This window comes from Kibdelosporangium banguiense (assembly GCF_017876405.1).
GTDB lineage: Bacteria > Actinomycetota > Actinomycetes > Mycobacteriales > Pseudonocardiaceae > Kibdelosporangium > Kibdelosporangium banguiense.
Genome location: NZ_JAGINW010000001.1, coordinates 2,399,050 through 2,455,714, shown reverse-complemented (window position 1 = coordinate 2,455,714; position 56,665 = coordinate 2,399,050). Strand labels below are relative to the sequence as shown.

At 65.6% G+C, this 56,665-nt stretch carries 56 protein-coding genes (2 of these 56 running past the window's edge); 28 read left to right on the top strand and 28 right to left on the bottom strand.

What is annotated here, in order from left to right; genetic code table 11:
* From JOF56_RS11735 to JOF56_RS11720, 4 genes are all read right to left on the bottom strand, one after another.
* Positions 1-1,454, bottom strand: the 5' portion of a protein-coding gene (locus JOF56_RS11735; RefSeq protein ID WP_209637167.1) for a sodium:solute symporter family protein. It extends 55 nt beyond the left edge of the window; only the first 1,454 of its 1,509 coding nucleotides appear in the window; the start codon lies at positions 1,452-1,454; its stop codon lies off the left edge, out of view.
* A gap of 110 nt (positions 1,455-1,564) precedes the next feature.
* Complete coding sequence (locus JOF56_RS11730) at positions 1,565-2,017, bottom strand: nuclear transport factor 2 family protein (RefSeq protein ID WP_209637163.1); 453 nt, start codon at positions 2,015-2,017, stop codon at positions 1,565-1,567.
* Positions 2,018-2,026: 9 nt separating this feature from the next.
* Positions 2,027-2,896 (bottom strand): TIGR03619 family F420-dependent LLM class oxidoreductase, encoded by an 870-nt coding sequence (locus JOF56_RS11725; protein ID WP_209637161.1) that lies wholly within the window; start codon positions 2,894-2,896, stop codon positions 2,027-2,029.
* Positions 2,897-2,946: 50 nt separating this feature from the next.
* The gene (locus tag JOF56_RS11720; RefSeq protein ID WP_209637160.1) at positions 2,947-3,228 is read right to left on the bottom strand and encodes a DUF6191 domain-containing protein; all 282 of its coding nucleotides are present in this window, start codon (positions 3,226-3,228) and stop codon (positions 2,947-2,949) included.
* Between the two features lie 196 nt (positions 3,229-3,424).
* Between JOF56_RS11720 and JOF56_RS11715 the strand changes: the two genes are divergently transcribed.
* Together JOF56_RS11715 and JOF56_RS11710 are read left to right on the top strand one after the other, a co-directional pair.
* On the top strand, positions 3,425-4,162 hold the full coding sequence (locus JOF56_RS11715; protein WP_209637158.1) for a response regulator transcription factor: 738 nt from the start codon (positions 3,425-3,427) through the stop codon (positions 4,160-4,162).
* A 123-nt stretch (positions 4,163-4,285) separates the two neighbouring features.
* Entirely contained in the window at positions 4,286-6,121 is a 1,836-nt protein-coding gene (locus JOF56_RS11710) for an acyl-CoA dehydrogenase (RefSeq protein ID WP_209637156.1), read from the top strand.
* A 228-nt stretch (positions 6,122-6,349) separates the two neighbouring features.
* On the opposite strand, the gene JOF56_RS11705 is transcribed toward JOF56_RS11710, so the two are convergent.
* From JOF56_RS11705 to JOF56_RS11665, 9 genes are all read right to left on the bottom strand, one after another.
* Positions 6,350-8,239: a VanW family protein gene (locus tag JOF56_RS11705; RefSeq protein ID WP_209637155.1), complete on the bottom strand. Its 1,890-nt coding sequence runs from the start codon at positions 8,237-8,239 to the stop codon at positions 6,350-6,352.
* A 19-nt stretch (positions 8,240-8,258) separates the two neighbouring features.
* Positions 8,259-8,552, bottom strand: a complete 294-nt coding sequence (locus JOF56_RS11700; protein ID WP_051793916.1) for a GroES family chaperonin — start codon at positions 8,550-8,552, stop codon at positions 8,259-8,261.
* A gap of 79 nt (positions 8,553-8,631) precedes the next feature.
* Complete coding sequence (locus JOF56_RS11695; protein WP_307855051.1) at positions 8,632-10,458, bottom strand: NHL domain-containing thioredoxin family protein; 1,827 nt, start codon at positions 10,456-10,458, stop codon at positions 8,632-8,634.
* Positions 10,459-10,504: 46 nt separating this feature from the next.
* Complete coding sequence (locus JOF56_RS11690; RefSeq protein WP_209637153.1) at positions 10,505-10,873, bottom strand: PIN domain-containing protein; 369 nt, start codon at positions 10,871-10,873, stop codon at positions 10,505-10,507.
* A complete protein-coding gene (locus JOF56_RS11685; protein WP_209637151.1) occupies positions 10,870-11,328 on the bottom strand; it encodes an SRPBCC family protein in 459 nt (152 codons plus the stop codon). Before JOF56_RS11685 ends, JOF56_RS11690 begins: the two co-directional genes overlap by 4 nt.
* 15 nt (positions 11,329-11,343) lie before the next feature.
* Complete coding sequence (locus JOF56_RS11680) at positions 11,344-13,524, bottom strand: translocation/assembly module TamB domain-containing protein (RefSeq protein ID WP_307855050.1); 2,181 nt, start codon at positions 13,522-13,524, stop codon at positions 11,344-11,346.
* Entirely contained in the window at positions 13,521-14,282 is a 762-nt protein-coding gene (locus JOF56_RS11675) for an amino acid ABC transporter ATP-binding protein (RefSeq protein ID WP_307855049.1), read from the bottom strand. The genes JOF56_RS11680 and JOF56_RS11675 overlap by 4 nt, the downstream gene beginning before the upstream one ends.
* Complete coding sequence (locus JOF56_RS11670) at positions 14,279-15,103, bottom strand: amino acid ABC transporter permease (RefSeq protein WP_209637149.1); 825 nt, start codon at positions 15,101-15,103, stop codon at positions 14,279-14,281. The genes JOF56_RS11675 and JOF56_RS11670 overlap by 4 nt, the downstream gene beginning before the upstream one ends.
* A 74-nt stretch (positions 15,104-15,177) precedes the next feature.
* A complete protein-coding gene (locus JOF56_RS11665) occupies positions 15,178-16,008 on the bottom strand; it encodes a basic amino acid ABC transporter substrate-binding protein (protein WP_209637148.1) in 831 nt (276 codons plus the stop codon).
* Between the two features lie 122 nt (positions 16,009-16,130).
* Here JOF56_RS11665 and JOF56_RS11660 point away from each other — a divergent pair, with 122 nt between their 5' ends.
* From JOF56_RS11660 to JOF56_RS11625, 8 genes are read left to right on the top strand one after another with little or no spacing between them, the layout of a single operon-like run.
* Complete coding sequence (locus JOF56_RS11660) at positions 16,131-17,228, top strand: ADP-ribosylglycohydrolase family protein (protein WP_209637146.1); 1,098 nt, start codon at positions 16,131-16,133, stop codon at positions 17,226-17,228.
* Positions 17,229-17,268: 40 nt separating this feature from the next.
* Positions 17,269-17,745 carry a YbaB/EbfC family nucleoid-associated protein gene (locus tag JOF56_RS11655; RefSeq protein WP_209637144.1) on the top strand — a complete coding sequence of 159 codons (477 nt, stop codon included), beginning with the start codon at positions 17,269-17,271 and terminating at the stop codon, positions 17,743-17,745.
* A 12-nt stretch (positions 17,746-17,757) separates the two neighbouring features.
* On the top strand, positions 17,758-18,066 hold the full coding sequence (locus JOF56_RS11650) for a type VII secretion target (RefSeq protein WP_209637142.1): 309 nt from the start codon (positions 17,758-17,760) through the stop codon (positions 18,064-18,066).
* Positions 18,066-19,712, top strand: coding sequence for an EndoU domain-containing protein (locus JOF56_RS11645; protein ID WP_209637140.1), 1,647 nt, complete (start codon positions 18,066-18,068; stop codon positions 19,710-19,712). The genes JOF56_RS11650 and JOF56_RS11645 overlap by 1 nt, the downstream gene beginning before the upstream one ends.
* A gap of 17 nt (positions 19,713-19,729) precedes the next feature.
* Positions 19,730-20,320, top strand: coding sequence for a hypothetical protein (locus JOF56_RS11640; RefSeq protein ID WP_209637138.1), 591 nt, complete (start codon positions 19,730-19,732; stop codon positions 20,318-20,320).
* Between the two features lie 6 nt (positions 20,321-20,326).
* Positions 20,327-20,557, top strand: coding sequence for a hypothetical protein (locus tag JOF56_RS11635; protein ID WP_209637136.1), 231 nt, complete (start codon positions 20,327-20,329; stop codon positions 20,555-20,557).
* Positions 20,550-20,912 carry a toxin-antitoxin system YwqK family antitoxin gene (locus JOF56_RS11630; protein ID WP_209637134.1) on the top strand — a complete coding sequence of 121 codons (363 nt, stop codon included), beginning with the start codon at positions 20,550-20,552 and terminating at the stop codon, positions 20,910-20,912. Before JOF56_RS11635 ends, JOF56_RS11630 begins: the two co-directional genes overlap by 8 nt.
* Entirely contained in the window at positions 20,909-21,574 is a 666-nt protein-coding gene (locus JOF56_RS11625) for an endonuclease V (protein WP_209637133.1), read from the top strand. Before JOF56_RS11630 ends, JOF56_RS11625 begins: the two co-directional genes overlap by 4 nt.
* Here JOF56_RS11625 and JOF56_RS11620 read toward each other — a convergent pair.
* Positions 21,536-22,954, bottom strand: a complete 1,419-nt coding sequence (locus JOF56_RS11620) for a M20/M25/M40 family metallo-hydrolase (RefSeq protein ID WP_209637131.1) — start codon at positions 22,952-22,954, stop codon at positions 21,536-21,538. The genes JOF56_RS11625 and JOF56_RS11620 overlap by 39 nt on opposite strands.
* A gap of 379 nt (positions 22,955-23,333) precedes the next feature.
* Between JOF56_RS11620 and pdhA the strand changes: the two genes are divergently transcribed.
* From pdhA to JOF56_RS11605, 3 genes are read left to right on the top strand one after another with little or no spacing between them, the layout of a single operon-like run.
* On the top strand, positions 23,334-24,542 hold the full coding sequence (gene pdhA, locus JOF56_RS11615) for a pyruvate dehydrogenase (acetyl-transferring) E1 component subunit alpha (protein ID WP_209637130.1): 1,209 nt from the start codon (positions 23,334-23,336) through the stop codon (positions 24,540-24,542).
* A gap of 1 nt (position 24,543) precedes the next feature.
* A complete protein-coding gene (locus tag JOF56_RS11610; protein WP_209637128.1) occupies positions 24,544-25,572 on the top strand; it encodes an alpha-ketoacid dehydrogenase subunit beta in 1,029 nt (342 codons plus the stop codon).
* Positions 25,573-25,575: 3 nt separating this feature from the next.
* Entirely contained in the window at positions 25,576-26,868 is a 1,293-nt protein-coding gene (locus tag JOF56_RS11605; protein WP_209637126.1) for a dihydrolipoamide acetyltransferase family protein, read from the top strand.
* Here JOF56_RS11605 and JOF56_RS11600 read toward each other — a convergent pair.
* Complete coding sequence (locus JOF56_RS11600; RefSeq protein ID WP_209637124.1) at positions 26,865-27,434, bottom strand: TIGR03086 family metal-binding protein; 570 nt, start codon at positions 27,432-27,434, stop codon at positions 26,865-26,867. The genes JOF56_RS11605 and JOF56_RS11600 overlap by 4 nt on opposite strands.
* 51 nt (positions 27,435-27,485) lie before the next feature.
* Between JOF56_RS11600 and JOF56_RS11595 the strand changes: the two genes are divergently transcribed.
* The gene (locus tag JOF56_RS11595; RefSeq protein WP_209637122.1) at positions 27,486-28,220 is read left to right on the top strand and encodes an AraC family transcriptional regulator; all 735 of its coding nucleotides are present in this window, start codon (positions 27,486-27,488) and stop codon (positions 28,218-28,220) included.
* Here JOF56_RS11595 and JOF56_RS11590 read toward each other — a convergent pair.
* The gene (locus JOF56_RS11590; protein ID WP_245378238.1) at positions 28,214-29,173 is read right to left on the bottom strand and encodes an aldo/keto reductase; all 960 of its coding nucleotides are present in this window, start codon (positions 29,171-29,173) and stop codon (positions 28,214-28,216) included. The two genes, JOF56_RS11595 and JOF56_RS11590, sit on opposite strands and share 7 nt — an antisense overlap.
* Before the next feature lie 46 nt (positions 29,174-29,219).
* On the opposite strand from JOF56_RS11590, the gene pdxR reads away from it, so the two are divergent.
* A complete protein-coding gene (gene pdxR / locus JOF56_RS11585) occupies positions 29,220-30,581 on the top strand; it encodes a MocR-like pyridoxine biosynthesis transcription factor PdxR (RefSeq protein ID WP_209637118.1) in 1,362 nt (453 codons plus the stop codon).
* Here the strand turns inward: pdxR and JOF56_RS11580 are convergent.
* Both JOF56_RS11580 and JOF56_RS11575 read right to left on the bottom strand, forming a co-directional pair.
* The gene (locus tag JOF56_RS11580) at positions 30,538-31,059 is read right to left on the bottom strand and encodes an SCP2 sterol-binding domain-containing protein (protein WP_307855048.1); all 522 of its coding nucleotides are present in this window, start codon (positions 31,057-31,059) and stop codon (positions 30,538-30,540) included. The genes pdxR and JOF56_RS11580 overlap by 44 nt on opposite strands.
* 68 nt (positions 31,060-31,127) lie before the next feature.
* Positions 31,128-31,769, bottom strand: coding sequence for an SCP2 sterol-binding domain-containing protein (locus JOF56_RS11575; RefSeq protein WP_209637116.1), 642 nt, complete (start codon positions 31,767-31,769; stop codon positions 31,128-31,130).
* Positions 31,770-31,855: 86 nt separating this feature from the next.
* Between JOF56_RS11575 and JOF56_RS11570 the strand changes: the two genes are divergently transcribed.
* On the top strand, positions 31,856-32,503 hold the full coding sequence (locus JOF56_RS11570) for a TetR/AcrR family transcriptional regulator (RefSeq protein WP_209637114.1): 648 nt from the start codon (positions 31,856-31,858) through the stop codon (positions 32,501-32,503).
* 148 nt (positions 32,504-32,651) lie between these two features.
* Here JOF56_RS11570 and ltrA read toward each other — a convergent pair whose 3' ends face one another.
* The 3 genes from ltrA to JOF56_RS11555 form a co-directional block, all read right to left on the bottom strand.
* Positions 32,652-33,911, bottom strand: coding sequence for a group II intron reverse transcriptase/maturase (gene ltrA, locus JOF56_RS11565; protein ID WP_209636696.1), 1,260 nt, complete (start codon positions 33,909-33,911; stop codon positions 32,652-32,654).
* 718 nt (positions 33,912-34,629) lie between these two features.
* Positions 34,630-35,481, bottom strand: a complete 852-nt coding sequence (locus tag JOF56_RS11560; protein ID WP_209637112.1) for a MaoC family dehydratase — start codon at positions 35,479-35,481, stop codon at positions 34,630-34,632.
* Between the two features lies 1 nt (position 35,482).
* Entirely contained in the window at positions 35,483-36,799 is a 1,317-nt protein-coding gene (locus tag JOF56_RS11555) for a 3-oxoacyl-ACP reductase (protein ID WP_209637110.1), read from the bottom strand.
* 78 nt (positions 36,800-36,877) lie between these two features.
* On the opposite strand from JOF56_RS11555, the gene JOF56_RS11550 reads away from it, so the two are divergent.
* The 6 genes from JOF56_RS11550 to JOF56_RS11525 all read left to right on the top strand — a co-directional run bounded on the left by JOF56_RS11550 (position 36,878) and on the right by JOF56_RS11525 (position 42,577).
* Positions 36,878-38,158, top strand: coding sequence for an acetyl-CoA C-acetyltransferase (locus JOF56_RS11550; RefSeq protein WP_209637108.1), 1,281 nt, complete (start codon positions 36,878-36,880; stop codon positions 38,156-38,158).
* Between the two features lie 121 nt (positions 38,159-38,279).
* Entirely contained in the window at positions 38,280-39,473 is a 1,194-nt protein-coding gene (locus JOF56_RS11545) for an ATP-binding protein (protein ID WP_209637106.1), read from the top strand.
* A 197-nt stretch (positions 39,474-39,670) separates the two neighbouring features.
* A complete protein-coding gene (locus JOF56_RS11540) occupies positions 39,671-39,817 on the top strand; it encodes a hypothetical protein (RefSeq protein WP_209637104.1) in 147 nt (48 codons plus the stop codon).
* Positions 39,818-40,035: 218 nt separating this feature from the next.
* Positions 40,036-40,932: an ROK family protein gene (locus tag JOF56_RS11535; RefSeq protein WP_209637102.1), complete on the top strand. Its 897-nt coding sequence runs from the start codon at positions 40,036-40,038 to the stop codon at positions 40,930-40,932.
* Between the two features lie 46 nt (positions 40,933-40,978).
* A complete protein-coding gene (locus JOF56_RS11530; protein WP_209637100.1) occupies positions 40,979-41,902 on the top strand; it encodes a bifunctional helix-turn-helix transcriptional regulator/GNAT family N-acetyltransferase in 924 nt (307 codons plus the stop codon).
* A gap of 171 nt (positions 41,903-42,073) precedes the next feature.
* Positions 42,074-42,577 (top strand): DUF3558 domain-containing protein, encoded by a 504-nt coding sequence (locus tag JOF56_RS11525; protein WP_209637099.1) that lies wholly within the window; start codon positions 42,074-42,076, stop codon positions 42,575-42,577.
* Between the two features lie 48 nt (positions 42,578-42,625).
* Here JOF56_RS11525 and mctP read toward each other — a convergent pair whose 3' ends face one another.
* On the bottom strand, positions 42,626-44,269 hold the full coding sequence (gene mctP, locus JOF56_RS11520; RefSeq protein ID WP_209637097.1) for a monocarboxylate uptake permease MctP: 1,644 nt from the start codon (positions 44,267-44,269) through the stop codon (positions 42,626-42,628).
* Positions 44,266-44,544 (bottom strand): DUF3311 domain-containing protein, encoded by a 279-nt coding sequence (locus JOF56_RS11515; protein ID WP_209637095.1) that lies wholly within the window; start codon positions 44,542-44,544, stop codon positions 44,266-44,268. Before JOF56_RS11515 ends, mctP begins: the two co-directional genes overlap by 4 nt.
* Before the next feature lie 173 nt (positions 44,545-44,717).
* On the opposite strand from JOF56_RS11515, the gene JOF56_RS11510 reads away from it, so the two are divergent.
* Together JOF56_RS11510 and JOF56_RS11505 are read left to right on the top strand one after the other, a co-directional pair.
* Positions 44,718-45,560 carry a septum formation family protein gene (locus JOF56_RS11510; protein ID WP_209637093.1) on the top strand — a complete coding sequence of 281 codons (843 nt, stop codon included), beginning with the start codon at positions 44,718-44,720 and terminating at the stop codon, positions 45,558-45,560.
* A gap of 78 nt (positions 45,561-45,638) precedes the next feature.
* Entirely contained in the window at positions 45,639-47,255 is a 1,617-nt protein-coding gene (locus tag JOF56_RS11505) for an alpha/beta hydrolase (RefSeq protein ID WP_209637091.1), read from the top strand.
* A gap of 1 nt (position 47,256) precedes the next feature.
* Here JOF56_RS11505 and JOF56_RS11500 read toward each other — a convergent pair whose 3' ends face one another.
* Positions 47,257-47,412: a hypothetical protein gene (locus tag JOF56_RS11500; RefSeq protein WP_209637089.1), complete on the bottom strand. Its 156-nt coding sequence runs from the start codon at positions 47,410-47,412 to the stop codon at positions 47,257-47,259.
* Positions 47,413-47,743: 331 nt separating this feature from the next.
* Between JOF56_RS11500 and JOF56_RS11495 the strand changes: the two genes are divergently transcribed.
* The 4 genes from JOF56_RS11495 to JOF56_RS11480 all read left to right on the top strand — a co-directional run bounded on the left by JOF56_RS11495 (position 47,744) and on the right by JOF56_RS11480 (position 53,047).
* Positions 47,744-48,391 carry a DUF6802 family protein gene (locus tag JOF56_RS11495; protein ID WP_209637088.1) on the top strand — a complete coding sequence of 216 codons (648 nt, stop codon included), beginning with the start codon at positions 47,744-47,746 and terminating at the stop codon, positions 48,389-48,391.
* Positions 48,392-48,733: 342 nt separating this feature from the next.
* A complete protein-coding gene (locus JOF56_RS11490) occupies positions 48,734-50,548 on the top strand; it encodes a phosphoenolpyruvate carboxykinase (GTP) (RefSeq protein WP_209637087.1) in 1,815 nt (604 codons plus the stop codon).
* Between the two features lie 520 nt (positions 50,549-51,068).
* Positions 51,069-51,926 carry a helix-turn-helix domain-containing protein gene (locus tag JOF56_RS11485; protein ID WP_209637086.1) on the top strand — a complete coding sequence of 286 codons (858 nt, stop codon included), beginning with the start codon at positions 51,069-51,071 and terminating at the stop codon, positions 51,924-51,926.
* 92 nt (positions 51,927-52,018) lie between these two features.
* Complete coding sequence (locus JOF56_RS11480; protein ID WP_372447861.1) at positions 52,019-53,047, top strand: 5'-methylthioadenosine/S-adenosylhomocysteine nucleosidase family protein; 1,029 nt, start codon at positions 52,019-52,021, stop codon at positions 53,045-53,047.
* A 152-nt stretch (positions 53,048-53,199) separates the two neighbouring features.
* On the opposite strand, the gene JOF56_RS11475 is transcribed toward JOF56_RS11480, so the two are convergent.
* The 4 genes from JOF56_RS11475 to JOF56_RS11460 form a co-directional block, all read right to left on the bottom strand.
* A complete protein-coding gene (locus tag JOF56_RS11475) occupies positions 53,200-53,430 on the bottom strand; it encodes a DUF397 domain-containing protein (protein WP_209637084.1) in 231 nt (76 codons plus the stop codon).
* A gap of 290 nt (positions 53,431-53,720) precedes the next feature.
* Positions 53,721-55,577, bottom strand: coding sequence for a dynamin family protein (locus tag JOF56_RS11470; RefSeq protein WP_209637083.1), 1,857 nt, complete (start codon positions 55,575-55,577; stop codon positions 53,721-53,723).
* The gene (locus JOF56_RS11465) at positions 55,574-55,927 is read right to left on the bottom strand and encodes a nucleotide exchange factor GrpE (protein ID WP_372448375.1); all 354 of its coding nucleotides are present in this window, start codon (positions 55,925-55,927) and stop codon (positions 55,574-55,576) included. The genes JOF56_RS11470 and JOF56_RS11465 overlap by 4 nt, the downstream gene beginning before the upstream one ends.
* Positions 55,928-56,036: 109 nt before the next feature.
* Positions 56,037-56,665: the end of a dynamin family protein gene (locus JOF56_RS11460; protein WP_209637081.1), read on the bottom strand. It continues 925 nt past the right edge of the window; the window shows 629 of its 1,554 coding nt (coding positions 926-1,554); its start codon lies beyond the right edge, outside the window; it ends in the stop codon at positions 56,037-56,039.

Genomic DNA, 56,665 nt, shown 5'->3' with positions numbered 1-56,665 from the left:
ATCAGTTCGTCGCGCTCGGCCGTGCGCTCCGGGAAGAACAGTCCACCAAGGATGTAGACGAGGGTGGACGTCACGATGGGATATGACACCAACGCTTCCTTGGACACTGTTACGCCGTTCTTCTGCGAGATGAACAGCACGGCCCACACGCCAAGCCCCAGCAGTACCGCGGACATCGCCGCGCGCGGGCCGGACCGGCGGAACCACGGCAGCAGGCCGAGCATCAGCGGGATGCCGATCACGCCGACGGTCGCCGCGACCACGTCCACCACGATCTTGATCACCACACCGGTGCCGCTGGTACTGATCGCGATCAACATGCTCACCGCGATGAACAGGAAGGTGGTGATCCGGGCCAGCTGCAGTTTGGCGGCCTCGGCCATCCGGCTGGCGCCCTTCCAGATCTTCGGCAGCATGTCCCGGGTGATCACCGCGGAGATCACGTTGGCGTCCGAGGACACCATGGCCATGGTGTGCGAGAAGAACCCGGCCAGCACCAGGCCGACCAGGCCCGCGGGCAGCATCTGGATGCCCATCTGCACGTAGGCGTCGTCGGCGTTCTTCAGGCCCGGCACGATCAGCGGCGCGGCCCACATCGGCAGGAACAGCACAAGCGGCCAGACAAGCCAGAGCACGCTGGACAGCGCGGCCGAGCGGCGGGCGGCCGAACCGTCCGGCGCGGCCATGTAGCGCTGCGCCAGGTTCCACATGCCGCCGTTGTACTCCAGCGTCTTGATCAGGAAGAGCGCCAGGAAGAACGTGATCGTGTACGGCCCGGCCAGCGGCTCGCTGTTCTGCGGCGGCAGGTCGCCCCACATCTCCCAGATCCACGACACACCACCGAAGTGCGCGATCACCGCGCCGAACATGGCGAAGCCGGCCACCGCCTGGATGATGAACTGGCCGAAGTCGGTCAGCGCGTCGGCCCACAGGCCGCCGATCACCGAGTAGATCATCGTGACCGCGCCGATCAGGATGATGCCCCAGGTGATCGGCACCCCGGCGAACCCGCGCAGCAGCACGGCGACAGCGGCCCACTTCGCGGCGATGTCGACCACCTTGAGCAGCGAGCCGGACCAGGCCAGCAGCTGCTGGGTCGGCACGTTGTAGCGCCGGGCCAGGTACTCCAGCGGCGAGGCCACGTTGTACTTCGACCGCAACCGATTCCACCTCGGCGCGAACAGCCACGCGCCGATCCCGACACCGACACCGATCGTCAGCGCCCACCAGACGTACACGGTGAGGCCGTAGCGGTAGGCCTCACCCGCGAACGCCACGAACATGACGGCGCTGTAGCCCGACATGTGGTGGGAGATTCCCGACAGCCACCACGGCATCCTGCCGCCGGCGGTGAAGAAGTCACTGGTGTTGGCGATCCGGCTTTTCGACCAGACGCCGATAGCCACCATCACGAAGAAGTAACCGACAACGACGACCCAGTCCAGCGTGCCCATCGCACCTCCAACGTCGACACAAGCGCGTGGCTTGTGACGTACGTCTTACGGACGCGTGACAGCGCAACGGAAGGTCTGGACCAAGACTGAGTCACATTCGTGACTCGATTTCATGTAGGTGAATCGTTAGCTTTGCGCAGAGTTCCCATTGCCCGGTCTACCTCCCAGAACGCCCTCATCGACCGGATCAGACCGTCCGCGCCCACCCGGTAGCTGAACACACCCTCCGTGTCGATCCGCATACCACCAGGTAGAAACGCCGTTATCGTGCCCACGTTCGCGACCTCGTCGCCGGCTGCGAACGAGTCGTCGATGGCGAACTCGAAGCGCTCGACAGTGGCGATCGTCTTGTCCCAGAAAGCGGCAATTCCGGCATGCCCGTGGTGCCCCTCGCCGGTGGGGTCGAGCGGTGAGGGCCCGATCGGGTCCTCGATCACCGCGTCCGCGGCGAACAGTGCGATCCATTCGTCCCGCGCGCCGCGCGTGACCGCGCTCATCGAACGGCGTGACGCCGCCCGCGCGGGATGGTCGGTCTCAGTCGCGGCCCAAGTCACGGCCGTCATCGGCACTCCTCACAGGTTGTGGATGATCTCGTCGGCGAAGCGCTTCATACCGTCCTGTTTGGCCTTGAGGTCGCCGTCCATGCCCACGCCGTAGAACACCCAAGGCGCCACAAGCACATCGGTCACACCGATATCGGCCTGCTGGCGGTAACCGTCCACACCGAACCGGTCGATGCAGACGGACTGGATCTCGAACGGCAGCTCGTCGCGGCCGTACTCGGCGCGCAGCACGGCCAGCCGTTCGATGGTCTGCTTGAGATCGTCGAACTTGATCATCGCCGAGGTCCAGCCGTCGCCGATCCGGGCGGCCCGGCGCAGGCCGCGCTCGGTGTGCCCACCGACGTAGATCGGCACGGGCTCACTGGGCGCCGGGCTCATCCGCAGCTTGTCGAAGTCGAAGTACTTGCCGTGGTACTCGACCATGCCGCCGCCCAGGACCAGCTTGAGGATCTCGATCGACTCGTCGACCCGGGCGCCGCGGTTCTCGAACGGCGCGCCGCACCACTCGAACTCCTCCGGCGTCCAGCCGATGCCGACGCCGAGCCCGAAGCGGTTGCCGGTCAGGCAGGCGACTGACTGGACCTGCCGGGCGAGCAGCAGCGGGTTGCGCGGGCCGAGTTTCAGAACCTGCGTGTAGAACCTGATCTCATCGGTCACCGCCCCCATCGCCGCAGTCGCGACCAGCGGGTCCACCCACGGCGTGTCCTCGGTCCAGAACCGGGAACCGTCCGGTGTGTACGGATAGTCCTCGGACACCTTCTGCGAGTAGAAGATGGAGTCCGGCAAGGCAATTGCCGAATATCCGTACTCCTGTGCGGTCTTGGCGAGCTCGGTCAGCTGATCAAGCGGACTCAGCGCGATGGCGACCGTGAACTTCATCCGAAAGCCGTCCTTCCGCTTCGACACGGGAAGGACAACTGTAACGTGTTCTAGTTCCGCCTGTCACCGTCTGGGCGATTCAGGAACACGACGCCGTTGTCGAGATCTATCTGACGCGGCGGCGCACCGTCCTGTTCTTCCTCCCGCATCAACGACTGGGTAGCGCGCTGGTCCAGCTCGACCCGCTTGCTGCCCTGAAGGAACGCGGTGAACTCGTCGAAGGCCACTCCGGACAGTGGGGCGTCCGCCTTCTTGGCACGCCGCACGCGGCGCCACACCCGCTCCATCACCGCGAGGGCGAAGAGCAGGACGACCAAGGCCGGCAGTGACACGCCCCACACCATCTCCATAACCGGCCAACGCTCCTCCACCGACACCGGTTCCGGCCAGGTTTGGTTGAAACGGAGATCAGTTATCACCCGTGGGGGTGAGTTTTCGTGTTACCGGTGGTCACAGACGCCATCAACGTCACGAGTCAGGTGTCCTGACGTCGCACTATCGGACGAGTGACCGGGCGTGGAGGCGTGGATGGCGAACAACATCGACCACCGCCAGGTGCGACCGACAGGAGCGGTCGTCACCGGGCGGTCGACAGAAGGCGGACTGGGGATCGCCTTGGTCGACTCGGTTCCACTTGTCCGCGAGGGCTTGTCCGCGCTCGTGATGCGAACGCGGGGACTGCGCTGGGTCGGCGCCGCCGGCAGCCCGCATGCCGCACTACAGCTGTGTGAACGGTTCCGGCCGCATGCCGTGATCATCGACTCCGGCCTGGACCCACGCTGGCATCTGTCCCGGATGCTCATCGGCAACGACCCCGACCTGGGCGTCCTGCTGATGATCAGGGAGACGCAGCGCAACACCCAGTACATCGCCGGTGCGATCGCGGCGGGCGTGCACGGCGTGATCTCCCGGCGCAGCGAGCCGCCACAGCTGGTCCAGGCGATTCAGCGGGTACATGCCGAACGCAGGTACATCGACCCGACGCTCGCGCCCGCGCTGGGCTCACCCAAGGGCAAGGTGGCGGCCTCGCCGGCCAACCACGGCCAGCAGCCGTTGTCCCGGCGTGAGTACCAGGTGCTGCAACTGATCGCCGATGGACTGGAGAACCAGGCCATCGCCAAGGTGCTCTATGTATCTGTGGAGACCGTGCGCACTCATGTGAAGAGCATCCTGCGCAAGCTTTCGGCCCGGGACCGCACGCATGCCGTCGCGGTCGCATTCCGGTCCGGTGTGCTGACGGTCAACCAGGAAGAGCACCCCTATTAGCCAGTCTGGTTCACCACATCGGCGGCATTCGCTTGCCCAAGTTACCCGCAAGTAATATCCTGTTGTTACCGGCGAGTAGCACATGCCTGCCCCGGAACGGAAGACACACAGGGGAGCGACCTCATGGCCCACTACAAGAGCAACGTGCGCGACCTGGAGTTCAACCTCTTCGAGGTGTTCAACGTCCAGGAACGGCTCGGCACCGGACCGTTCGCCGAGTCCGACGAGGAGACCGCCCGCGGAGTGCTGGCCGAGCTGAACAAGCTCGCGACCGGCCCGCTGGCCGAGTCCTTCGTCGACGGCGACCGCCAAGGCACGACCTACGACCCCAAGACCTTCTCGGTGACGCTCCCCGAGAGCTTCAAGAAGTCCTACCAGGCGCTGTGGGACGGCGAGTGGTACCGGCTGGGCCTGGGCGACGAGCTCGGCGGCCTGGGCATCCCGCCGTCGGTTACCTGGGCGGCGGCCGAGCTGATCCTGGGCGCCAACCCGGCGATCTTCATGTACATGGCCGGCCCGAACTTCGCCGAGGTCGTCCACCGCAACGGCAACGAGCTGCAGAAGCACTGGGCCTCGCTGATGATCGACAAGGGCTGGGGCGCCACCATGGTGCTGACCGAGCCCGACGCCGGTTCGGACGTCGGCGCGGCCCGCACGAAGGCCGTGCTGCAGGAGGACGGCTCCTGGCACCTCGACGGCGTGAAGCGCTTCATCACGTCCGGCGACCAGGACATCACCGAGAACATCATGCACCTGGTGCTGGCGCGGCCGGAGGGCCCCGGAATCGAGACCAGGCCGGGCACCAAGGGCCTGAGCCTGTACCTGGTACCGAAGTTCCACTTCGACCCGCAGACGGGCGAGCTGGGCGAGCGCAACGGCGCCTTCGTGACCAACGTCGAGCACAAGATGGGCCTCAACGCGTCGGCGACCTGTGAGGTGACCTTCGGGCAGCACGGCACGCCTGCTGTGGGCTGGCTGCTGGGCGACGTGCACAACGGCATCGCGCAGATGTTCCAGGTGATCGAGTACGCGCGGATGATGGTCGGCACCAAGGCCATCGCCACCCTCTCGACCGGCTACCTGAACGCGCTGGACTACGCCAAGGAGCGCGTCCAGGGCGCCGACCTGCCGAACATGCTGAACAAGGCGGCGCCGCGCGTGACCATCACGCACCACCCGGAGGTCCGTCGTAGCCTGATGCTGCAGAAGGCGTACGCCGAAGGCCTGCGCGCGACCTACCTCTACACAGCCACCTACCAGGACAAGATCGCCCTCGGCGAAGGCGACAAGGCCCTCAACGAGCGCGTGAACGACCTGCTGCTGCCGATCGTGAAGGGCGTCGGCTCGGAGCGCGCCTCCGAGCAGCTGATCCAGGCCCTGCAGATCCTGGGTGGTTCCGGCTTCCTGCAGGACTACCCGATCGAGCAGTACGTCCGCGACGCCAAGATCGACTCCCTCTACGAGGGCACCACGGCGATCCAGTCCCTGGACTTCTTCTTCCGCAAGATCGTCCGCGACCAGGGCCAGGCCCTGGCACACGTGGCCGGCGAGATCAACGAGTTCCTCTCATCCGAAGGCGGCAACGGCCGCCTGAAGGAAGAGCGCGAACTGCTCAAGCAAGGCTTGGAGGACGTCCAGGGCATCATCGGCGCCCTGATCGGCTACCTGACGACGTCGCAGGAAGACCCAGCCAACATCAACAAGGTCGGCCAGCACAGCGTCCGGCTCCTGCTGGCCACCGGCGACCTGCTCATCGGCTGGCTGCTGCTGCGCCAGGCGGAAGTCGCGCTCAAGGCCCTCTCCGGCGAGGTCTCAGCCCGCGACAAGGCCTTCTACGAGGGCAAGGTGGCCGTGGCCGCCTTCTTCGCCCGCAACGTCCTGCCCGAACTGTCCGCCGGCCGCAAGATCGTCGAAGCAGCCGACAACTCCCTGATGGACCTGCCCGAGGCAGCCTTCTAAGACCTTCGCCATCCCGCGGCGAGGAAAATAGGGCGGTGATCCCTGGCGGGGGATCACCGCCCTTCCTCATGATTCACATGAAACAACTTGCTGCCGCTTGCTCACTCGCTCACCCTCCGGCCCTGGCTCTTCGTTGAGTGCGACGCACCTCGAGTTGTGGAAGCCGATTCAAGCGAGAAGCCCGCGTGAACGAGCTGTTCACACGGGCTTCAGGCGGTTGTACGAAGGCTATGCCGGGGGTGGGCAGGTGATCTTGGGTTGGGGGTTGTACTTGACCGTTCGGTTGTCGCGGCGGATTTCGCGGCCGTTGAGGTCCTTGATGATCCGGGTGTCGGTGACTGTGAAGCCTGGGGCGCCGTTGCTGGGTTTGCAGTTCTGGGCTGGGCCGGGCTTCTCGGTTGGTTCGGTCTGGGCGCTGCGGCCGCCGGTCACCGACTCGACGTTATAGCGCTTGGTGCCCCAGATCTTCACTGTGAGGGAGCTGGGTGACCAGGAGGTCTGGATGGCCACGCCGGTCTGGGCGTCGTTGGTGAACTTGATGTCGATGACGCTGTGGCCGGAGTGGTCCTGGAACACAGTTGCTTCCCGGGCAGCTGGGTAGCGGCTGATGTAGTAGCTGTGTTCCTTGTGGCCGGCGTCTTTCATGCCGGCGAAGTAGGACGCGTTGTACAGCGTGGTCGCGAACTGGGAGATGCCGCCGCCGACCTCGCGGCCGGGGGCGCCGTCCTTGATCACGCCGGCTTCGACGTAGCCCTGCGGGGTGCCGCGGGGACCCGTAAAGCCGTTGAGGCTGAAGGTGTCGCCGGGCTTGACGATGGCGCCGTTCACCTTCTGGGCGACCGTGCGGATGTTCACGCCTGAGTCCGCGGCGAAGCCACCAGTGGTGAATTCGCCGATGACCTCCTTGATGCCCAGGGCGTTGGCCTGGTCGGTGGTCACCTTGGCGGGCTTGGTCGTGTACTGCATCTTCAGTTCACGGCCGTCCTGCTTCTGCACGACGTCCATCAGCGGGGCCAGGCTGGGGTCCCAGTTGACGGTCTTGCCGTCCTCGGAGGGCTGGACGGTCGGCTTGCCGCCTTCGAAGACGATCGCCGCGTCCTTGCCTTCCTTCTCGGTCGACTTCAGCTGCGGGCCGATCGCCTCGACCAGTTTCGGGTTGTCGAACTTGGCGTTCAACGCACCCTCGCCCGGTTCGAACCTCAGGGCCGCGGCGATCGCCGCGGGCTGCAGCGTCGCGTCCTTGCCCTCGCCCTTGATGACGACCGGGCCGGATGTGGCGACCTTGGCGATCTTGTCGAACGCCGTCTGCACGGCCTCCTTGGGCACCTTCACGGGTGTCACGGCGACCGGCAGGTTGATCGGCTGGCCGCTGACCCATTCGTGCCGGATCTGCTCCTCGGCACCCTTCGGGTCGAGCTTGCGGCCCTGCTTGGGCTCCACGATGGCCGGTGTCGCGCCGTCGAAGGTGATGTTGCCTTCGACGGGCTCCTGGTCGACCTTCTGGCGGACCTGGTCGACCGCGGCCGTCAGCGCGGTGCCGTCGCTCTGGGTGGCGAAGTCGACCTCGGTGGTGCTGAAGAACGACGTCAACCGGGTGATCGGGTTGATCGGCTGGTCACCGGCTTTGTCCAGGGTCTTGGTCCAGTCCGGGGTCAGCCCGGCCTTGGCCGGTTCGAGCTCGGTGGTGAAGTCGCCGGCCTTGAGCTGGACCGGGTGATTGAGCCGCGGCTCGATCTCCTCACGCAGCTTCTTCTCCGCGTTGGCCCGGCTCATCCCGCCGACTTCGACACCCGCGACGACCACACCGCGCGGCACGTCGCCCTGGCTGACCAGGACGTCGACGAGGTAGAGCACGCCAAGGACGCCGACGACCGCGCCAGCGGCCATGGCTGTCTTGCGCATGCTCTTCTTCTTGCGCTCAGGCTCAGGCTGTGGCTGCGCCTCGGGTTGCGGGTCCCCCCACTTGACCGTCGGCTCGTCGTACGCGGACGTGGCCGAGAACGACGGCGTGTTGTACGCGACGGTCGCGTCTCCAGGCACGGCTCGTTGCGCGTGGACGGCCGGTAAAATATCCGTCTGCTCGCTGTGCGACTCCGGCCAGTGTGGCTGTTCCGGCAAGGCTCAATCCTCCGCGGGACTACAAGTACAGCCCGGTTCCGTGTTCGGTGCGTTCGCTGGCGATGGCGTGCACGTCGCGCTCGCGCATGACCAGATAGGTCTGCGCCTGCACCTCGACCTCGAGCTGGTCCTCCGGGTTGAACAGCACCCGATCCCCCACCTTGACCTGCCGGACGCTGTTGCCGACCCCCAGTACGTCGCCCCAAGCCAGCCTGCGCGCCATCTGCGCGGTGGCCGGGATGACGATGCCGCCTGTGCTCCGCCGTTCCCCATCCTCAGGTGAGATCCGCACGAGCACACGGTCGTGCAGCATCTGGATCTCGAGTTTGAGTTCGGACACGACCGAATCGTACTTGTCCACCCTTACGACCCGTTCGGGGCACGGCACCTTATCAGTCGTCCATTCCGCCCAGCATAAGCGGCAAACGACGCAAACCCCCCTGCGCCATCCGGACTGACACACCCCAATCCTGCCTGGTCAGGCGGCATGCCGGGTGCTCGATCGCCGGGTCGTCATCACAGCTCGCGGCCTGCGCGACGACATGCAGCACACCCATGTCGATCCCCTCGGCCACCACGATCCGCCGGGTCAGTCCGGTGGTTACTCCACCGCCCTCCACCAGCAGTTCCGGTGGTGAAGCCGTCACCTCCAGCCGTGTCGACGGGCCGTATCGCTCGTCAAGTTTCTGCCCGGGAGGTGGCTGGAACACGACAACAAGGTCGACCTCGCCGGGCGCCAGCTCAGTCGGAGGGCGTTTGACCTGGTGCGCCTGGCCGGCGACGAGCAGCTCGTTGTCGCCGGGTGAGATCGGCCACTCCAATTTGTGCGCGGCGGACGCGACCACGACGAGCTGACCGTCGACGACGGCCGCACCGGAAGGCTCCTTGATGCCGTCCGCGACGGTGGAGACCTGACCGGTCTCGGGGTCGAAACGCCGGATCGCCCCGTTGTAGGTGTCGGCGATCGCCACGCTTCCATCACCGAGGACCGTGACACCCAGCGGGTGTTGCAGCAGCGCCTGGTCCTTGTCGCCGTCCCTGTGACCGAAGTCGAACAGGCCCTTGCCGATCGCGGTGTGGACCGTGTGGTCACGGTCGATCCATCGCAGGGCGGAGGTCTCGGAGTCGACGAGCCACAGCCGGTCCCCGGCTGCAGCCAAGCCGGATGTCTGAGCGAAAAAGGCCTGATCGGCTGGGCCGTCGTGCAGACCTTCGACCGTGGTCCCGGCGAACCGGGAAACCGTGCCGCGCAGCGGATCGAACGCGCTGAGCGTGTGGTTGCCCGCCATCGCGATGATCACCTGGCCGTCCCACCAGGCCACGTCCCACGGGCTCGACAGGTCGATCTCGGTCGCGGGGCCGTCAGTGGGGCCGTTGCGCCACTGCTCGCCGGTGCCGGCGATCGTGGTCACTTCGCCTGTATCCACTTTGAGCCCGCGCAGCAGGTGGTTGACGGTGTCCGCGACAATCGCGTCATATCCGACCTGCTCAGCGATTTCCGTTGGCAGCAAAGCGATCCCGGACGGTTCGGCGAACCTCGCCGGACTGTCGGACCGGCCACGCTCGCCGTCGCCGATCCGGCGGATCAGAGTCTCACCGTCCGCCTCGAGCTCGGCGATGCTGTGGTTCGCCGCGTCCGCGACAAGCAAAGTCCCTTGCGGCGTAACAACAACCTTCGAGGGGAACCGCAAATCCGTGTGCTGCCTTACCGGCGGCGTGTACGGCCCGTCGCCCTGGTGCAGCGTGCCTTTGGCTTCGTGCTCGGCAATCAGCTCGCGGATCACTCGCCTCAGCGCCTCCGCGTGACCTTCGCCCGCGGCTACGTGCACCACGTAACCTTCGGGGTCGACCAGGACGAGCGTCGGCCACGCCTTGACCGCGTAGTTCTGCCAGGTCGTCAGCTCAGGGTCGTCCAGGACCGGGTGATGCACCTCGTAGCGGTCGACCGCGGCCGCCAGGGCCTCCGGGTCGGCTTCGTGCACGAACTTCGGCGAGTGCACCCCGATCGTCACCAGGACATCGGCGAACTCCTCTTCCAGCGGCCGCAGCTCATCCAGCACATGCAGGCAGTTGATGCAGCAGAACGTCCAGAAGTCGAGCAGCACGACCTTGCCGCGCAGATCCGTGAGCCTGACGTCCTTGTCCCCGGTGTTCAGCCAGCCACGGCCGACAAGCTCGGGCGCGCGCACCCGAGCCTTCCGCTTGATCGAAGAGGTCACGTTCGAAGTCAACACGAAACCGGTGAACTGGTATTTCCCGGTCCACCTAGCGGACTGAGCCGGGGCCGAGGACTGAGGCGCCGAGGTCGGTGACACGGGAGCGGAGACCGCGGTCGGCGGTGACGACGTAGCAGGAGCGGCCGGGGGATTCGGTGCGGACGAGGTCGACGATTGTGTCGTCGCCGGAGCCTGGGGCGGGCACGACGCGGATTGTCTCGGAGGCGGGGACGGTGCGGGCCTTGCCTTCGACGACCATGACTACCTCAATGGGTGGTTCGAGGTCGGCGAGGCCTTGGGTGGGCAGGGCCGCGAGGTTGTCGCGGAGGCGTTCGGTGGCGCCGAAGCGGTCGCGCCACCAGCCGTCGGGGACTGAGCCGACGACGTTGGCCGCGTCGATGATGACCAGGGGTGTCATGCTTCTGCCTTTGCCTTGAGGCGTTCGAGGGTCCGGGCGATGTTCTGGGTGTTCACCGCGACTCGGTCGGCGACGCCGGTTGCGACGTAGGCCATCGCGAGGAACCAGCGAGGACGGCGGTCCCACGTGCTTTCGGTGACGACGCAGCCGGAGTCTGCCGGGGCGATCGAATAGGACCAGCGGGACACTGGAATGCCCAGGGATGTCACGTTGAAGGAGAACTCGCGGCCGGGCACCGCATCGGTCACTGTGGACACTGTCGACCAGCGGCGGAATCCGCGCTTGTTGCTGCCGCGGAAGCGGGTGCCGACGGTCGCTGTCGAGCTGCCGACGAGCACTTTGCACCGTACGGTTTCCTCGGACAGGCCGCTGAGTGAGTCCAGGTCGCTGATCAGGGCGTACACCCGTTCCGGCGGGGCGTCCACCGTGATCCTGCCGGTCGCGGTCGGGTCCACTTTCGTCTCCTACGGCTAGTTTCGGCGCAGCATCCTGGTCAGGCCGGCCGCGGCGGTGGTCGCCAGGATCCAGCCGGTCGCGATCAGCCCGGACGCGATCCATTGTGAGGTGCCCGGCGCCTGCCAGCGATTCTTGTTCCCGAAATCGATGATCGGCACGAGCAGGTCCAGGGTGTAGAGCACCGGGTTCCAGATCAGCGAGTCGTCGGCGTTGATCTCGTTGGGCCGCGGATGCAGACCGAACCACACGCTGCCCAGCGCGAGGCAGACAAGCAGCCAGACCAGAGCACGTGTCGGCCGGTAGCCGTAGCCGACCATGGATCGCTGCAGCCAGCTCCACATCCGCACGCCAGGCCCGAGTACCCGCATTCCGTCGGCCATGGCGACGTAACGCCAACGGTGTTTCTCGATCAGTACTGTGGCCGCGTGTTCTTCGTTGCCGCTCGACCGGAACACGGTCGCGAGCTGGTCGTAGGGACCAGGGCTGTAGGTGCCCTGCATCGACGTGCGTAACCACCGCAGGCGCGTACGGACCGCGGCATCGTCCTTCACGTCGATGGGGATGGCGAGTGCTTCGTACCTGAAGTCCTCGAGATCGATCCGCCCGGTGCCGTCCCAGAACTTGTCGTTGTCCGCCAACGAAGCGCAGCGCGCGTGCCGCAAAGTCACGCGTCCACGCGGTGCCTGGCCGACAGTCAGCACGAGCTCCTGGGCGACCATGCCGTGCGCGTTCAAGGCCGTACCGCCGAGTCCTGAGCCGAGCATCGCACCGTCGAAATTGGCCTCACGCCCGATCTCCGCGCGGTGCATCCGGACGCCGCCGTGCGCGGCGAAAGGCCGGTGCCCAGCCGCAAGGATCAAGTCGCGGCCGACGGTGGCCGCACGGATGTCGACCGACGGCGACACCGCGCCGGTCCGCAAGTGCCTGCCCGGCTCGATCAGCCGGGATCCCCGCAGATCCAGGTTCGCCCCGATTTTGGCGCCCTGGAACGAAAGGCAGCCCGCGACCTCGACGAACCGGCCGTCCAGGTTGCCTCCGACACTGAACCGGCGCCCCAGGATCGCGTCCGATTCGGGGTTACGCAGGTTCGCGCCGTCCAGCAGCAGGCTGCCTCGGATGGTCACATCCACCATCCGGGCCTGCCCGGCCATCCGGATCGACCGGGCGTCGAAATCGCCGCTGATCTGGGTTCCGTCCAGGTGCAACGCCCGATGCGGCCATGGTGGCGGCTGTTCGGCGGACACGTCTATGTCCGAACTGGACAGTCGCAGGGAGCCGCCGATCATCGCGTTGACGATCCGCAGCGTGCCGGTGGACCGCAGGCCACGGTCGAGTTCGAGGTTGCCCTCCACCCTGATCCGGTCGGCGATGAGCGTCGCGGTCAGGTCGAACCCGGGATCCGCCGACCCTTCCGAGCCGTTCATGTCGGCGGGCCGCAACTCCGCGCCACGTAAGGAGAAATCGCTGTCCACACGGGTCGCCGGGAGGAATACCCAACCGGTCGAGGAGAACCGCTCCTGTGTGGTGACATCGATGCCGCACAACAGGTTTCCGCCGACGTGCATGCCGTACCCGTTGAGCGCGTAGCCTTCCGGGTTGTCCAGCGTCGCGCCGGAGAAGTTGACGTTGCCGCCGGCCCGCAGGCCGGGCATCCGGATCTCGCCGTGGGCCACCAGGTTGTTGGCCAGCAGCGCACCGGCGAGCACCAGCCGGTCGGCGAGCAGCGCCCGGCCGGTGCGGTTGCCGATCCTGCTGGCCGAGAGGTTCACCGACCCCTCGATCTCCGAGTCGACCAGGTCGATCGGCTCACCGTCCACAGTGGTGGACGACAGCACCAGGTCGTTGTCGCAGCGCATGTTCTTGGCCGACAGGCCGGGCAGCCAGCAGTCGCGGAACTCCAGGCCGGCGATTTTGGCCTGGCGCAGGTCCGGTGCCTGCTCGAAGCGGCACCGCACGAACTCCAGCACGTACGGGAACTCCAGCGCACGCAGGCTGAACTTGCCGGTGAGGAACTTGTCCTCGACCACGATCACCGGCGGGCTGGCGGACTTGCGGCGCCAGCGGATGCCGGCGCCGTCCGGTTCGACCACCCGGCGGACCACGTCCGCGGCCGCCATGTGCGCCCACTTGCCCGGTGCGGGGTCCTGCACGTCCAGTCGGCGCGCCTCCGCGGGAGGCGGCTCGGCTGGGGTCACGCCTTCTGGATCGGGTTCAGCACGCGGGCCAGGAACGATTGCGTGCGTTCGTGCTGCGGCGCGCCGATGACCTGCTCGGCCGGGCCTTCCTCGACGATGTAGCCGCCGTCCATGAACAGCACCTTGTCGGCGACCTCACGGGCGAACTGCATCTCGTGGGTGACCACGATCATCGTCATGCCCTCGTCGGCGAGCTGCCGCATGACGCCGAGCACGTCGCCGACCAGTTCCGGGTCGAGCGCCGAAGTCGGCTCGTCGAACAGCATCACGTCCGGGTCCATCGACAACGCCCGCGCGATCGCGACACGCTGCTGCTGACCACCGGACAACTGGTTGGGCATCGAGTGCTCGCGCCCGGCGAGGCCGACCTTCTCCAAGTTGGCCCGGGCGACCTTCTCGGCCTCGGCACTGTCGCGGCCGAGCACCTTGCGCTGGGCGACGGTCAGGTTGTTGAGCACGTTCAGGTGCGCGAACAGGTTGAACGACTGGAAGACCATGCCGATCGTGCGACGCGCCTTGTCGATGTCGACGTCCGGGTCGGTCAGCTCGACGCCGTCCACCACGACCTTGCCGCCGGTCGGCTCCTCCAGCACGTTCACGCAGCGCAGCAGCGTGGACTTGCCCGAGCCGGACGGCCCGATCACGCACACCACTTCGCCGCGCTTGACCTGCAGGTCGACGCCCTTGAGCACTTCCAGTGAGCCGAACGACTTCTTCAGGCCGGTGATCTCGACAACGATTTCCTCGGTGCTGGTCACGCCGAAACCCCCAGTCCGGTCGACTCCGGTGAGCTGATCTTCTTGCCGCCGGTGCGCTTCTCCAGGTACCGCGACAGCAGCGACAGCGGGATCGTGATGATCAGGTAGCACAGGCCGGCCAGCAGGATCGGCGTCATCGACCCGGTCTGGTTGAGCCCTTCCCGGCCGAACTTGGTCAGCTCGTACTCGTCGCGGGCCAGGCCGAGCAGGTAGATCAGCGAGGAGTCCTTGGTCAGCAGGATCAGCTCGTTGGTCAGCGGCGGCAGGATGATCCGGAACGCCTGCGGGATCACGATCGTGCGCATCGCCCGGGCGGGCGACATGCCCAGCGACCGCGCGGCCTCGACCTGCCCCTTGGGCACCGCCTGGATACCCGCACGGATGGTCTCGGCCATGTAGGCCGCACCGACCAGGCCGAGCGACAGCATCACGGTCGAGTAGATGTCGAACCGCAGCCCGAACGCCAGCGGCACACCGAACCCGAACGCGATGAACACCAGCAGAGCCGGGACGCCGCGGAAGAACTCGATGTAGATCGTGGCGAGCCAGCGGTACGGCGGCACCGACGACAGCCGCATCAGCGCCAGCACGAGCCCGAGCCCCAGGCCGAAGGCGAAGCCGAGCACGGTGTAGATGATCGTGTTGACCAGCGCGGTGGTGATGATGTTGGGGAACGACTCGCCCGCGGCGTCGAAGTTCAGAAACGCCCGCCGGATCTGGCCCCAGTCGGCCACGAACGCGACCAGCAGGACTATCAGGGCCAGGATCGCGTACTGGACGCCGCGGATCGTCTGCGCCCGTTTCCGCCTGGAAAGTGCCATTTCTTACTCCTAGAGAAGGGTCCGCTCAAACCAAGGGGCCTGCCGATCAGCTCCGGCAGGCCCCGCGTGACCAGCTACTTGGTCGGTTTCTTGCCGAACCACTTCTCGTAGACCTTGTCGTACTCGCCGGAGCTCTTGGCCTTGGCGAGCACCTCGTTGGCCTTGGCCAGCAGGGCCGCGTTGCCCTTGCGGATGCCGAAGCCGTACTGCTCACCAGTCTGGAACTGGGCGGTGACCTCGGTGTCCGGGTTGTCCTTGACGAAGTCGAGGATCACGCCGTTGTCGTTGATGGCCGCGTCGATCTGGCCCGTCTTGACCGCCGTCAGCTCCAGCGCGAGGTCCTCGAACTGGACGGTGTCGTAGCCGTTGGCGTCCTTGTTCTTGGTGGCGTACTCCTCGCCAGTGGTGGCCTGCTGCACACCGAGCTTCTTGCCCTTGAGGTCGGCCAGCGTCTTCGGGCCGCCCTTCTTGACCATCAGCACCTGGGTGGCCTCGAAGTACGGATCGGTGAAGTCGAGGTTCTTCTTGCGCACGTCGGTGATGGTCATGCCCGCCGCGACCAGGTCGCACTTGCGGGTGTTGAGGTCCTCACCGGACTGGCTGCCCTCGAACGGCGTGTCCACGATCTCCTGGGTGGCGCCCAGATCCTTGGCGATCAGGTCCACCAGGTCGACGTCGAAGCCGACTGTCTTGCCACCTTCGCTGAACTGGAACGGCTTGTACGGCAGGTGCGTACACACCTTCAGCTTGCCCGACTCGATCAGCTGGACCGCGGACGCTCCGCCGGACGTAGAACCCCCCGCCGGGGCCCCAGAGTCGATCTTCTCGGCACAGCCCGCTGTAGCGAGGCCCAAAGCCAGCGCAGGCAGCAGAGCGAGCACCTTGAGCGTGGGTCGTCGCGCCACAGGTCACTCCTCGTAACTCGTTTTCGGTCGAGTGCCCGCATCCTGCCACTCGTACAGCACAGTTCCCAGCATTCGCCCGTTACGAGCTCGCATCACGATCTCGATCGCCTAGGGTTGGCCGAGTGACCCGTCGTGTGCTGCCCCCGTCGAAAGTGCTCGGATCTGTGCTGGCCGGCGCCATCGGCGACGCGCTCGGCGGCCCGGTCGAGTTCAACGGGATCGACAACATCCGCAAGTGGTTCGGACCGGCCGGGGTGACCGACTTCGCCCAGGAGTACGGCGGCCGGGGCAAGATCACCGACGACACCCAGATGGCGCTGTTCACCCTGGAAGGCCTGATCAGGGCGCACGGCGCGCAACGCCGAGGCGTCGATACAGACGTCACCATGGTGTTGCAGCACGCCTACCAGCGCTGGTACCACACCCAGAACCAGCCCTGGAACCGGTGCGGGGGCGTGTTCGCCGAGCGTTCGCCCCAGCCGGACGGCTGGCTGATCACGAATCCGGCGCTGTTCGCCCTGCGCTCACCAGGCAAGACGTGTATGTCAGCGCTGCGGACATTCGCGACCTCGGGCAAGCCCGGCACCGTCGATCATCGGGTCAACGACTCGAAGGGCTGCGGAGGCGTGATGCGGGCCGCGCCCGCGGCGGTGTGGTCCGACGACCCTGCTGAGGTGTTCTCCCTCGCTGTCACCACTGCCGCGCTGACGCACAGCCACCCGAGCGGGTACCTCTCGGCGGGTGTGCTCGCGGTGATCGTGAGCGAGCTGTACGACGGGACAGAGCTCCCGAACGCGATCCTGGTCGCCCGTGACCAGCTGACTCGTTGGGACGATCACCAGGAACAGCTGGCCATCCTCGACCGGGCGGTCGACCTGGCCGCGCGCAAGCCCGACCCGGAGACGATCGCCGAGCAGCTCGGCGGCGGCTGGGTCGGTGAGGAGGCGCTGGCCATCGGCGTGTGCGCGGCGCTGGCCGCCGACGACATGGCGAGCGGGCTGCTGATGGCCGTGAACCACTCCGGTGACAGCGACTCCACCGGGTCGATCTGCGGCAACATCCTCGGCGCCATGTGGGGCATCGACGCCATCCCACCGGCCTGGCTGGCCGAGCTGGAGCTGCGCGAGGTGATGGAACGTCTCACCCTGGACGCCGTCATCGAGTTCGGGCCGATGCCGGTCTTCGATCCAGCTTGGTACACCCGCTACCCCGATTGGTGACCCACGGAACTGACCGGCGCGGCCGTGCGTCTGAGCTTTCGTGACTGAACCGAACTTCGGGATCGACGGCCCGCGCACCGAGCTGGAGCTCGAGCGGTGGGCCGCCGGAGTGGCCGCGAAAGCCGAGCGCTACCAGGACATGCAGCGTCAGGTCACCGCTGTGACCTCGACCGAGACCTCTCGTGACGGGGTCGTGACGGTCACCGTCGACTCCGCCGGGGCCGTCACCGACCTGCGGATCACCGACCAGGTCCGCACCATGCCGGGCGCCCAGGTCGCCCAGCTGGTGCTGACCACGATGCGCCGGGCACAGTCCCGGATCACCGCGCAGGTCGCCGAGATCATGCAGGACACAGTGGGCGAGGACGCCCAGACTGTGGACGCCGTGGTGTCCAATTTCCGCAACCGCTTCCCGGAGCCGGAGCCGGAGCAGAGTGGCCACAACGTGGTCCGGGACCGGCGGATCGGCCACGACGACGAGGACGACTGGGGCGGCGACAGCCCCATCATGCGTTGAGGGGGACAGCTGATGCCTGACGGTAGCTATGACGTATTGCCGGACGAACTACGCGCGCACGCGAGTCGGCTCGACGGACTGCGGGACCGGTTGAACACCGCGCTCGGCGCCGCCAACCAGGTGTCGCTCGGCGACCAGGCGTACGGCGTGATCTGCTCGTTCTTCGTGCCGATCGTTCACGCGGTCAGCGACCCGGGCGTCACGGCGCTGCAGGAGGGCGCGACCTCGATGGGCGAAACCGCCAACGGCGTACGCACCACTGCGACCAGCTACGACAACGTCGAGCAGGCCAACACCCAGCCGTTCGCGGGAGCCAGCTGATGCCTGAAGGGAATCCGCTGGTCGCGCAGCGGCAGGACTCCACCACTGCCTACAGTGGAATCGGGATCGCCGAGTCCGCAATGGACATCTACAACGGCGTCGAGAACAAGTCCTGGGTGGAAGGTGGCCTGGGTGCGGTCGGCACCGGGCTGGAAGCCCTGTCGCTGGCCATGGACCCAGTCGGGACACTGCTGCAGTACGCGGTGTCCTGGCTGATGGAACACGTCAAACCGCTGTCGGACGCGCTGGACTGGCTGGCCGGTGACGCCGACCAGATCGCGGCCTACGCGGCGACCTGGAAGAACATCGGCAAGGAGACCGGGGCCATCGCCCAGGACTTCTGGACCGAGGTCGCAGGCGGCACCGCAGGCTGGCAGGGCGCCTCTGCCGAGGCCTACCGCGCCCGCGCCCAGGCCCAGCAGGACAAGATCAAGGCAGCCGGTACCGGCGCCGACACGATCGGGACCGTCGTCGAGGTCGTCGGCGTGCTGGTCGGCGCCGTCCGCGAGATCGTGCGTGACCTGGTCGCCGAATGCGTGGCCACCCTGATCGCCCGGATCCCGCAGTGGGTCGCCGAGATCGCCGGTACCGTCGGCGTCGCGACCCCGCACGTGGTCGCCTCCGCGGTCGCCCTGATCTCCAAGTGGGTCAACCGGATCAAGGATTTCATCCTCAAGCTGACCCGTTCCCTGGAAAAGCTCAAGCCGATCATGGGCAAGCTCGGCGAGATCTGGGACGCGATCCGCAAAGGCCTGCGTGGCGCCCCCGACGGCGCGCCCAGCACCCCGAACGGCCCAGACAGCCTGCGTTCACCGAACACTTCGGACGTGCCCAGCGGAACATCGACCACAACACCCAGTTCGTCCTCACCGATCGACACCAGCTCGAGCCCGACCGGCACCCCTTCGGGTACCACGACTTCACCATCGAGCACATCGTCCACACCGGACACGAGCTCCAGCCCGACAGGCACTCCCTCGGGCACAACCTCACCGTCCAGCACGACCAAGCCGTCCGGCAGCGACACTCCGCCGGGCAGTACAGGTAACGGCGCTGACTCGGGTGGCGGTGGCAACAAGCCGCCCAACCAGGATCCACCAGGCAACCCGACCCCGCCGCAACCACCGAAGCCCGAGGACATCAAGCACAGCACGGCGTCCAAGCAGCACATCCTGGACGGTGACAGCGGCAAATCCGGTGGGCACCGGGCAGGCACGGGACGCCCCGGCAAATCCGAGTTCCCGCAACGCTGGTCCGACCAGGACATCCTGAACCACGCCGAGGACGTGGCCAGGACAGAGACCCCCATCGGCCCGAAACGAACCAAGGACGCCAACGGCAACATGGTCGATTCCTGGGACTACGTGGGTGAACGCGACGGCGTCATCGTGCACGTGACCGTGGTGGAGGGCGGCGAGATCCGGACCGCGTATCCGGAAGGCGGAGACGGCGTCATCGTCAACCCGAGTTCGCCACATCCGCCGCCCAAGGGCGCACCACCGAGCACCACACCGATTTACTCGAACCCGGATGTCGGCGGCAACGGCACATGGACCTACGAGGGCAACAAGAAGGGCCGCATGATCAGAATGATCACTGACGGCGAGGGTAAAATCATCTCCACGACCGACCTTGGTCCTGCCTGACCGGAATGGAGTGACCGATGACGGACAGGGCTTACGAGGACGCTGCGGTCCTGCTTCTCCGGCAGCTGACCGGCCGGCTGGCCGACGACACTGTAGACCCGCTCTGGTCATACCTGGGTGCGGGCGAATACGAGATGTTCGAGGACATGCTGTTCGGCCAGCTCGAAACCGAGCAGGTCGGGCTGACCGGCGAGGAGGTCGAACTTTTCCGTGGCCTGCTCGACAACCCGCAGGACGCCCGGCTCACGCAACTGCCGCCGTTGAACGAGTTGCCGCAGTACGAGTTCACGGCACCGCCGGACGATTCCTCGACCAGCGCGGCCGATGCTGTGGCGCGGGAGTGGGCAGCAGCCCAACCGAAGCCCGTGCGCGTGTTGCGAGCATGGCGGCAGCCCGCGAACGCCGCCGCGCATGCCAAGCCGGGCTGGGTATACGTGGTTGTCGTCCCGTCAGGGGCACCGGTCAAACGAGCACGCGCTGAACTGGGTGCCAAGTTGATGGTGCGCAAAGTGGGTTCCTGGCCGGTCGAACCAGTCGCCGCGGGCGAACGGCCACCGGACTACCAGCGCTCAGCACTGCAGGCCGGCAAACAAGTCTGGCCGGAATAACGAGTTGTGCAGATCTTCTTCCGCAAGGACCAAGAGGACGCCCAGATGGTGCGGTACTCCTTCGGCGACGACTTCGAACATTTCATCCGCACGCTGACCGTGGCCAAGCAGACGAGCCGGTACACGCCGGACGACGGCCGGGAAGACCGGGTGTTCCGCAAGGCCAGTTGGGGCATCGCCGGTCGCTTCAAGCAAACCGGCGAGTGGCCGGAGCGCGGTTCGCACACCAGTGGCTGAGCCCGCGCGGATCGACTTCGACGACGCTGACTGCCAGGACGGTCTCCTGATCACCTACCAGGGCACTCCGTTCACCGGTGAGGTCTTCGAGAGACATCCGAACGGCCAAGTCATCGCGGTCACGGGCTACACGGATGGCCGAGAGGACGGTCCTTCGCATGAGTGGTATCCCACTGGCGAGCTCAAGGCAAAGGGACTGGTCAGCAACGGCCGGGCGGTCGGGCTGCACCAGGAGTGGTTCCGGGATGGCAGCTTGACTCGCGAGGACCACTTTGACAACAAGGGGAACCTGCTCGCTTCGCGAACGTGGAACGAGGACGGCGTGCTGACCGAGGAAAAGATCTACCGCCGATGACCACTGTCGAAGAAGCGGTGGCGTTGCAGGAAGAGCTTGCGCCACAAGTGATTCGTACCGTGCCCGACGGGTTCTCACCGAAGGTCGCCGTCGGGTTGGACGTGGCCTACGGCAGTGACGATCTCGTTGCAGCCGCGGTCTGTGTGGATGTGGCCACGTTGGAGATCGTGGACAGCGTGGCCGTCCGGGACGTGACGGATTTTCCTTATGTGCCTGGGTTGTTCGCGTTCCGGGAGTTGCCGTCGCTGCTCAAGGCGTTGGACAGGCTCAAGGTTGTGCCGGATGTGCTGGTCTGCGATGGGCAGGGGATCGCGCATCCGCGCCGGTTCGGGCTCGCTTCCCACGCTGGAGTGGTGACCGGGTTGCCGTCGGTCGGCGTGGGGAAGCAAGCGCTTGGCCACTACGACCCACCGGGGCCTGGGCGCGGCGACTGGACGCCGTTGGTGGACAACGACGAAGTCGTCGGCCGGGCCCTGCGCACACAGGCCGGCGTGAAGCCGGTGTTCGTCTCCATCGGACACAAGATCGACCTGGACACGGCCACCGAGCTGGTGCTCAGGCTGAGCCCCAAGTACCGGCTGCCCGAGACGACTCGGGCAGCCGATCAGCTGGGCCGACGGGTGTCAGCGGGTGGCGTGGGCGTGCAGGACGTGACCGACTGACGCGGTGACGCGGGCTGCTTGGCCCAGGTGGAGCCATTCGTTGGGGACGTGGATGTTGCTGTCGGCGCCGCATGCGCCGGTGACGAGGAACTGGGCCTCGGGGTAGGTCTCGGCGAGCAGGCCCATGAAGGGGATGGAGCCGCCGAGGCCGACAGTGCCCCACGGGGCGTCGAACACCGTGGTGCTGACCTTGTCGACGGCGGTTTTCAGCCAGGGGGCGAGGGCGGGGGCGTCCCAGCCGTCGGCGGTGTCGGAGCGGGTGATCTCGACCTGGGCGCCGTAGGGCACGTCTGTGGTCAGGGCCTTGCGCAGCGACTCCAGACAAGCCGCCGAGTCCGCGGTCGGGGGCAGGCGGAAGCTCAGCGACAGCGTCGTGAAGGGCCGCAGGACGTTGCCCGCGTCGAGGGGCTGGGGCAGGCCGGAGGCGCCGATCACCGAGAGGGTCGGGCGCCAGCTGTTGTTGAGCAACAGGTCCAGGTCGTCGTCCGAGACCGGGCGGGTGCCTGCTGCGAACGGCCAGATCGAGGCGATCTTGCCTGCCGAGGCGGCGGCGCTGACACGGGCCTCCTCGACGCGGTGCGACGGGATTTCCACGTGCATCTCGGGCACGAGGACCTCGCCGGTGGTGGAGTTCTCGATCCGGTCGAGCAGGGTCCGCATGATCCGGAAGGAGCTCGGCACGATGCCGCTGGCCATCCCGGAGTGGGCACCGGAGTCGAGCACGCGCACGGTCACGTCGGTGGAAACCATGCCACGCAGCGAAGTCGTGATCCACAGCCGGGAGTAGTCGGAGCCGCCGGAATCCAGGCACACGACCAGGGTCACCTCGCCGAGCCGGTCCTTGAGGTGCATCAGGTACGGCGCCAGGTCAGGGCTGCCGGATTCCTCGCTGGTCTCGAGCAGGATCACGCAGCGAGCGTGCGAACCACCGGCGGCACGTACGCCTTCGATAGCGGCTATCGCGGCGTAGCCGGAGTAGCCGTCGTCGGCGGCGCCGCGGCCGTACAGCCGGCCGTCGCGGATCACTGGGGTCCACGGGCCCAGGCCGTCGGCCCAGCCACCGACCGGAGGCTGTTTGTCCAGGTGGCCGTAGAGCACGACGGTGCCCGCGTCCTCGGCACCTGGGGTGGCCGGGACGTCGATCAGCACGAGCGGCGTACGGCCGTCGAGCCGGACTGTCTCCACGGTCGTGCCAGGCAGGTTGCGGTCCGTGACCCACTTGCTCACGTGGGCGGCCGCGTCGTCGAGATGGCCGTTCTGCGCCCAGGCCGGGTCGAACACCGGGGACAGTGCCGGGATCGCGACCAGGTCGGACAGGCTGGGCAGGATCTCTGTGTCCCAGAGCCTGGTGACGGTCGAGTTCAGTGCGTTGTGCTCCACACCCCGATCCTGTCACGACCGGGGATGTAGTCCAGATCACATCGGTTGCGAGGGTGTCCAACCGGTTCGGTCCGCGGTCGGGACCGGATTGGTCCGATCGTGCCTCTGGCGTGCACCGCGCGTGTTCAGAACCTGCCGGTGCTGGGAACCCCGATCATTGGGCATCCTACGATTTTGCCTGTTCAGGACCATTTTGAGACGATTCTGGGAACGTGCGTGCCTCACCGGATCGGGTATGCGCGTGCCAGGATGAATGTGACAGCCGTCAACGCCGACCGTCGCTGTCCGCCTCTCACCGGAGGTGGCGGAGCCGGCCGGAGTGGCCGCCAGGTGCCTGCCACAAGCGGTGCCGTGGCCTCAACACGAGGAGAAAAGCCGCATGTCGTCCCCAGAACAGTGGACGCACCCGGAGCCGGGCGGCGGTCCAGCCGCCACCGCGGCCCAACCGACCAAAGAGCAGGTGCTCGCGGGTTTGCGTGCGACTAATGAAGGCGGCGCGGAGCTGGTCGAGCTCCTGACGCCGGAGGGTGAGCGAGTCGCGAACCCCGAGTTCGACAAGTACGTCGAGGACATCGGTGCCGAAGAGCTGTGCGGGCTGTACCGCGACATGGTTCTCGTCCGCCGCGCGGACCGCGAGGGCAACGCGTTGCAACGGCAGGGCCAGCTCGGTATCTGGGTTCCGCTGCTCGGTCAGGAAGCCGCGCAGATCGGCGCGGGCCGTGCGCTGAAACCGCAGGACATGGCGTTCCCCAGCTACCGCGAGCACGGTGTCGCGTGGTGCCGGGGGATCCGGCCGGAGCAGATCCTCGCGACGTTCCGCGGCACTGAGCACTCCGAGTGGGATCCGGCCGAGCACCGCTTCCACCCGTACACGATCGTCATCGGCAACCAGGTCCTCAACGCGACCGGGTACGCGATGGGCCAGCGGTTCGAGGGCAAGGTCGGCCACGAACCGGACGCCGAGGCCACCATGGTCTTCTTCGGCGACGGCGCCACCAGCCAGGGCGACGTGCACGAAGGCTTCGTCTGGGCGGCGGTCTACGACGCGCCTGTGGTGTTCTTCTGCCAGAACAACCAGTGGGCGATCTCCGAGCCGACCGAGCGCCAGAGCCGGCTGCCGCTCTACCAGCGCGCCCGCGGTTACGGCTTCCCCGGCATCCGGGTGGACGGCAACGACGTCCTGGCATCGCTGGCGGTGTCCCGCTGGGCGTTGGAAGAGTGCCGATCCGGCAACGGCCCTGTGCTGATCGAGGCCTTCACCTACCGGATGGACGCGCACACCACGTCCGACGACCCGACCCGCTATCGCCTCTCCGACGAGCTCGAAGCGTGGAAGCTCAAGGACCCGATCGAGCGGGTCCGGGTGCATTTGGTCCGCAACGGCATGGCCGAACCGGAGTTCTTCGACCAGGTGCAGCTGGAGGCCGATGAACTCGCCTCGGAGCTGCGCGCGTACTGCTTCAACATGCCCGACCCGCCGGCCGAGCGGATCTTCTCCCAGGTCTACGCCGAGGGAAACCCGCTGCTGGACAAGCAGCGCGACGAGTACCTCGCCTACCTGGCCGGTTTCGAGGGAGGTGCGCACTGAAATGGCGGCACCAGTGATGGACAAGACTTCTGACAAGGACACTGCACCCGCGACTGCTGTCAAGCAGACCATGGGCAAGGCGATCAACAACGGCCTGCGCGCGGCCATGGAGCGCGACCCCAAGGTGATCGTCATGGGTGAGGACGTCGGCAAGATGGGCGGCGTCTACCGGATCACCGACGGCCTGCAGAAGGACTTCGGCGAGCACCGGGTGCTCGACACCCCGCTGGCCGAGTCGGGCATCGTCGGCACGGCCGTGGGTCTGGCGATCCGCGGTTTCCGGCCGGTCTGCGAGATCCAGTTCGAGGGTTTCATCTTCCCGGCGTTCGACCAGATCTCCAGCCAGGTCGCCAAGTTGCACTACCGGACCCAGGGCAAGACCAAGGTGCCCATCGTGATCCGGGTGCCGTTCGGCGGCGGCGTGGGCGCGGTGGAGCACCACTCCGAGTCGCCCGAGTCGTACTTCGCGCACATGCCTGGGATCAAGGTCGTCTCCTGCTCGAACCCGGTGGACGCGTACTGGATGATCCAGCAGGCGATCGACTGCGACGACCCGGTGCTGTTCTTCGAGCCGAAGCGGCGCTACCACGAGAAAGACCAGATCGACACCGAGGCGACGCCGTACCCGTTGTTCAAGTCACGCGTCTTGCGCACGGGAACGGCTGCGACGCTCGCGTCGTACGGCCCGTTGGTGAAGACCTGCCTGGACGCGGCGAACGCGGCCGCCGAGGACGGTCTTGACCTTGAGGTAATCGACCTGCGGACGTTGTCGCCGCTGGACCTCGAGCCGGTGTTCGAGTCGGTACGCCGCACCGGGCACCTGGTCGTCGCCAGCGAAGCGCCTGGTGAGGTGTCGATCGCGTCCGAGATCGCCAGCCGGGTGCAGCAGGAGTGCTTCTACTCGCTGGAGGCCCCGGTGCTGAAGGTGACCGGGTTCGACACGCCCTACCCGCCGTCGAAGGTGGAGGAGGAGTACCTCCCCGACCTCGATCGCGTGCTCGACGCCGTCGACCGATCGCTGGCGTGGTGAACCGTGCCTGACTACAAGCACTTCCCGTTGCCCGACGTGGGCGAAGGCCTGGTCGAGGCCGAGATCCTGACCTGGCACGTGCAGGTGGGCTCGAAGGTCAAGGTCAACGACATCTTCGTGGAGATCGAGACCTCCAAGGCCGCGGTCGAACTGCCCGCGCCGTACGAGGGCGTGGTCACCGAACTGCTCGCCGAGCCGGGCCAGACGGTCGCGGTCGGCACACCGATCATCGTGTTCGACGTCGACCCGGACGGCGTGGAGAAGCCGTCCTCGGACAACGGCGGCGGTACGAAGATCGGCGAGGAGAGCGCGGACGGCCGGATCCAGAGCCTGGTCGGCTACGGCCCGAAGACCGGTGCGGCAAAACGCCGTGCCCGCAAGGGTTCCACGCCCGCACCGGCGCCGGTCGTGGTCGCTCCGGCACCCGAGCCTGAACCCGTCGCGGTCGCCGGCGGCTACGTGCCGTTGGCGAAGCCGCCGGTCCGCAAGCTGGCCAAGGAACTCGGCGTGGATCTGCGTGCGCTGGCGACCGAAGGCCAGGTCATCACGCGTGACGACGTCCAGCGGGCGGCCGAACCGGTCACTCCCGTTGTCACATCTGGTGAGCGTGAACGCCGGGTACAGGTCCGCGGTGTCCGTAAGGCCACAGCCAAGGCGATGGTGGAAAGTGCTTTCACCGCGCCGCACGTCACCGAGTTCATGACCATCGACGTCACGCCGATGATGGAACTACGCGCGAAACTGAAGAACCACCCGCAGTTCCGGGACGTGAAGCTGACGCCGTTGACCTTCGCGGCAAAGGCAGTGCTGCTGGCCATGCGTCGTACGCCGGACATCAACGCGGTGTGGGACGGCGAAGAGATCGTCTACAAGTCCTATGTGCACCTTGGGATCGCCGCGGCCACCCCGCGTGGCCTGGTCGTCCCCAAGGTGCACGACGCCGACCAGATGTCACTGCGTGAGCTGGCCCAGGCCTTGGAAGCGCTGACCGCCAAGGCCCGGGACGGCAAGACCACCCCGGCCGAAATGGCCAACGGGACGTTCACGATCACCAACATCGGTGTGTTCGGTGTGGACACCGGGACACCGATCATCAACCCGGGCGAGTCGGCGATCCTGGCGCTCGGAACGATCCGTGACATGCCGTGGGTGGTCGACGGTCAGGTCGTGCCGCGCAAGATCTGCCAGCTGTCGCTGAGTTTCGACCACCGGGTGATCGACGGCCAGCAAGGCTCCGAATTCCTCGCGGACGTCGGTGCCCTGCTCGCCGATCCCAGCATCGCGATCACGTACTAGCGCGGCTCCCGGCCGGTCAGGCCGAGGATCCGGTCGAGCAGCGGGGCGTCTGCGGGCACAGGTACTTCTGGCCCGTAGACGCCCATGTCGCGCCCTTGCTGGGCGCCGGCTTCGACGTCTTTGTACACGTAGGCCAGGACTTCGTCGTCCCACTCAGGATTCTGGCCGGTGGCCCGCGCCAGGTCAGTGGCGTGCACGATGACCTCACCGACGACCATGCCGCCGACCAGCGCGGCGGGCATCTCGGTCGGGCCGCCCATGTGCGTGGTGCCTTCCCACGCGGCCGGGTCGCTCCAGGACGCGGTGAGCGTCTCCAGGTGCGCGACCAGCTTCGGCTGCCAGTCGGCCGGAAGATCCACTTCGGACTCCGGGACGGTCGGCGGCGGCACCGACTCCTTGCGCGCGGCGCCTTCCAGCGAAGGTCCCCAGTACAGCAGGTGGTTGAGCAGCTTGCGGACGTCGAACTGCGCGCATGGCGTCGCCGCGCCGAGCTGATCGGGCGTGATGCCACGGACCACATCGATGACGGGCGCGGTCGCGTGCTTGATCAACTGGTCTCCAGACATGGGCCCCACCCTAAAATGTCCCGACCGCGGCGTATTGAACAAAGGCGACCGATGAGCAGGGATCCGCGCGAACTGGCCTGGCGGAAGTTCCAGAGCCACGAGTTCGCCGCGCCTGCCGAAGACCTCGCGCCGTACGTGGCCAGGTACTGGATGGTCGAGTGGGACTACGACGAGCCGTACCGGCAGTTGATCGTGCCGTATCCCAATGTGCACCTGACCTTCCAGGGCGGCTCGGCGAACCTGAACGGCGTGTCCAGTGGGCATGTGTTCCAGGTGCTCGACGGCCGGGCGAGCGTGTTCGGGATCGCCTTCCGGCCCGGGTGTTTCCGGCCGTTTCTGCGACGACCGGTCACCTCCATCACCGACCAGGTGATTCCCGCAGCAGAGGTGTTCCGGGATTTGCCATCGCGTCATGAGATACCAGTGGTCGAGGAGTTCCTGCGAGCCAATCTGCCCGAGCCCGATCCCAAGGCGGAACTGTCGGCGCGGATTGTGGAGCGAATCGCTGCGGCGCCGGAGATCGTGCGGGTCGACGTTCTGGCAAAGGAGTTCGAGACGACTGTCCGCCAATTGCAGCGGCTGTTCGCCGAGCATGTCGGGGTCGGGCCGAAGTGGGTGATCCGCCGGTACCGGCTGCACGAGGTGACCGAGCGAATGGCCAAGGGCGCGACAATCGACTGGGCGGGCCTGGCCGCCGATCTCGGATACGCCGACCAGGCCCACTTCACCCGCGACTTCACGGGAATGTTCGGCGAAACCCCCAGCCGATACGCCGAGCGCTACTGACCTAGCAATTTCACATGGTGCGGTTCAAGTTTCAGGTCGAACGCCGGGACGTAGTCCTCGTAGTGTTCCCACGTCCGCGGGCCGATGATCGGGATCGTCCGTTCTGACTGCTGCAACCACGCAAGCACGACCTGGCTCTTGGTCACGCCCAGTTCCACCGCGACTGTTTCGAGACCGGCGAGCCGGATTTCGGCGTCCGGTCCGGCGTACTGCTTCCAGATCGGTTTGTCGACGCGGCCTTCGTAGACGCCGCCCAGGATCGGCGAGTACGCGGCCAGTGAGATGTCGTCGGTGGCAGCCAGATAGTCGAGCATGTCCTGGCCTGCGACGTTTCGCGTTCCCGCGACCGGCCGGAGATAGGAGTGCTGTTGCTGCACGGCGACCGGCGCGGACCTCCAGCCGTTTTGCCGCGTCAGCGCGTGGATGCGTTCCAGCCGCCAGGTCCAGACGTTGCTCCAGCCGATGTACCGGACCTTGCCCGCGCGCACGATCTCGTCGAGCGCTTCGAGCGTCTCCTCCAACGGCGTGACCATGTCGTCGACATGGATGTAGTAGAGGTCGATGTGATCGGTGTCCAGCCTCCGCAGGCTCGCGTCGATGCCGCGGCGGATGACCTTCGCGCTGGCACCTTCGTAATACGGTTCACCTTTGCCGCTCGCGTGAGCGGCCGCATAGTCGGTGAGCAGAGCCGAGACCTTGGTGGCCAGGAAAACCTTGTCCCGTTTGCCTTTCAGCAGCCTGCCGAGGAGTTTCTCGCTCTCGCCGCCGGTGGACTCCGGCGAGGTCCACCACGCGTAGCAGTCGGCGGTGTCCAGGAAGTCGCCACCGGCTTCCAGGTAGGAGTTCAGAATCCGCTCGGAGGTCTGCTCGTCGGTGGAAGTGCCCATGAGCATGCAGCCAAGCGAGATCTGGCTGACCGTCTGGCCAGTGCGCCCGAGTTCGACTCTCTTCATGAGAATCACGCTATGACCGATCGGTCCGGCAGTATGGTCCATTGATGTGGCCAGATCACAGACCAATTTGGGCTGGGACGTCCTCCTGGATGTTTCCGGCCGGGGCGCACGGCACGAACAGCTCGCACGCGCCTTACGCAAGGCGATCCGTGATGGCGTGCTCGGTCAAGGCGCCGCGTTGCCACCAAGCCGCAAACTCGCCGACGACCTGAGTTGCTCGCGTTGGGTGGTCACGCAGGCGTACGCGCAACTGGTGGCCGAGGGGTATCTCGTCGCGCGCACAGGCTCGGCCACTCGCGTGAGTTGGTCGGGTGTGTTGGATCGTTCCGTGCCACCTCGGCCAAGTCCGAGCCCGCCGCGTTACGACTTGGCGCCCGGTCTTCCGGATCTTCGTGCTTTTCCGCGTCGGCGCTGGGCGGACGCACTGCGCGAAGTGCTGTCCTCGGTCCCGCACACCGACCTCGGCGTGCCGGTTCCCGGCGGACACCCGAGGCTGCGTGCGGTACTGGCTGAATATCTGCGCCGATGCCGGGGTGCGGTCACCGAGGATGTGCTGATCTGTTCGGGCGTCACCAGCGGGGTCACGCTCGTGGGCCGGGCGCTGCACGCGGCCGGGATCACGCGGGTCGTGATGGAGGAACCGGGCTGGCCACGCGTCCGGCAGGCGGCAACGACCGCAGGACTGACGGTCGTTTCGGTTCCTGTCGATGCCGAAGGCCTGTGTGTTGACCAGATCCCGGACGGCGTTCGCGCGGTGATCGTCACGCCCGCACACCAATTTCCTTCGGGGGTTGTGCTGACTCCGGCACGGCGGGCCGCGTTGCTCGCGTGGGCACGTGCTGTCGACGGCCTGATCCTGGAGGACGACTACGACGCCGAGTTCCGTTACGACCGCCGTCCCGTGGGGACTGTGCAGGGAATGGATCCACGGCGGGTGGTGCTGCTCGGCTCGGTCAGCAAGACGCTGAGTCCGGCACTCGGGATCGGTTGGTGTGTCGTTCCGCCCCAATGGACGCTTGCGGTCACGGAAGCGAACCCCACGGCGTCGGCGCCGCCCGTGCTGGATCAGTTGGCGTTGGCGGCTTTCATCGAGCAGGGCTCCTACGACCGATACCTGCGTGCGGCCCGGCTGCGGTACCGAAACCGGCGAGATACCATGGTTTCCGCACTGGAGAACGTTTCCGGCGCGGCAGCTGGGCTACATCTGTTGCTGCACTTGGATTCTGACGCGACTTCGGTTGTCCAGCACGCTGCGGCGAACGGCTTGCGGCTGGTGAGCCTGGATTCCTATCGCAGCGCCCCTGGCGATCCCGCGCTTGTGCTCGGGTACGGCAACGTTGCCGACGGCTCGTTGCCCGCAGCGATCACTGTTCTCCAGGAGGCGCTGACGGCAGGTCGAAGTGGTTGACCAGACCTGCGACGAACGGAATGTCACCCTTCACTTTCACGCGACCGCGGATGAACAACAGCGGCGCCGAGGCGTTGCCGGTCGTGACTTTGAGGAAGTCCGAGGGCGTGATGGTCACCGTGGCGCGCGGATCCCGGTCTTGCACCATGCCTGACGTGCAGCGACCGCCCGCGATGACCGTCTGGTACCGCGAGAAGCCGCCTTCCTCGTAACCGCCGGTGAATCGCCAGTGCACAACCGCGTCCGGTGCGTCCGCCCGAACGTGCGCTGTCATTCTCGCGAAGATCTCCGTCAACACGACCGTACGCAGCTCGTGGTGTTCCATCAGAGCGTCGAGTTGCGCAATCGACGCTTGCTCGATGATCTGCACGAACGTCTCGGTGCTCAACGCGGACAGCTCGATCCCGGTACCCGCCGTACCGAGCATGTGTATGGTCTCGATCAGCCGCACGAACTGCGTCTCATCGAGTTTGCGCACGTCAATCGACCGAGCGAACGCATCGAACACGCCCGGTCCAGGCGCGGCGGGCAACCGGTTCCAGCGCCTCAAGGCTTCGGCAGGTCGAACAGGGTCAGCAGACCGGCCGCGAACGCGAGGTCGCCGCGCAGCTTCAGCTTGCCGGTCATGAACAGCACCGGCGCGGAGGCGTTCGAAGTGATCAGCCGGACGAACTCGTTCGGCGGCATGGTGATCGTGACCCGGCTCGGCGCGGACATCTCCCGGTTGACCGTGCAGGTGCCGTTGGAGATCACCGTCTCGTAGCGGTCGTAACCGTCTTCGCCTGTGCCGTTGGAGAACCGCCAGTGCACCACCGCGTCGACATCGCGGGCGCGGTCCTGGCGAAGATGCAGCTGCATCCGCCGGAAGATCTCACTGAGGATAAGGTTGCGCAGCTCAGGCCGGTCGAGCACGTCCTCCAACTGGCCCTTGCCTGCGTTCGCGATCGGCCGCGCGAAGGTCTGCGGCCCCATCCTGCTGAGGTCGATGCTCGCGGCGGACAGCCGCTGCAGACCGCTGATGAGCCGGACGAATTCGTCACCCTTGAGCTTGTCCGGGTCGATCATTTTCGCGATCGCGTCGATGTCGACGTCGGCGAGGCCGTCATCGGCCGGCTCGAGCCGGTCGATGAGCAGCACCAGCTCACTCGGGCTGAGTTTGCCGATGGCCTCGACACTGAGGTCGGGCATAAGTGCCTCCTCTTACCTACTCACGAGTAAGAATACGTATCGGTAGGTACCATGACAACCTCAAAGGCCTGGACCTGGAGGGTGCCGTGAGCGTCGAGGACCGTCGGGTCAAACGCCTGCCACGCGAAGTCCGCGAGAAGCAGATTCTGGACGCAGCCGTGCGCGTGTTCTCCGAACACGGCTACCACAACGCGTCCATGGACGAGATCTCCGAGGTCGCAGGCGTGTCCAAGCCAATGATCTACGCCTACCTCGGCTCCAAAGAGGACCTGTTCGCGGCCTGCATCCAGCGCGAGGCAAACCTGCTGATGGAAGCCATAGTCAGCGGAATAGACGCCGATGCACCTCCCGACATGCAACTCTGGATGGGCCTGCGCTCATTCTTCGAATTCGTCGGCTCGAACAAGCAAAGCTGGCGCGTCCTGCACCGCCAGGCAATCTCCCAGGGCGGCCCCTTCAGCGAAGAACTGCTCGCCATGCGCTCCCGCGCCATAAACCTGGTCGACGCCCTCCTGGTCCGCACCGCAACAAAACGCGGCATGGACGAACACACCCAGAAAAGCACCGAAGCCATGGCCGCAGCCCTGGTAGGCGCCAGCGAATCCCTCGCCGACTGGTGGCTCGACCACCCAGCAGTCCCCACCCGCGCCGTAGCCTCCTGGCTGATGAACCTAGTCTGGATGGGCTTCGGCGACCTGGTCGAAGGCAACGTCTGGACCCCCGCAGAACACTGAGGTCACAAACCTCGAACGCCGCCACTCGACTACGCCTGCGCGCCCCTCCTATAGGAGAGCATCCCCCACCCCAACCCGGGGGGCGGTCGAGTCGACGGCGGGAGTTTCACCCGCCGCCGCTCACAGAACCGTGCGTAAACCTCTCGGTTTACACGGCTCTTATTGCTCTGCCATCGGGCGTGACGTGGCGCCAATGAGAGAAGAGCCGGGGATAGGCCTGAGCGATCTCGGCCAGAGCCTTCCACGCCTTCCGTTGACGACGCCGGAACCGTTTATATTTCTGTGTCAGCCATCGCACCAACTGCTGATTGATACGATACAGGAGCGGGTTCAACATGAAGGCGCGATAACGCCCATAGTAGTTGAGCCACCCCGCGACAATGGGGTTGATCCACCGCGCGAGGTCTTTCCACATGAAGGTGACACGACGGCCTAGATGCCACGAGCGCACCTGCTTGCCCATCGCCACCATCGCATCCTTACTCACCGCGGGAAGGAAATTCATGAACAACTGCCCATGCTCGTTCTTCGCACTCCGAGCCCGAAAATCATATCCCAGAAACGTGAACCGCTCATGCATCGATGACCCACCACGGTTATCGTCCTTGCAATACACGATTTTCGTCTTGCCCGGATGCACTTCCAGCCCGAACCCGGCAAGCCGCGTGACGATCGCCGTCAACACCTCACGAGCCCGCTGCTCGCTACGGCAATGCACGACCACATCATCGCAGTACCGCTCGAACACCACACCCGGAAATTCCCGAGCAATCCACGTGTCGAACGCATAATGCAGGAACAGATTCGCCAGCACCGGCGAGATCGCCGACCCTTGCGGCGTCCCCTTCTCCGGAATGACCGTCGAACCATCCGACTGCCGGATGGGCGCGGTCAGCCACCGTTGCACATACAACGACACCCACCGCGCCGGAGCATGCTTCTCCACCGCCACAACGATCTCCCGATGCGGCACAGTGCCGAAAAACTCCTTGATATCCAGATCAATGACCCAGTCGTACCGCCAGCACCGCCGTCGGCACAACCCGACCGCATCCAACTGCGAGCGACCCGGTCGATACCCATAGGAATCCTGGTGAAACACCGGTTCCACCACCAACTCCAACGCCTTCGCCGCGACCGTCTGCGCCACCCGGTCGGCCACCGTCGGAACACCCAGCATCCTTGTCCCACCACCATGCGGCTTCGGAATCTCCACCGCCCGCACCGCCGGCGGGAAATACGTCCCCGAGGACATCCGATTCCAGATCTTGTACAGATTATTCTTCAGATCCTTCTCGAACTCCTCAACCGAGACCCCATCCACACCAGCGGCACCCCGGTTCCCGCGCACCACCTGGAACGCATCCCATACCTGCCACTTGTCAATCTCAAACGATTTTCCCGACACCAGTGATCCACCCTCACCACTCCTCCCAGCCCAAGATTGACTGGTTGATTTCTGGACTGAATCGCAGCAATCCGCCCCCTTCGCTCCACTCCCATTACAGAAGCTTCATCACTACTACGAGACGGTCCGCCCTCCTGTCCCGCGACCGATACTCCATCTCTCACAGGTCCGCTGCTTGAGACGCTCTCTCTCGCCGACCTCGAACAACCCGGGATCGTCTGTTTCGAGACGAGGAGTTCCCACATTCCGTATCAATGCCTGAATCGGGCTCACGCCACCTCTACGCCGGACACCGCTAGGCCAAGACAACAGGACACCCGCCCAACTCATCCCGGGACACAGGGACCGCCCCGGTTCTGATGCCACATATAATGGTAACGACGCGTCATTAATGGTTCACTGCACGATCGTCTTCCCGACTCACACCTGCCGCGATCAATTGCCACGGCTTTTCCATGACGCTCACCACCACGACTCATTCACCGCAGCAGCTCATGGCGGTTTGACACCGTCTCCTGCCCGACGGCGCCGGAGGGCCCACCTCCATCATCAACACAGCATTACCCGACAACAGAAGAGACTGCCAAGGTATTCGTAGCACACTCCCTGCTCCATTCTATCGGGGAAGCATGATCAACAAGGGTGGAGCGGGCTGCCTGTGGATAACTGGATTTGCGAGTGGGCCGTTCGCACGGGGGCGGAATTGCGGGGTGCGGGCTTAGGGTGGGGTGATTGTGCCGGTCAGGTGGGGTTTGGTTGTGCGGGCGTTGAAGAGGTCGAAGGTCCAGGTGTCGGCGGTGTGGGTGGTGGCGAAGGCGGCTTTGGAGGGGAGGAGGACTGGGGTTTTGAAGCGGACCTCCACCGTGTAGGCCTCGGGGAGGCGGCCTTCGAAGGCGGCGAGGCATCTGGCTTTTGTCCACATGCCGTGGGCTATGGCGCGGGGGAAGCCGAAGAGTTTGGCGGTCAGGGGGTGGAGGTGGATTGGGTTTCGGTCTCCGGCGACGTCCGCATATCTTCTGCCTATGTCGTCGGGGATGTGCCAGATGGCGCGGGGCTGGCGGGTGATGAGTTCGGGGCCGGTGCTGGAACTGCCTGAACTGCCGTTGCGGCGCAGGTAGGTGCTGACGCTTTGCCAGACGAGGTTGCCGGCGACGAAGGCTTCGGTGACCATGTCGAACTGGTGGCCTTTGGGGTGGGCGCGGAGGTCTTCCACGTGGACCCGCAGCCTTATGGGGGCGTCGGCGCGCAGGGGTTGTAGTTGGGTGATGCGGTTGGCGAGGTGGACTGAGCCGACGAGAGGGAAGGGGAAGTCGGCGTCGGTCATCAGCTTGACCTGCAAGGGGAAGCTGAGGATATGGGGGTAGGTGATCGGCAGTTCGTCTGTCAGGCGGAAGCCGCAGACTTTGTTGTAGGCCGAGAGGTGGGCTGGGTCCACGACGACTCCGTCGCGGCTGTACACAGTGGACGGCAGGGAGTCGCCGTGTTTGCTGAAGCCGGTCAGCACGGCTTTGCCGAACAGCATTGTCAGGTTTGGAGTCGAGTCGAGTTCGCGGGTGTGCGTGATCGGCATGTCAGGCTCCCAGCAGGCTCTGGCCACAGACGCGGACGATGTTGCCGTTCACCGCGCCGGACGCGGGGTTCGCGTACCAGGCAATGGTTTCCGCGACGTCGACGGGCAGGCCACCTTGGGACATGCTGTTCATCCGGCGGCCGGCCTCACGGATGAACAGCGGCACGGCGGCGGTCATCTTGGTCTCGATGAAGCCTGGGGCGACCGCGTTGATCGTGCCGCCCACCGAACTCAGCAAGGGGGCGTACGCGTTGACCATCCCGATCACGCCGGCTTTGCTGGCGCCGTAGTTGGTCTGGCCGACGTTGCCGGCGATTCCGGCGATGGAGGACACGCCGATGATCCGGCCGCCGTGGTTCAGGGTTCCCGCAAGCAGTGCGTCGTTGATCCGCAGCTGGCTGGCCAGGTTCACCGAGAGCACGGCGTCCCACTGTGCCTCGGACATCTTCGACAGGGTCTTGTCCCTGGTGATGCCCGCGTTGTGCACGACGATGTCGACACCGTCATGCCGTGCGCGGAAGTAGTCGACGAGCTGGGCCGGGGCCTCTGGCGCGGTGATGTCGAGCTGCAGTGACGAACCGCCGACCCGGTTGGCCACCGCGGAGAGATCTTCGCCCTGAGCCGGGATGTCCAGCACCACAACGTGGGCGCCGTCGCGGGCGAGCACATCGGCGATGGACGCACCGATGCCACGTGAACCGCCTGTGACCAGTGCGGTCTTGCCTGCGAGCGGGGTCAGCCAGTTCTCTGGGCGGGTAACGGTTCCCGCGCCGATTCGGATGACCTGCGCGTCCACGTAAGCGGACTTGCCCGACAGCAGGAAGCGCAGCGTCGACTCGATGCCGTCCTCGGCGCCGGGCTCCACGTAGACCAGCTGAACAGTGGCGCCACGCTTGAGTTCCTTACCGACCGAACGTGTGAAGCCTTCGAGCGCACGCTGGGCGATCGACTCTTTCGAACCGTCCGGTGTGGTACCGAGAACGACGATCCGGCCAGACGCGGCCACGCTCCGGACGCGCGGGTGGAAGAAGTCGTAGAGCTCGCGCAGGCGGTCCGGGCTGTCTATGCCGGTCGCATCGAACACCAGGGCGCCCGGCTTCTCCTCGGTGTCGCGGACCTCGATGCCCGCACTGTCGAGGATCTTGCGGATTTGTTCTTCCAGACGACCACCTTTGGCCGAGCCGACAACGGCCGGGCCGGGCAGCGGGGGCTGATCGGGCGAGTATCGCCGAAGTGGGGCCGGATCTGGCAGGCCGAGCCGGCTGACCAGGAACTTCCCCGGGCCGGAACGGCTGAATCGCTGGTAGCGATCGGTCATCGGGCGCCTCCCTACTCGCGGTAATACTACTTGCGAGTAGGTTAGGATGGCCAGTACCACCTACCGCAGGAGGGCGAGATGGCGCCTCGGGGCCAGAAGCGTGTCGCGATCATCGGCGGAAACCGGATCCCGTTCGCCAGATCGAACGGTCCCTACGCCACCGCGTCCAACCAGGACATGTTCACCGCCGCACTCGACGGGCTGGTCAGCCGGTTCGCGCTGCAGGGTGAACGGCTCGGCGAAGTCGCCGCGGGAGCAGTGCTCAAACACAGCCGTGACTTCAACCTGGCGCGGGAATCCGTGCTCGGCAGCCGCCTCTCGCCGGAGACGCCGGCGTACGACATCCAGCAGGCATGCGGCACCGGCCTGCAGGCCATCATCCAGGTGGCCAACAAGATCGCGCTCGGCCAGATCGAGGCAGGCGTCGCCGGTGGCGTGGACACGACCAGCGACGCCCCGATCGGTGTGCACGAGGATCTGCGCGCGATCCTGTTGCAGCTCAACCGGACCAAGAGCATCGGCGGCCGGTTGCGGCTGCTCGCCAAGCTGCGGCCGGGCCACATCGTGCCGGACATCCCGCGTAACTCCGAGCCGCGGACCGGTTTGTCGATGGGCGAGCACGCGGCGATCAGCGCCAAGGAGTGGGGAATCGAGCGTGCCGACCAGGACGCTCTCGCCGCGGCAAGCCACCAGAACCTCGCGGCCGCGTACGACCGCGGCTTCTTCGACGACCTCGTGACGCCTTATCTGGGGCTGTCGCGTGACCAGAACCTGCGCGCGGACTCCACGGCCGAGAAGCTGGCGAAGCTGAAGCCGGCTTTCGGCGGCGACAACGGCACCATGACCGCGGGCAACTCGACGCCCCTGACCGACGGCGCTTCGACTGTGTTGCTGGCGACTGATCAATGGGCCAAGCAGCGCCGACTGCCTGTGCTGGCATATCTGACGTTCTCCGAGACCGCGGCCGTCGACTACGTGCACGGCGGCGAGGGAATGTTGATGGCGCCGGCGTACGCGGTGCCGCGGATGCTCGCGCGAGCCGGGATTTCGTTGCAGGACTTCGACTTCTACGAGATCCACGAGGCGTTCGCCTCCCAGGTGCTGGCCACGCTCAAAGCGTGGGAGGACCCGGCGTTCGCCAAGGAAAGGCTCGGCCTGGACGATCCGCCCGGCTCGATCGACCGGAGCAAGCTCAACGTCAACGGCTCGTCGCTCGCGGCCGGGCATCCGTTCGCAGCGACCGGCGGCCGGATCGTCGCGACCCTGGCGAAGCTGCTCAACGAGCGCGGTTCCGGCCGTGGACTGATCTCCATCTGCGCTGCAGGCGGCCAGGGTGTCACGGCGATCGTGGAGAAGTAGCGGGATCTACAGGTCTATAGCGTCGATGCTAGACAGCTGGATAAAACGCGATCGCCGACACGCCTTAGGGATGTATGCCGGAATATCGGATCGGTACTAGATAGCCCGATACCTTCCGATGATGGACCCGGTACGCAACCCGTTCGCCCCGGGCGCGGGCCAGCGCCCGCCCGAGCTCGCCGGTCGGGATAAGGAAGTCGCCGCTTTCGAGGTCGTCCTGGAGCGGGTCGCGCGTGGGCGTCCGGAACGCAGTCTCGTGCTGACTGGCCTGCGTGGCGTCGGTAAAACCGTGCTGCTTGGCGAACTGCGGTCGATGGCGATCAAGCGCGGCTGGGGCGCGGGCAAGGTCGAAGCGCGGCCGGACGCCGATTTGCGACGGCCGCTGTCCGCCGCGCTACATCGTGCGGTTCGCGATCTGGCTGTACGACACCGTGCGCCAGAGCGAGTCGAGTCCGTGCTCAGCGTGCTGAAAGCGTTTGCGCTCCGAGCCGCGCCCGAGGGCGCCAAGTTGCGCGAACGGTGGCAGCCGGGGATCGACGTGCCCGCGGCTCAGGGCAGGGCCGACTCGGGCGACATCGAGATCGACCTGGTCGAGCTGTTCACCGATGTCGCCGAACTGGCGCAGGACGTCGGCACCGGCGTGGCGCTGTTGATCGACGAGATGCAGGATCTGTTGCCCGACGACGTCTCGGCGTTGTGCGCGGCGTGCCATGAGCTATCACAGAACCAGGCGCCGCTCGTGGTGGTGGGTGCTGGCCTGCCACATCTGCCGGCCGTCTTGTCGGCGAGCAAGTCCTACTCAGAGCGGCTGTTCCGGTACGTACACATTGACCGTTTGTCTGCGCAGGACGCTCACCAGGCGATTCTCGCGCCGATCACGCGCGAGGACGCGGACATCACGTCCGACGCGTTGGCCGCCTTGTTCGAGGCCTCCGGCGGTTACCCGTACTTCATCCAGGCATACGGCAAGGCTGCATGGGATGCAGCGCCGAGCGACCCGATCACCGATGAAGATGTCGCGGTCGCCGCGCCGGAAGCCGAGGCGGAACTGGCCGTGGGGTTCTTCGGCTCGCGTTACGAACGGGCCACGCCCGCCGAACGGGAGTACCTGCGGGGGATCGCCGAGCTGACCGAAGGCCGGGACGAGGGCGTGAGCACGGCGGATATCGCCGTTTCGCTGGGCCGCAAGCCGTCGTCGCTGTCGCCCGCGCGGGACAGCTTGATCAAGAAGGGCCTGGTGTACTCCGCCGAGCGTGGCCGGATCGCGTTCACCGTGCCGCACTTCGGCCGGTTCCTGCTCGGCCGCGAGGAGTGAACTCTGGCGCCCTCTAGCCGTATCTAGAACTTCAGGTAGACACCAAGATAAGACGACATGTCCGGCAAGCTCGCCTGTTGACCGACGAATCATCGGCTGGTGGCGGACGTCACCGGATAATCGGGTGCATTCTCGCATGCGGGCGCGCATAATAGGTACATACCAACCGCGAGACAACCCGAGGGGTGCAGTACCTGATGAACATCACCGCCAAGATTCGTGCCCGCCGCGCCGAGGCTCGTACCCGGCGGGCAGTCAACCGTGCGATCGAGAACGCGGCCACGCCGGCGATGCGGCACGAGTTGATCATCATCGCGCAGCAGCAGAACGCCAACCTCCGCTGACTTCGCGGGTCGGCACCACCAAGGGTGACCGGCTATCAACACAAAGTTTCAAAAGTTCACTCGAAAGAGTGACGTGGAACACATCCGGAAACTGAGTAACGACTTGGCTCAGCCTGGCGATGTGTCTAGTGACCCCAAGACGCTGGCGGACCCCCGACCTGGCAGCGTCTTGGGGTTTCTCACTATCCGGGGTCGCTCATTAGGGTGAGCGCGTGGGTATGACCGCGCTGGCGATCGACATCGGCGGCACCAAGATCGCTGCAGGCGTCATCGACGACCACGGCGAGGTGCTCAGCCACGTGACGCGCCCGACTCCTCTTCATGATCTTGATCATGCCTATGCGGCGGTCCTCGAAGCTGCAAACGAAGCGCTCGAAGGTCACGACGTCCACGGAGTCGGTGTCGCCTGTGCAGGGCCGGTGAACTCGACGAACGGCACGGTCAGTCCGATCAATGTGCCGTGCTGGGCCGAGTTTCCGCTGGCTCGGCGGCTTCATGAGAGCTTTGGGGTTCCTGTTCAGCTTGGTGGGGACGGGGTCTGTATGGCCCTCGGCGAACACTGGATGGGCGCTGGTCGTGGCGCCGAGTTCCTGGTTGGGCTTGTTGTTTCGACTGGTGTTGGCGGAGGACTCGTTCTGCACGGCCGCCCTTACGGTGGACGGACCGGGAATGCTGGTCATATCGGGCACATAGTCGTTGAGCCAGACGGTCTTCCTTGTAGTTGTGGCGCACGCGGGTGCGTGGAGACCGTGGCAGGTGGGCCGCATCTTGTGCGGTGGGCACGCCGAAGCGGGTGGCGGGCGCCGGACAACGCAGACGCTTCGCATCTCGCCGCCGCAGCACTGGCTGGCGACGATGTGGCTGGCGCGGCGTTTGAGCGCGCGGGCCACGCGGTTGGGTTGGCGATTGCCGCCACCGCCGCGTTGTGCGATCTGGATCTTGCCGTCATCGGCGGGGGTGTCGCTCAGGCCGGAGAGTTGCTGTTCGATCCGGTTCGGCGGGCGCTCGAGGAGTACGCGCAGCTGTCCTATGTGAGTGACATCAGGGTGGTGCCTGCCGAGTTGGCGGGGCGGGCGGGGCTGGTCGGAGCGGCGGCTCTGGTGCTCGGGGGTTGATCACGGATACATTTGACTCAGTCAACGGATTGGTTGCGAGGGTCAAATGGTTCCTGGCGGGCGGATTCAGGCGGTTCGGCAGTTCAACCGCTTCTACACAAAAGTCCTGGGTGTGCTGGACGAAGGGCTCCACCAGACGCCGTACACGCTGACCGAGACCCGGGTCCTGTTCGAGCTCAGTCAGCAGGAGAACACCGAGGTCACGGCGTTGCGCAAGGACCTGAACCTCGACGCGGGCTACCTGTCGCGGATGCTGACCCGGTTCGAGGGCGACGGCCTGATCAGCCGCGGCAAGTCCACGACCGACGGCCGCAGGCAGTGGGCCGGGCTGACCGACTCAGGCCGGAAGACCATGGCGCTGCTGAACGAACGGTCCAACGCGCAGGTCCACGAGATGCTCGACAACCTCAGCGAGAAGGACCAGAGCGAACTCGTCGACGCGATGACCGTGATCCAACACCGCCTGAGCGCCGAACCTCGCGACCGCACAGTTGTACTGCGGCCGCCCAGGCCAGGCGACTACGGCTGGGTCATCGAACGGCACTGTGCGATCTACGCGCAGGAATACGGCTGGGGCGCGAACTACGAAGCGCTCGTCGCACGGATCGTCGCGGACTACGCAGACAACCATGACGCCACAAGCGAAGCCGCGTGGATCGCGGAAATCGACGGCGAACGGATGGGCAGCATCTTCTGCGTCCGCGTCGACGACATGACCGCGAAGTTGCGACTGCTGTTGGTCGAACCAAGTGCGCGCGGCATAGGCCTGGGTGGCCGATTGGTCGACGAGTGCTTGCGGTTCGCCAAGTCCACCGGCTACAAAACAATTGAACTTTGGACAAACAGCGCCCTCACGGTTGCCCGCCGGATATATGCCGATCGGGGATTCACAATGGTCGGATCCGATCAACACCCGGCCTTCCCCACAGGTCAGCACAACGAGACGTGGCGCATGCAACTTTGCGACTGACAGACGAAATAGCGCTGATGTGGGTGAATGCCGCGCGGTGAACTCGAATTGAACACGGTCAGTTAGTTCACGTGCTGAACTTGAAACACACTCGAACGCAGCATCGACTAATGGCACGATCAGTGGTTTGGTGGTCACCTGGGAAATTCGGATGTTCTGGAGGAGGCCGGCGTGCCTGGTCGCGCCCTCGTCGGTATCGGCTCGGCGATGCTCGCCACGGGCATGCTCACGGCGTGCGGTGCCGTCAACGACCAATGGGACTTACCCATGTCTCCACTGGAGCGCCCGTCCGACATACCGCTCGACAACCAGGACATCTGCGCCACGTTGCACGCGTACCGCACGTCGACCGGGTGCAAGGTGATGGCCGAGTCCGGCACCGCGGAGATCCTCGTCATCCCGCGGTTCGGCGGCGACTTACGAAGATACTCCGACGAAGTGGACGGCGAACTTGTCCGCTGGGTGGGCATCAACAAGTTCCCCGCGATCCAGCTGGCCAACAGTTCCGGCTCCGACGGTGTCGCCTCCTGCCGTGTGGCGCTCGATGTGGCGCCCGGCCAGATCCTCCTGATCGTCTATCGCCAGCAGGCCGCCGACCCGCGACTCGCGCCGTGCCGCCCCGCCCGCGACTTCGCCGCCAAGGCCATCTCGGAGTTGCAAAGCCGTTCCAGGTAAGCAAAACCCGGCCGATCCGAGGACCAGCCGGGCTTCGCGTGACTCTCCTTAGTGGACTGCGACTTCCCTCAGCCGGGGGTCGCCCTCATCGGCGTGGTAGTCCGCATCCTGTGTCTTGTCCAGGCCGTTGGGCACCTTGCGGGCCCGCATGATCCACGTGACCAGTGCGGCGACCACCAGATTTCCGATCAGCGCCACGAAACCGACGTAGATCTGTGTGGTGGAACCGGAGAACGGGTGCCAGCCGAAGATGCTCAGCTGGCCGAGCGGCAACGCCGATCCACCGAAGTGCGCCTTGCCTGCCGCCGGGTTCGGGATCACGTACAGCATCGCGAAGCCCCACGCCATGCCGGCGACCCAGCCCGCGATCAGTCCCCACAGGTGGAACCACCTGGTGTAGAGCGAGATCGCGACCGCGGGCAGCGTCTGCAGGATGATCACGCCGCCGATCAGCTGCAGGTCGATCGAGAACTGCGGGTCGATGAACAGGATGAACAGCACCGCGCCGAACTTCACGACCAGGGATGCGATCTTGGCCTGCTGGGCCTCCTGTTTGGGAGTCGCGTCCTTGTGCATGAACTCCTTGTAGACGTTGCGGGTCCACAGGTTCGCCGCGGCGATCGACATGATCGCGGCGGGCACGAGCGCGCCGATACCGATCGCGGCGAACGCGATTCCAGCGAACCAGGCCGGGAACTGCGTGTCGAACAGCACCGGGATGATCGTGTTGCCGTCCGGCCGGCCGGTCGCCTGGTTGGTGATCGCCTTGGACCCGGCCTGGATGGCCACGAACCCGAGCAGCGCCAGCAGACCCAGCAGCAGCGAGTACGCCGGCAACGCGACCATGTTGCGCTTGATCACGTTGCGGCCCCGGGAGGCCAGCGCGCCGGTGAGCGAGTGCGGGTAGAGGAACAGCGCGAGCGCCGAGCCCAGCGCGAGAGTGGCGTACTGCAGCTGGTTGGCGCCGGTGAGCAGGATGCCGTCGGCCGGGTTCGGCGTGGCGGCGAACTTGGCCTGCGCGGAGTTGAAGATGGTCTCCCAGCCGCCGAGCTTGGCCGGCAGGTAGAACACCGCGACCAGGATGACCACGTAGATCAGGATGTCCTTGACGAACGCGATCAACGCGGGCGCCCGCAGGCCGGACTGGTAGGTGTAGACCGCGAGCACCACGAACGCGATCAGCAGCGGCAGGTGCCCCAGGAACCCGGCGCCGTTGAAGCCCATGGTCCGGAGCACTGCTTCAAGACCGACGAGCTGCAACGCGATGTACGGCATCGTGGCCACGATGCCGGTGATCGCGACCAGCAGTGCAAGCAGCCGCGAGCCGTAGCGACCGCGCACGTAGTCGGCCGGGGTGACGTAACCGTGCACCCGCGACACCGACCACATCCGCAACAGCGGCAGGAAGACGATCGGATACAGGATCACGGTGTACGGCAGGGCGAAGAACCCCATCGCACCTGCGCCGAAGACCAGCGCGGGAACAGCGACGAACGTGTACGCGGTGTAGAGGTCACCGCCGACGAGGAACCACGTGATCCACGAGCCGAACTTCCGGCCGCCGAGACCCCATTCGTCCAGGTGGTCGAGGGTGTTGCCGGCCTGCCAGCGCGCGGCCACGAAGCCGAGCACGGTCACGACCAGGAACAGGACCGCGAAGATGACGATTTCCGTCCACTGCAGATTGCTCATTTGACGTCCCCCTCGTCCAGGTCATCCACACTCAGCTTGTCGGCCTTGCCCCGGCTGACCGGTTCGTCCCTGGTCTTGACGTAGACGACCCACACGCACAGCACGCCGACGATCACGAAGGCGAACTGCGACCAGTAGAAGAAGGGCATGCCGAGCAGACGCGGCCCGTCGAAGTTGACCAGTGGCGTGATCAGCATGACCAGTGGGACCAGCAGGAGCAGATTCCAGTTGTTCCACCGCAGGCCGTACCCGGTTTTGCCAGGTGATCCAGACATCGATGTCCTCACAAACTCTCGCCGCGGAACCTCTACAAACGTTTGCCGGATGGTAGGTGCCGTAGGGCACCGCATGCATCATTGGCGGCCGGTGATCACCAGCGGAACCAGGCAACCGGCGGGAGTATCCGAATCGTGACTTGGCGAGGCGGACCGGTCGGTACGGTCACGTCATGCGGATCGCTTGGGGGGTGGCCATTTGTGCTGCCCTGATCGCTGTAGCGGGCTGCGAGCCAACGGCGTCGCAGCAGTCACCGCCACCGGCGACCTCGACGGGACGCGTCACCGTTCCGGCCAATATGTATGGCGAACACCCGCCGACTCCCGGTCAGTGCCTTGATACGGGCAACGCCGTGGTGGTCGACTGCGGGGATCCGCACGACGCAGAGGTGATCAGCGCGGGCAAGCTGACCGCGACCTCGATGCCCGACGAGACGACTGCGGCCACGATGACGATGCCGATCTGCCGGGCCAAGCTGGTCGAGTACCTCGGCAGCGCGGACGTCGACGCGACCAACCTGGTCGCGATGCCACTCTGGCCGAACGACCAGCAGTGGGCCAAGGGTGAGCGATGGTTGCTGTGCACGGCGGCCGAGGTCGGCGCGGAGGAGAAACCCCTGCAGCGCACCGGTTCGCTGGAAGGCGCACTGCAGAATGTGGACAATCTGCGCTACCAGACGTGCTCGGTGTCCTCGCCGTCGAAGGACGCCCGCATCCGGCGTGGCCCGTGTGACGCCCCGCATCTCGGCGAGGCCCTGCCCGGCGTGATCAGCCTGGGCAAACCCGGCGATCCGATGCCGCCGACCGACGCGATCAACAAACTCGCCCAGCAACGCTGCCCTGGCGTGCTCGCGCAATATCTCGGCTCGTCCACCCAGGAAGTACTGCCTGCCTGGCGTATCCCCAACTCCGAGTCGTGGGCCCGCGGATATACGAATCTTGTCTGTTATGCCGAGGCAATTCGCCCGGTCCGGGTCCGGTTGCGCAATTTGGGCCAGGCGACTTTGCCGGGTTAGTCCCGACGTTCGTCGGTGCCTTTTCCGCGTGCGATTGACAAGGCTGAGTGCCCTTGTAGTTCTCGCGAGGGGCAGTACATGAACAAGATCCAGATCGCGCTGGGTGTGCCGGTGCTGGCCGGCACCCTGCTGCTGGGCGGTACCCAGGCGATCGCCCAGCCGGACGACTACGGCGTCACAGCCGTGCCCAGCCGGTACACCAGCCAGAAGATCGACTGGAAGCCGTGCTTCGCACCAGGCTCGGCGCTGCCGCCAGGCGCCGAGCGGCTGGAGTGCGGCACGTTCAAGACACCACAGAACTGGCGCAGGCCGAACGACAACGTCGACATCTCGATCGCGGTGTCCCGCCTGCCCAGCACGGGCACGGCCAAGGGTGTCGTGTTCACCAACCCGGGCGGGCCCGGTGGCCCCGGCCTGACGACTCCGCTGCTCTTCCTCAACCGCCAGAAGCTGCTGGGCAGCCAGGACGTCTTCGGCATCGACCCACGCGGGACCGGTCAGAGCACCAACATCACGTGTGGCAACCAGGCCAGCCTCGGGTCCGAACTGGACGCCCGCGACCGCGGCCGGGCCAACCTGGACCTGATCCTCAACTCCAACAAGCTGATCGCGCAGTACTGCCAGACCAAGTCCGGTGAGCTGGGCAAGTACATCACCACCGAGCAGACCGTGCGAGACTACGACCTGCTGCGCACGCTGGTGAACCGGCCGAAGATCAACTGGGTCGGGTACTCCGGCGGAACCTGGCTCGGCGCGCACTACGCGACCGCGTTCCCCGACCGGGTCGGCGCGTTCGTGCTCGACTCGAACGTCGAGTTCACCACTCGCTGGGAGGAGTCGTTCAACTGGCAGCCGCTCGGCTTCGAGCGCCGCTGGCGGGAGGACTTCCTGGCCTGGGCGGCGAAGTACGACTCGGTCTACCACCTCGGCGCGACCGCTGAGGCCGCCCGCCAGACCTACGAGCAGACCCGGGCCAAACTCGCGGGCAAGCCGCTCGACGGCCTGACCGCGAACCAGTTCGACGCCAGCATCGTCCCGTCGCTGTACTCCAAGTCGAGCTTCCCCGCGCTGGCCGAATTCCTCGGCTCGGTGCGGGACGCGACCACGCAACCGGCCCCCGCGACAGCCGCGAAGATCAAGGCATACCGGGCCCAACTGCCCCAGACGCCGATGCCGATGTCGCCGATCAGCTACGCGGACGCGTTCCCGGCGACCTTCATCTCGATCACGTGCAACGACACACAGTGGACCGGCAACCGCCAGAGCGTGATCCGGCTGTCCGAGCAGCTCGGCAGGCAGTACCCGCTGATCGGCTGGGGATGGGTGGCACAGCCGTGCATCTTCTTCAACCGGCCCAGCGTGCGGCTGCCGCAGCCAACCGGTGCCGGCCTGCCGACCGTGCTGATGGTCCAGTCGACCCACGACCCGGCCACGCCGATCGAGGGCGCGCAACGCGCACACCGCGCGTTCGCCAACTCGCGGATGCTGACTGTGACCGGTGAAGGCGACCACGGAATCTACGCGGCCACCGGGAACAAGTGCGTCGACGACATCGTCGAGACGTTCATTGTGGACGGGAAAGCACCGCAGCGGGATCTTTCCTGCCCGGGAATGCCATTGCCCGCCCCGGCCGTCCAGACCGAGAAAACCGGTGTGGCAAAGGTGACGCAGTACGAAAAGCTCGCCCGGCGCTGACTCAGCGCACAGCGGTCAGCTGGTGGAGCCCGTCACACGCAGGCGTGACGGGCTCTTGCACGTTCGCGGGCTCCTGGTCCCCGTCTGTCGACGTCAGAACGACCATCAACAAGGCGGCCAGTGCCAGCACCATCATTGCGAGTCCTGCGACGATCATGGCGACACCACCTTTGTGTTCTCCCGCTCAGGGCCTTGTGTCCCGAGTCACTTTCTATGACGTGCGGACCAGGGTCCTCGTTTCGCCCCGTTGTGGACAACCGAGTTTCGAGACGGTCTCGATAAGGTCTCGTCCCCAGCCTGTGCACAGTTCTGTCCACAGGCTGGGGACAGATTTGTGGAGACCCAGGTGCGGACCGTTTGCAACATCTGTCCCACTGTTCACACCCACCTCAGTGCTTGTGGACAACCCCCTGTCCGAGCGATCGGGAACCACCTGGGCCTATCGTGAGTCCAACTGCGCATACGAGACCTTGACCCAAGGGGGAGCGGTGTACGACGACACCGACCAGGACGCCAGCACGGGTACCGCGCACAACGACGAGATGACCGTGAACGTCGACGGTGAGCAGTACAGCCTCGCGACGGAATACGACGTCAACAAGGATGGCGTGAACGACACCGCCATCGTGCAGACCGATGACGGCGGCCAGGTCGCGTACACCGACTCCGACAACGACGGCGCCGCGGACACCTCGATCGAGCTCGACGACCAGGGCAACGTCGTCGGCGCCGCCCGTTACGACGAGGGCCGCGGCGAGTGGATCCCCGTCGACCCCAGGACAGGCAACCCGGCCGACAGCAGTACCGCGCAGAACACCGGCAACGAGACGACTTCCAGCAACCAGGAAGTCATGGTCGACGTGCCGGAGGAGTCCGAGGACATGAGCGCGGGCACCGCCACCGCCGACATGGACCACGACGGCCGGAACGACACCGCTGTGGTGCAGTCCGAGGACGGTGACCTCTTCGCGTTCACCGACACGGACGGTGACGGCGACGCCGACCAGATGACCGTGATCGAGTCCGACGGGAATGTCACGATCTCCCAGCACACCGGCGAGGACGAGTGGGCCGAGGTGGAACGCGGACACCTCGACGCGCAGGGCAACTACGTGCCCGACAACCAGCGCGCCTGAGGCCCGGGTCAAGCTCGCGGATTTCTGAACCGATTTCCTGAACCGATCAGGAAATATGCACCGACCGGAAGATTTCCGGGCTGGCTGTGGTTATGTGGGAAAGCACACGTGCGCATTCGAGTGCTGAATCGATCCCCTTATCGGTCCGGTGAGGCAACCCACACGCCAACTGTCGTTTACCAGGACGTCAGCTGGTTAATCTCCCTTCATCCCTTTTCACGGCACGCCCACCGCTCAGCGCGGAGTGGGTGGGCGAAGCCATTGGTGAGGACGTCGAAGTCCCGCTGTCGGACAACGGCGTCTGTCGCGGGCTTTGAGCCCCCAGTCAGGAGACGAGGCGAGATGACCGCATTGGCCATTCCAGGTCTGGATACCGCACCGACGACCCACCGGCGGCTTCTCGAGTGGGTGCACGAGGTCGCCGAGCTCACCACGCCCGACCGCGTGGTGTGGGCGGACGGTTCGGACGAGGAGTGGGACCGGCTGACAAAACAGCTGGTCGACGCAGGCACGTTCACACCGCTGAAGCAGAAACCCAACTCGTTCTGGGCAGCCTCGGACCCCGGCGACGTCGCCAGGGTCGAGGAGCGCACCTACATCTGTTCGGTCGACCCCGACGACGCCGGGCCGACCAACAACTGGATGGACCCGGCCGAGATGAAGGCGACCATGCGCGAGCTCTACAAGGGCTGCATGCGTGGTCGCACGATGTACGTCGTGCCGTTCTGCATGGGCCCGCTCGAGGCGGACAAGCCGATGCTCGGCGTGGAGGTCACCGACTCGGAGTACGTCGTCGTGTCCATGCGAGTGATGACGCGCATGGGTTCGAAGGCGTTGGCCAAGTTCGGTGAGGACGCGGACTTCGTGCCCTGTCTGCACTCCGTCGGCGCGCCACTGGACGACGGCCAGCAGGACGTCGCGTGGCCGGCCAACGAGACCAAGTACATCAGCCACTTCCCGGAGACCCGCGAGATCTGGAGCTACGGCTCTGGTTACGGCGGGAACGCGCTGCTGGGCAAGAAGTGCTACTCACTGCGGATCGCCTCGGTGATCGGCCGTGACGAGGGCTGGCTGGCCGAGCACATGCTGATCCTGAAGCTGATCTCGCCGGAGCAGAAGGTCTACTACATCGCGGCGGCGTTCCCCAGTGCCTGCGGCAAGACCAACCTGGCGATGCTCGAGCCGACCATCCCGGGCTGGAAGGTCGAGACCCTCGGCGACGACATCGCGTGGATGCGGTTCGGTGAGGACGGTCGTCTCTACGCGGTCAACCCGGAAGCCGGCTTCTTCGGCGTGGCCCCGGGCACGGACTGGCACACCAACCCGAACGCGATGCGCACCATCGAGCGCGGCAACACGGTCTTCACGAACGTGGCGCTGACCGACAACGGCGACATCTGGTGGGAAGGCATGGGCGAGCCGCCCGCGCACCTCACCTCGTGGAAGAAGCAGGACTGGACGCCGGACTCCGACGAGCCGTCGTCGCATCCGAACTCGCGGTACTGCACGCCGATGGACCAGTGCCCGATCCTCGCCCCCGAATGGGACGACCCCAAGGGCGTGCCGATCTCCGCGATCTTCTTCGGCGGCCGCCGCAAGGACACAATCCCGTTGGTGACCGAGTCCCGCGACTGGAACCACGGCACCTTCATGGGCGCCACGCTCTCCAGCGAGACAACCGCGGCCGCCAAGGGCAAGGTCGGCGTCGTGCGCCGCGACCCAATGGCGATGCTCCCGTTCATCGGCTACAACGCCGCGGACTACTTCGCCCACTGGATCGCCACCGGCAAGAAGGCCGACGCGAACAAGCTGCCGAAGATCTTCTACGTCAACTGGTTCCGCCGCGGCCCGGAGAAGCAGTTCCTCTGGCCAGGCTTCGGCGAGAACTCGCGCGTGCTCAAGTGGGCCATCGAGCGCATCGAAGGCAAGGCAGCCGCGGTGGAGACACCGATCGGCTGGGTCCCCACCCTCGACGACCTCGACATTTCCGGTTTGGACACTCCCCGCGAGGACCTCGAAGCAGTCCTGAAAGTCGACGCCGACGAATGGCGTGCCGAGATTCCGATGATCGAGGAATGGTTCGCCAAGATGGGCGAGAAGCTGCCCACGTCACTGCGTGACGAACTGGAAGCCCTCAAGCTGCGCTTGTCGGAGTAACCAGCAGAGCTAGCGCCTGCCAGCGTCGTCAGGCGCACGGCCCCGGGTTCGCCCGGGGCCGTTTTTGTTGCCCTGCAAGAGAAAGCTCGACCGTGCCGCAACGGGGAAGATCAGCATGCCCTGATGGAGTTACCCCGTTCGAGACGCGGCGACGGCGAAGCGTGGCCGTCCTCCCGCACTGTTCCTCGACTGCATACCGCCGAGAAACCCACGCGGACCTGCGTGGATACATCCGCAGATCCGCACGTCCTATGACGACTGTATCCAAACGGGGATGTCACTCGCTAGAGGCGGGCAATCCGCTATATAGGGTTACTCCGCTAGTAGTCTCTTGACTGCAAGCGCTATGCCACCTGTCAACTGTGTAGCTACCATGACTGACGGTGTGGCACACAGGCATAGCTCCTCATGACAGCCCCCTCGTGTCGAGATAGCGCCTTGTGCCAGCACTCAGTGGGCGACCTACACAGCTGAGAGGTGTCCTCACGCCTACAGGAAGATAGATGGAGGGATCAGTGGGATGCCGCGAGGCGCTACTCCGATCGTTCAGCAACGACGGCTTCGGACTGAACTACGCAAGGCACGCGAAGAGGCTCTGCTAACCCAGAAAACGGTTGCCAGCGATCTCGGCTGGTCGCTGTCCAAAGTTATCCGTCTCGAGACTGGGGCCACCAGCTTCGCGCTGTCCGATGTGATGGCGTTGCTCCACTACTACAAGATCACCGAACCCGCACGGGTGGACGACCTGCTCGGGATCGCCAGGTCCTCGGGGGAATCCTGGTGGGACGCGTACCGCGAATACTACAGCCAGAAGTTTCTCAACTTTCTGGCCTACGAGGATTCCGCCTCCGCTATTCGCCAGTTTCAGACGCTGGCCATTCCCGGCCTGCTTCAGACACGCGGATACGCCACCGCGGTCTTCAGTGGTTACGCTTACGATCCACAGCGGCAACAGCGCGCGATCGACGTACGTTTGCGACGTCAAAAACTTCTCGACGATGACGGCCTCAAAATTTCGATCATTCTGGATCAGGCCGTGATCCTACGATGGGTCGGCGACGCCGCTGTCATGAAAGAACAGCTGATCAGGCTGAAGACCGTCGGCGAAACACGCAAAGGCCCGACCAGCATCCGGATCGTCCCGTTCACCGCAGGCTTCAGCATGAGCATGAAAGGCTCATTCACCGTCTTCGAGTACGACTCGGAGAACAATGACTACATCGTCAACGCGGAGGAACCCAACAAAGATGTCCGCGTTCTGGACACACCTGAGGCAACGAGCAGCTATGTCGAGGCGTTCCTCAATCTCGAGGACATCGCCCTTTCAAAGGAGGAATCAAGCGCACTGATTGATGCGGCTATCAACGATCTCGAATAAAACTGCATAAAAGTGGCCTCTGTCGCCACAGAGGCCACCCTTTCGTACAGTCACCCGGAACTTCCCTGGTAAAGAAGAAGGAGTAACTGACGATGCAAAGTATAGGACGGCAGTCAGCGGCAGTCATCCGCCATCTCGGGTCGCTCGCCATCAGAACCCGCAGAGCCCCGGAAAGCGGTGCTGTCCCTGACACGCCACGGCCGGCAATCGGCCTGGTCACGGCACTTCCCGAGGAGTTCGTCGCCATGCGAAGCCTACTCGAGAGCGTCGCCAGCCACTACGCCGTGGACGACCCCGCCCAGTACACGCTGGGAACACTGCCCAGCACTGACGACCAGCTCCACCATCACGTGGCGTTAACCATGCTCGGTGACACAGCGACCAACGCGGCGTCGAATGGGTGCGCCAACATGGTCAGGAGCTTCCCTTCAATCAACGTCGTGGTCATGGTGGGCATCGCGGCAGGTGTGCCAGCAGTGAACCGGCCCGAACGCCACGTACGGCTCGGCGACATCGTTGTCGCGACAGAAGGCGTCGTCGACTACGACCATGTCCACGCGCTTCCAGGTGGCACGGAACTGCGACGGGGTTTCCCAATGCCGTCAGCGCGCCTGACGCGATGCGCAACCATTCTGAAGACAGAAGAGCTCAGCGGCGCCCACCCCTGGGAACAGTGGCTGGACGTCACCGCCACGCGAACAGAACTCACTGGATACGCCCGTCCTCCGGACAGCACTGATGTTGTCCATGACAGTTCGGGTTACCGCCTCGACCATCCCCGGCGAAGTCGCAGTGGTCATCGGAAGGGCTGGCCGAAGGTGCATCTCGGGCTGATCGGGAGCGCGGATCGTTCGCTTCGCGACGTATTGGTTCGCGACCGCCTCGCGAGTGAACATCGTGTCCTGGCCATCGAAATGGAGGGTGCCGGCATCGGCAGTAGCGGATTCCTCAACGAAGTGCAGTGGTTCATGGTCCGCGGCATAAGCGACTACGGCGACGCGCATCGGAATGACACCTGGCGCAGATACGCGTCTTTAGCCGCAGCGGCGTACGTCCGTTCCCTATTGGCTGTCCTCACACCGATGGGACAGGGTGATGTTGTCGAGACAAAGTCGCGTTGAATGATACAGCGCCAAACGCGAGAAAGATGCGATCACAACGTTCGACTTTGCCGTTGTACCGTACATGTACCAGAGAGTATCTGACGGTATGACGGTGAAGTCTTTCGCATATTCAGAAGAATGAGTTCCAGGATCAAAACCGAACAACCGGCCTAATCGCTGGGTTTGGCGTGCAGCATACTCCGCAACACAGCAAATTGTCGAATAGGAACTGCCAAACACGGTCCATCCTTGTGCTTGGAATCCCGGAAGTAGACATGGGAGTTCAGTACCGCAACCTCTACACACTCGTCGGTTCCTTGACTCTCGCTCGCGCTGCTCTTGCGCCATACAAGGTGGACGGACTGGGAATACGCCAAGCGACCGACGCTGAACTCCTCCATACGACCGCCACCCCTCGTGGATCCACTACCGCAGCGATGCAGCCTCGCTTGTCAGGCTTTTGCAGACGAGATTAACGAGGTGACTCTGGACCTTCCTACCGCCGACTGTGGGACTTCCCTGGAGTTAGCCGAGCTGCTATCCACGCTTCTGCTGGACGCCATCGAAAGCCCCTGTGTCACAGAGCGGTACACAAAGCGGCCCGATCAGAACGGATCAGGCAAGGCTGGATTTCGGAGTCGCACGGTATGCCAATCGGCTATTTTCAGCCCTTCTGGCGTGCGAGACGAGATCAGGTTGTCGCTGGTTTGACCTTGGCTGTGCGGATGCGGGCCAGGAGCGCTTTGGCAGTCTGGATGCCCGATTCGACTTGGGCCAGGTGTTGGTTGACGGCTTGGAGGCGTTTGGAGCGTTCGGTGGCGCCCAGGCGCATGGCTTTGTCGACTTCGCGGAGTTCTTCTTCGATGGCGCCGATTCGGCGGCCAAGGGCGTCGTCGAGGGCCAGGGAAAGTTCTTGCTCGGCCTGGATCAGTTGGTCGGCCACCATTTGGTCGAGGGTTGCGCGGGCGTCGGCTATCGCGTCGGTCAGCCAGGTTTTCATGTGTAGCTTGTCCTGGGTGTGCCTGCGGGTGCGGGAGATCCACCAGCCGGCGCCCAGGCCCAGGACGATTGTCACCGGGGCGACGATCACGCCGAGGGTTCCGGCCGCGGCCGCGCCGAACAGGCCCAACGGCAGAGTGGCGAGTTTGCCGAGGCCTACTCCGCCCGAGATGCCCATCATCACCATGAGTTTGTCCTCGGAGGTGCCGGGTCTTTTCTCGGGTGTGCGCAGGACGACCGGGGGTTGGCCGGCGCGGGCGTACTGGGCTTGCAGGATCGCCAGTTCGTCCGGGGAGAACAGGCCGGTCAGCACTGTCTCGCCGATTTTGTTCAGGCGGGCGCCGACCGAATAGCTGATTCGGCGGGAGACCAGTTGCAGGGCCGCGTCGACCTGGGCGGGCAGGGCGGCCAGCGCGTCGCGGTCGGCCACGTCGATCGCCTGGCGAAACCAGGTCTGCATGTCGCGCATCTCGCGGCTGACTTCGTGGGTGTTCTCGATGCGGGTGCGCTGGATCTCGCCGCGCAGCTTCACCTGCCAGCCGCGGGTGGCCGATTTGCGTTGTGCGGTGAGCTCTTCCTTGCGGGCCCGGAGCACTTTCGCCTCCTCCGCGCCGGTGGTGAGCGCCCGGCATTCGGCCGCGAGCTGCACTTTGACCTCGTCGAGTGAGGTTGTCAGGGCACGCATGGTGTTGGCCTCGGCGAGCATCGCGGCCTTGCCGATCACCAGTTCCCGCAACGCGTCCGACAGTGCCGTGAGGCCGGACTTCTCCTGGAGCATGGCCATGGTCTCGGGCGACGGCGCCTTCCGGGCCATCTCGTACATGCGGGCCGACACGGGGTGGAACACCGCATCGCCGAACCGGGGCGCGTGGTCACGCAGCAGGCTCTGGTTGGCTTCGAGTACCTGCCGCCAGCCACGGAACTGGTCCACTTTGGCCAGTGCGAAGATCACTGTTTCCACGCGGTCACCAACGTTCTGCAGGAAGTTCAGCTCGCCGAGGGTGAACGGCGCCGACGCGTCCACCACGAACAGCAGCGCCGTCGCGCTCGCGGCGGCTTCGGCGGCCAGTTCGCCGTGCACCGATTCCAGCCCGCCGACGCCGGGTGTGTCCACAATGGAGATCTCGCTGAGCAGGCCGACCGGGCCGTCGACCTCCACATATCTTGGCGGCAGCTGGCCTTCGGGCAGGTCGTGCGACGCGGACACCCAGTTCACCAGCTGTCCGATGTCGACCGGCACCGGCGCCAGCGTGCCCGGGTAGCAGGCCCGGGCCTCCCACTCGTCGGCATGTCCGAACACCAGGTACGTCGCGGTCGCCACGTCGGCGTCCACAGGGGACAGACCAGGCTGGTCGAGCAGGGCGTTGACCAGGGAGCTCTTGCCGCGGTTGGTCTCTCCGATGGTGACGACGGTCGGCTTGCGACGGCGACGGCCGCGCAGCTCCTCGACCCACTTGGCCGACTCCGGCGCGACCTCCCGCAGCAGGTTCAGCATCACCTCGCGATGCTGGGCGACCTGCTTGGGCAAGCTCACCGGCGGCGCGGTCACGGTTGCTGGGCCTTGTACACAGTCACGATCGGCGCCCGCAGAAGCTTGCCGCGATCCACGAATCCAGCCACTTCGGTCTCCGCCACGACCCCGTCCATCGTCACGTCCTGGGTCGGCACGGTACCGCCTGCCTCGTGCTGCGCAGGGTCGAACAGGTCACCATCGGGCCGGATCGCGGACACACCTATCCCCGCGAGTCCCTCCTCCAGCCGCTCGACCACGCCGGCGCTGCGAGCCCGGTCCAACGCGTAGAGGCACAGCTGGACGAGGGATTCACGCTCGGTCAGGGCCTGTTTGAGCGGGTCGGTCGCGTTGTCGATCCCGGCGATCATCTCGGCGCTCACCTCGATGGTCGGATCGGACTGCCCGGCGACGTCCTCGTCGTCCGTTTGGGTCCGCCGGAATACAGAAGCCACCGAAATCACCCAGTCTGTGAGAGGAAACGTCGAGGCGAAGCTATCAAGTCTGGCCGCGCAGCCGCTGCCAGACAAGGAAATAGGCGCGATGCACGACGTGTGCCACGCGGCTCTGGGCGGGCGTGGCCCCGAACGAAGCGAACGACCGCCACCACCCGGCGCGCTCCAGCGAGTACGCGACCAGCTCGTTGACCGGGCGGCCTTTCATTCCCAGCTGCTCACCGATGTCGGCGCTGCCACCGACCCTGAGCACCTCCTCGGCCAGGTCCTCCGGCATCGCCACGGCGCCGGACGTGACCAGCGTGAGGGCCTCAAGCAGGCGCAAGGCATGCGCTTCGGGTTTGGCCAGCAGGACTTCGATCGCGTCGTGCACACGTTGGCGTTCGCCTGGATCGCCCGAGGCCTGCGCGAGAGCCGTGACAGACGCGAGCGCGGCGGCGGCTTTGATACCGTCGGCACGAGCACGGAACACCGCGTCAAGCCTGGCACGCACACCGGCGAGCCCCGAAGCGTCAAGGAGCTTGCGGCGGAGCGCACCCGCAGTCAGTTCTGGCTCTTCGCGCAACGCGTTCACCGCGTGGCCGATGCCGTAGAGGTCGAGTTTCTCCAGCAGCCGGACACGGGTGCCGCTCGGCACGTCGCATTCCCAGGTGGTGAAGATGTCCGCCGAGA

Bases quoted from the DNA above. Each gene is read 5' to 3' on its own strand.
- JOF56_RS11600 (WP_209637124.1), bottom strand. From the start codon at position 27,434: ATGTCTGGAGACCAGTTGATCAAGCACGCGACCGCGCCCGTCATCGAT.
- JOF56_RS11710 (WP_209637156.1), top strand. From the start codon at position 4,286: ATGGCCCACTACAAGAGCAACGTGCGCGACCTGGAGTTCAACCTCTTC.
- JOF56_RS11530 (WP_209637100.1), top strand. From the start codon at position 40,979: ATGGTTCCTGGCGGGCGGATTCAGGCGGTTCGGCAGTTCAACCGCTTC.
- JOF56_RS11595 (WP_209637122.1), top strand. From the start codon at position 27,486: ATGAGCAGGGATCCGCGCGAACTGGCCTGGCGGAAGTTCCAGAGCCAC.
- JOF56_RS11690 (WP_209637153.1), bottom strand. From the start codon at position 10,873: ATGACACCCCTGGTCATCATCGACGCGGCCAACGTCGTCGGCTCAGTC.
- JOF56_RS11485 (WP_209637086.1), top strand. From the start codon at position 51,069: ATGCCGCGAGGCGCTACTCCGATCGTTCAGCAACGACGGCTTCGGACT.
- JOF56_RS11490 (WP_209637087.1), top strand. From the start codon at position 48,734: ATGACCGCATTGGCCATTCCAGGTCTGGATACCGCACCGACGACCCAC.
- JOF56_RS11510 (WP_209637093.1), top strand. From the start codon at position 44,718: ATGCGGATCGCTTGGGGGGTGGCCATTTGTGCTGCCCTGATCGCTGTA.
- JOF56_RS11730 (WP_209637163.1), bottom strand. From the start codon at position 2,017: ATGACGGCCGTGACTTGGGCCGCGACTGAGACCGACCATCCCGCGCGG.
- JOF56_RS11475 (WP_209637084.1), bottom strand. From the start codon at position 53,430: ATGGAGGAGTTCAGCGTCGGTCGCTTGGCGTATTCCCAGTCCGTCCAC.
- JOF56_RS11645 (WP_209637140.1), top strand. From the start codon at position 18,066: ATGCCTGAAGGGAATCCGCTGGTCGCGCAGCGGCAGGACTCCACCACT.
- JOF56_RS11610 (WP_209637128.1), top strand. From the start codon at position 24,544: ATGGCGGCACCAGTGATGGACAAGACTTCTGACAAGGACACTGCACCC.
- JOF56_RS11625 (WP_209637133.1), top strand. From the start codon at position 20,909: ATGACCACTGTCGAAGAAGCGGTGGCGTTGCAGGAAGAGCTTGCGCCA.
- JOF56_RS11540 (WP_209637104.1), top strand. From the start codon at position 39,671: ATGAACATCACCGCCAAGATTCGTGCCCGCCGCGCCGAGGCTCGTACC.
- JOF56_RS11545 (WP_209637106.1), top strand. From the start codon at position 38,280: ATGGACCCGGTACGCAACCCGTTCGCCCCGGGCGCGGGCCAGCGCCCG.
- pdhA (WP_209637130.1), top strand. From the start codon at position 23,334: ATGTCGTCCCCAGAACAGTGGACGCACCCGGAGCCGGGCGGCGGTCCA.
- JOF56_RS11500 (WP_209637089.1), bottom strand. From the start codon at position 47,412: ATGATCGTCGCAGGACTCGCAATGATGGTGCTGGCACTGGCCGCCTTG.
- JOF56_RS11670 (WP_209637149.1), bottom strand. From the start codon at position 15,103: ATGGCACTTTCCAGGCGGAAACGGGCGCAGACGATCCGCGGCGTCCAG.
- JOF56_RS11535 (WP_209637102.1), top strand. From the start codon at position 40,036: ATGACCGCGCTGGCGATCGACATCGGCGGCACCAAGATCGCTGCAGGC.
- JOF56_RS11725 (WP_209637161.1), bottom strand. From the start codon at position 2,896: ATGAAGTTCACGGTCGCCATCGCGCTGAGTCCGCTTGATCAGCTGACC.
- JOF56_RS11700 (WP_051793916.1), bottom strand. From the start codon at position 8,552: ATGCTGCACGACCGTGTGCTCGTGCGGATCTCACCTGAGGATGGGGAA.
- JOF56_RS11560 (WP_209637112.1), bottom strand. From the start codon at position 35,481: ATGCCGATCACGCACACCCGCGAACTCGACTCGACTCCAAACCTGACA.
- JOF56_RS11505 (WP_209637091.1), top strand. From the start codon at position 45,639: ATGAACAAGATCCAGATCGCGCTGGGTGTGCCGGTGCTGGCCGGCACC.
- JOF56_RS11555 (WP_209637110.1), bottom strand. From the start codon at position 36,799: ATGACCGATCGCTACCAGCGATTCAGCCGTTCCGGCCCGGGGAAGTTC.
- JOF56_RS11550 (WP_209637108.1), top strand. From the start codon at position 36,878: ATGGCGCCTCGGGGCCAGAAGCGTGTCGCGATCATCGGCGGAAACCGG.
- JOF56_RS11640 (WP_209637138.1), top strand. From the start codon at position 19,730: ATGACGGACAGGGCTTACGAGGACGCTGCGGTCCTGCTTCTCCGGCAG.
- JOF56_RS11575 (WP_209637116.1), bottom strand. From the start codon at position 31,769: ATGCCCGACCTCAGTGTCGAGGCCATCGGCAAACTCAGCCCGAGTGAG.
- JOF56_RS11480 (WP_372447861.1), top strand. From the start codon at position 52,019: ATGCAAAGTATAGGACGGCAGTCAGCGGCAGTCATCCGCCATCTCGGG.
- JOF56_RS11650 (WP_209637142.1), top strand. From the start codon at position 17,758: ATGCCTGACGGTAGCTATGACGTATTGCCGGACGAACTACGCGCGCAC.
- JOF56_RS11715 (WP_209637158.1), top strand. From the start codon at position 3,425: ATGGCGAACAACATCGACCACCGCCAGGTGCGACCGACAGGAGCGGTC.
- JOF56_RS11590 (WP_245378238.1), bottom strand. From the start codon at position 29,173: ATGAAGAGAGTCGAACTCGGGCGCACTGGCCAGACGGTCAGCCAGATC.
- JOF56_RS11515 (WP_209637095.1), bottom strand. From the start codon at position 44,544: ATGTCTGGATCACCTGGCAAAACCGGGTACGGCCTGCGGTGGAACAAC.
- mctP (WP_209637097.1), bottom strand. From the start codon at position 44,269: ATGAGCAATCTGCAGTGGACGGAAATCGTCATCTTCGCGGTCCTGTTC.